This window comes from Microbacterium sp. SORGH_AS_1204 (assembly GCF_030818935.1).
GTDB lineage: Bacteria > Actinomycetota > Actinomycetes > Actinomycetales > Microbacteriaceae > Microbacterium.
In genome coordinates, this window is the sequence record NZ_JAUTBD010000001.1 from 513,520 (window position 1) to 571,190 (window position 57,671).

Annotated in this window: 47 protein-coding genes and 3 rRNA genes (2 of these 50 only partly in view); 32 read left to right on the top strand and 18 right to left on the bottom strand. The window is 69.4% G+C overall.

Going from position 1 to position 57,671, the window contains the following annotated elements:
* The 3 genes in view from QE410_RS02270 to QE410_RS02280 are tightly spaced (at most 28 nt apart) and all read left to right on the top strand, a layout consistent with a single transcriptional unit that may run on beyond the window.
* Window positions 1–899, top strand: partial view of a carbohydrate ABC transporter permease gene (locus tag QE410_RS02270; protein ID WP_307327319.1) — the 3' portion only. 16 nt of this gene lie to the left of the window's left edge; 899 of the gene's 915 nt are visible here — the last part of the coding sequence; the start codon falls outside the window, past its left edge; the stop codon is at window positions 897–899.
* Window positions 896–1,807, top strand: coding sequence for a carbohydrate ABC transporter permease (locus tag QE410_RS02275; protein ID WP_307327322.1), 912 nt, complete (start codon window positions 896–898; stop codon window positions 1,805–1,807). Before QE410_RS02270 ends, QE410_RS02275 begins: the two co-directional genes overlap by 4 nt.
* A 28-nt stretch (window positions 1,808–1,835) precedes the next feature.
* Window positions 1,836–3,518, top strand: coding sequence for an alpha-amylase family glycosyl hydrolase (locus QE410_RS02280; RefSeq protein ID WP_307327325.1), 1,683 nt, complete (start codon window positions 1,836–1,838; stop codon window positions 3,516–3,518).
* A 156-nt stretch (window positions 3,519–3,674) separates the two neighbouring features.
* On the opposite strand, the gene QE410_RS02285 is transcribed toward QE410_RS02280, so the two are convergent.
* The 4 genes from QE410_RS02285 to QE410_RS02300 are packed head-to-tail and all read right to left on the bottom strand — an operon-like array spanning window position 3,675 to window position 7,769.
* Window positions 3,675–4,487 carry a galactosyltransferase-related protein gene (locus tag QE410_RS02285; protein WP_307327328.1) on the bottom strand — a complete coding sequence of 271 codons (813 nt, stop codon included), beginning with the start codon at window positions 4,485–4,487 and terminating at the stop codon, window positions 3,675–3,677.
* Entirely contained in the window at window positions 4,484–5,491 is a 1,008-nt protein-coding gene (locus QE410_RS02290) for a glycosyltransferase (protein ID WP_307327331.1), read from the bottom strand. The genes QE410_RS02285 and QE410_RS02290 overlap by 4 nt, the downstream gene beginning before the upstream one ends.
* Window positions 5,485–6,621, bottom strand: coding sequence for a glycosyltransferase (locus QE410_RS02295; protein ID WP_307327335.1), 1,137 nt, complete (start codon window positions 6,619–6,621; stop codon window positions 5,485–5,487). Before QE410_RS02295 ends, QE410_RS02290 begins: the two co-directional genes overlap by 7 nt.
* Window positions 6,618–7,769, bottom strand: coding sequence for a glycosyltransferase (locus tag QE410_RS02300; RefSeq protein WP_307327338.1), 1,152 nt, complete (start codon window positions 7,767–7,769; stop codon window positions 6,618–6,620). The genes QE410_RS02295 and QE410_RS02300 overlap by 4 nt, the downstream gene beginning before the upstream one ends.
* Window positions 7,770–7,827: 58 nt before the next feature.
* Between QE410_RS02300 and QE410_RS02305 the strand changes: the two genes are divergently transcribed.
* The 6 genes from QE410_RS02305 to rrf all read left to right on the top strand — a co-directional run bounded on the left by QE410_RS02305 (window position 7,828) and on the right by rrf (window position 16,925).
* The gene (locus tag QE410_RS02305) at window positions 7,828–8,769 is read left to right on the top strand and encodes a WcbI family polysaccharide biosynthesis putative acetyltransferase (RefSeq protein WP_307327341.1); all 942 of its coding nucleotides are present in this window, start codon (window positions 7,828–7,830) and stop codon (window positions 8,767–8,769) included.
* Window positions 8,766–9,761 (top strand): glycosyltransferase, encoded by a 996-nt coding sequence (locus QE410_RS02310; protein WP_307327343.1) that lies wholly within the window; start codon window positions 8,766–8,768, stop codon window positions 9,759–9,761. The genes QE410_RS02305 and QE410_RS02310 overlap by 4 nt, the downstream gene beginning before the upstream one ends.
* On the top strand, window positions 9,758–11,092 hold the full coding sequence (locus tag QE410_RS02315) for a glycosyltransferase family 2 protein (RefSeq protein ID WP_307327346.1): 1,335 nt from the start codon (window positions 9,758–9,760) through the stop codon (window positions 11,090–11,092). The genes QE410_RS02310 and QE410_RS02315 overlap by 4 nt, the downstream gene beginning before the upstream one ends.
* Window positions 11,093–11,646: 554 nt before the next feature.
* Window positions 11,647–13,168 (top strand): 16S ribosomal RNA (locus tag QE410_RS02320).
* Window positions 13,169–13,591: 423 nt separating this feature from the next.
* Window positions 13,592–16,704: ribosomal RNA gene (locus QE410_RS02325) — 23S ribosomal RNA — on the top strand.
* A gap of 104 nt (window positions 16,705–16,808) precedes the next feature.
* A 5S ribosomal RNA gene (gene rrf, locus QE410_RS02330) occupies window positions 16,809–16,925 on the top strand.
* Together the 16S, 23S and 5S rRNA genes form the textbook arrangement of a ribosomal RNA operon.
* 46 nt (window positions 16,926–16,971) lie before the next feature.
* Here rrf and QE410_RS02335 read toward each other — a convergent pair.
* Complete coding sequence (locus QE410_RS02335; RefSeq protein ID WP_307327347.1) at window positions 16,972–17,904, bottom strand: hypothetical protein; 933 nt, start codon at window positions 17,902–17,904, stop codon at window positions 16,972–16,974.
* Here QE410_RS02335 and QE410_RS02340 point away from each other — a divergent pair.
* The 10 genes from QE410_RS02340 (at window position 17,863) to QE410_RS02385 (ending at window position 28,240) form a co-directional block, all read left to right on the top strand.
* Window positions 17,863–18,585 (top strand): hypothetical protein, encoded by a 723-nt coding sequence (locus QE410_RS02340; RefSeq protein WP_307327348.1) that lies wholly within the window; start codon window positions 17,863–17,865, stop codon window positions 18,583–18,585. The two genes, QE410_RS02335 and QE410_RS02340, sit on opposite strands and share 42 nt — an antisense overlap.
* A complete protein-coding gene (locus QE410_RS02345) occupies window positions 18,585–19,616 on the top strand; it encodes an HAD-IIA family hydrolase (RefSeq protein ID WP_307334309.1) in 1,032 nt (343 codons plus the stop codon). The genes QE410_RS02340 and QE410_RS02345 overlap by 1 nt, the downstream gene beginning before the upstream one ends.
* A gap of 18 nt (window positions 19,617–19,634) precedes the next feature.
* The gene (locus tag QE410_RS02350; protein WP_307327349.1) at window positions 19,635–19,805 is read left to right on the top strand and encodes a hypothetical protein; all 171 of its coding nucleotides are present in this window, start codon (window positions 19,635–19,637) and stop codon (window positions 19,803–19,805) included.
* Entirely contained in the window at window positions 19,802–20,602 is an 801-nt protein-coding gene (locus QE410_RS02355; protein ID WP_307327351.1) for a TlyA family RNA methyltransferase, read from the top strand. Before QE410_RS02350 ends, QE410_RS02355 begins: the two co-directional genes overlap by 4 nt.
* On the top strand, window positions 20,599–21,519 hold the full coding sequence (locus tag QE410_RS02360; RefSeq protein ID WP_307327354.1) for an NAD kinase: 921 nt from the start codon (window positions 20,599–20,601) through the stop codon (window positions 21,517–21,519). The genes QE410_RS02355 and QE410_RS02360 overlap by 4 nt, the downstream gene beginning before the upstream one ends.
* Entirely contained in the window at window positions 21,516–23,213 is a 1,698-nt protein-coding gene (recN, locus tag QE410_RS02365; RefSeq protein WP_307327356.1) for a DNA repair protein RecN, read from the top strand. Before QE410_RS02360 ends, recN begins: the two co-directional genes overlap by 4 nt.
* A gap of 131 nt (window positions 23,214–23,344) precedes the next feature.
* Window positions 23,345–25,042: a CTP synthase gene (locus tag QE410_RS02370; protein ID WP_307334312.1), complete on the top strand. Its 1,698-nt coding sequence runs from the start codon at window positions 23,345–23,347 to the stop codon at window positions 25,040–25,042.
* 1 nt (window position 25,043) lies between these two features.
* Entirely contained in the window at window positions 25,044–25,622 is a 579-nt protein-coding gene (locus QE410_RS02375; protein WP_307327358.1) for an NUDIX hydrolase, read from the top strand.
* 1 nt (window position 25,623) lies between these two features.
* A complete protein-coding gene (xerD, locus tag QE410_RS02380) occupies window positions 25,624–26,553 on the top strand; it encodes a site-specific tyrosine recombinase XerD (protein ID WP_307327360.1) in 930 nt (309 codons plus the stop codon).
* A gap of 46 nt (window positions 26,554–26,599) precedes the next feature.
* A complete protein-coding gene (locus tag QE410_RS02385; protein ID WP_307327362.1) occupies window positions 26,600–28,240 on the top strand; it encodes an ABC-F family ATP-binding cassette domain-containing protein in 1,641 nt (546 codons plus the stop codon).
* 177 nt (window positions 28,241–28,417) lie between these two features.
* Here QE410_RS02385 and QE410_RS02390 read toward each other — a convergent pair whose 3' ends face one another.
* The 8 genes from QE410_RS02390 to QE410_RS02425 all read right to left on the bottom strand — a co-directional run bounded on the left by QE410_RS02390 (window position 28,418) and on the right by QE410_RS02425 (window position 37,775).
* Window positions 28,418–28,762 (bottom strand): LysR family transcriptional regulator, encoded by a 345-nt coding sequence (locus tag QE410_RS02390; RefSeq protein WP_307327365.1) that lies wholly within the window; start codon window positions 28,760–28,762, stop codon window positions 28,418–28,420.
* A 166-nt stretch (window positions 28,763–28,928) separates the two neighbouring features.
* Complete coding sequence (locus QE410_RS02395; RefSeq protein WP_307327366.1) at window positions 28,929–30,479, bottom strand: GMC family oxidoreductase; 1,551 nt, start codon at window positions 30,477–30,479, stop codon at window positions 28,929–28,931.
* The gene (locus QE410_RS02400; protein ID WP_307327368.1) at window positions 30,476–31,870 is read right to left on the bottom strand and encodes an alpha/beta hydrolase; all 1,395 of its coding nucleotides are present in this window, start codon (window positions 31,868–31,870) and stop codon (window positions 30,476–30,478) included. The genes QE410_RS02395 and QE410_RS02400 overlap by 4 nt, the downstream gene beginning before the upstream one ends.
* A 357-nt stretch (window positions 31,871–32,227) precedes the next feature.
* On the bottom strand, window positions 32,228–33,130 hold the full coding sequence (locus tag QE410_RS02405; RefSeq protein ID WP_307327370.1) for an SDR family oxidoreductase: 903 nt from the start codon (window positions 33,128–33,130) through the stop codon (window positions 32,228–32,230).
* Between the two features lie 9 nt (window positions 33,131–33,139).
* Entirely contained in the window at window positions 33,140–34,252 is a 1,113-nt protein-coding gene (locus tag QE410_RS02410) for a glycosyltransferase family 1 protein (RefSeq protein ID WP_307327373.1), read from the bottom strand.
* Complete coding sequence (locus QE410_RS02415; RefSeq protein WP_307327376.1) at window positions 34,249–35,349, bottom strand: glycosyltransferase; 1,101 nt, start codon at window positions 35,347–35,349, stop codon at window positions 34,249–34,251. The genes QE410_RS02410 and QE410_RS02415 overlap by 4 nt, the downstream gene beginning before the upstream one ends.
* A complete protein-coding gene (locus tag QE410_RS02420) occupies window positions 35,346–36,266 on the bottom strand; it encodes an NAD-dependent epimerase/dehydratase family protein (protein WP_307327379.1) in 921 nt (306 codons plus the stop codon). The genes QE410_RS02415 and QE410_RS02420 overlap by 4 nt, the downstream gene beginning before the upstream one ends.
* A gap of 66 nt (window positions 36,267–36,332) precedes the next feature.
* Window positions 36,333–37,775, bottom strand: coding sequence for an oligosaccharide flippase family protein (locus QE410_RS02425; protein ID WP_307327381.1), 1,443 nt, complete (start codon window positions 37,773–37,775; stop codon window positions 36,333–36,335).
* Window positions 37,776–37,896: 121 nt separating this feature from the next.
* On the opposite strand from QE410_RS02425, the gene QE410_RS02430 reads away from it, so the two are divergent.
* Window positions 37,897–39,141 carry an O-antigen ligase gene (locus tag QE410_RS02430; protein ID WP_307327384.1) on the top strand — a complete coding sequence of 415 codons (1,245 nt, stop codon included), beginning with the start codon at window positions 37,897–37,899 and terminating at the stop codon, window positions 39,139–39,141.
* A 127-nt stretch (window positions 39,142–39,268) separates the two neighbouring features.
* Here the strand turns inward: QE410_RS02430 and QE410_RS02435 are convergent, their stop codons facing one another.
* Window positions 39,269–40,423 carry a nucleotidyltransferase family protein gene (locus QE410_RS02435; RefSeq protein ID WP_307327388.1) on the bottom strand — a complete coding sequence of 385 codons (1,155 nt, stop codon included), beginning with the start codon at window positions 40,421–40,423 and terminating at the stop codon, window positions 39,269–39,271.
* Window positions 40,424–40,931: 508 nt separating this feature from the next.
* Between QE410_RS02435 and QE410_RS02440 the strand changes: the two genes are divergently transcribed.
* The 5 genes from QE410_RS02440 to QE410_RS02460 all read left to right on the top strand — a co-directional run bounded on the left by QE410_RS02440 (window position 40,932) and on the right by QE410_RS02460 (window position 46,024).
* Window positions 40,932–42,788 (top strand): alpha-amylase family protein, encoded by a 1,857-nt coding sequence (locus QE410_RS02440; protein WP_307327390.1) that lies wholly within the window; start codon window positions 40,932–40,934, stop codon window positions 42,786–42,788.
* A gap of 282 nt (window positions 42,789–43,070) precedes the next feature.
* On the top strand, window positions 43,071–43,496 hold the full coding sequence (locus tag QE410_RS02445; protein WP_307327393.1) for a hypothetical protein: 426 nt from the start codon (window positions 43,071–43,073) through the stop codon (window positions 43,494–43,496).
* Window positions 43,497–43,518: 22 nt separating this feature from the next.
* The gene (locus tag QE410_RS02450) at window positions 43,519–43,980 is read left to right on the top strand and encodes a hypothetical protein (RefSeq protein WP_307327397.1); all 462 of its coding nucleotides are present in this window, start codon (window positions 43,519–43,521) and stop codon (window positions 43,978–43,980) included.
* Window positions 43,974–44,900: a hypothetical protein gene (locus tag QE410_RS02455; RefSeq protein WP_307327400.1), complete on the top strand. Its 927-nt coding sequence runs from the start codon at window positions 43,974–43,976 to the stop codon at window positions 44,898–44,900. The genes QE410_RS02450 and QE410_RS02455 overlap by 7 nt, the downstream gene beginning before the upstream one ends.
* Window positions 44,897–46,024 (top strand): S9 family peptidase, encoded by a 1,128-nt coding sequence (locus tag QE410_RS02460; protein ID WP_307327403.1) that lies wholly within the window; start codon window positions 44,897–44,899, stop codon window positions 46,022–46,024. Before QE410_RS02455 ends, QE410_RS02460 begins: the two co-directional genes overlap by 4 nt.
* Window positions 46,025–46,113: 89 nt before the next feature.
* Here the strand turns inward: QE410_RS02460 and QE410_RS02465 are convergent, their stop codons facing one another.
* From QE410_RS02465 to QE410_RS02475, 3 genes are all read right to left on the bottom strand, one after another.
* Window positions 46,114–47,361, bottom strand: a complete 1,248-nt coding sequence (locus QE410_RS02465) for a D-arabinono-1,4-lactone oxidase (RefSeq protein ID WP_307327406.1) — start codon at window positions 47,359–47,361, stop codon at window positions 46,114–46,116.
* Window positions 47,362–47,652: 291 nt separating this feature from the next.
* Window positions 47,653–47,991, bottom strand: coding sequence for an ROK family protein (locus QE410_RS02470; RefSeq protein WP_307327408.1), 339 nt, complete (start codon window positions 47,989–47,991; stop codon window positions 47,653–47,655).
* Complete coding sequence (locus QE410_RS02475) at window positions 47,972–48,814, bottom strand: ROK family transcriptional regulator (protein WP_307327410.1); 843 nt, start codon at window positions 48,812–48,814, stop codon at window positions 47,972–47,974. The genes QE410_RS02470 and QE410_RS02475 overlap by 20 nt, the downstream gene beginning before the upstream one ends.
* An 806-nt stretch (window positions 48,815–49,620) precedes the next feature.
* Between QE410_RS02475 and QE410_RS02480 the strand changes: the two genes are divergently transcribed.
* The 4 genes from QE410_RS02480 (at window position 49,621) to QE410_RS02495 (ending at window position 53,261) form a co-directional block, all read left to right on the top strand.
* On the top strand, window positions 49,621–50,106 hold the full coding sequence (locus tag QE410_RS02480; RefSeq protein ID WP_058233407.1) for a glutathione peroxidase: 486 nt from the start codon (window positions 49,621–49,623) through the stop codon (window positions 50,104–50,106).
* 130 nt (window positions 50,107–50,236) lie between these two features.
* Window positions 50,237–51,424 (top strand): xylose isomerase, encoded by a 1,188-nt coding sequence (gene xylA, locus QE410_RS02485; protein ID WP_307327414.1) that lies wholly within the window; start codon window positions 50,237–50,239, stop codon window positions 51,422–51,424.
* Between the two features lie 185 nt (window positions 51,425–51,609).
* Window positions 51,610–53,001 (top strand): xylulokinase, encoded by a 1,392-nt coding sequence (gene xylB / locus QE410_RS02490; protein ID WP_307327416.1) that lies wholly within the window; start codon window positions 51,610–51,612, stop codon window positions 52,999–53,001.
* 110 nt (window positions 53,002–53,111) lie between these two features.
* Entirely contained in the window at window positions 53,112–53,261 is a 150-nt protein-coding gene (locus QE410_RS02495; protein WP_307327419.1) for a hypothetical protein, read from the top strand.
* On the opposite strand, the gene QE410_RS02500 is transcribed toward QE410_RS02495, so the two are convergent.
* Entirely contained in the window at window positions 53,237–54,001 is a 765-nt protein-coding gene (locus tag QE410_RS02500; protein ID WP_307327421.1) for a hypothetical protein, read from the bottom strand. The two genes, QE410_RS02495 and QE410_RS02500, sit on opposite strands and share 25 nt — an antisense overlap.
* A gap of 270 nt (window positions 54,002–54,271) precedes the next feature.
* Here QE410_RS02500 and QE410_RS02505 point away from each other — a divergent pair, with 270 nt between their 5' ends.
* The 3 genes from QE410_RS02505 to QE410_RS02515 all read left to right on the top strand — a co-directional run.
* Window positions 54,272–54,427 (top strand): hypothetical protein, encoded by a 156-nt coding sequence (locus QE410_RS02505; RefSeq protein ID WP_307327423.1) that lies wholly within the window; start codon window positions 54,272–54,274, stop codon window positions 54,425–54,427.
* Between the two features lie 109 nt (window positions 54,428–54,536).
* Window positions 54,537–56,960: a family 43 glycosylhydrolase gene (locus QE410_RS02510; protein WP_307327426.1), complete on the top strand. Its 2,424-nt coding sequence runs from the start codon at window positions 54,537–54,539 to the stop codon at window positions 56,958–56,960.
* Window positions 56,961–57,156: 196 nt separating this feature from the next.
* Window positions 57,157–57,671, top strand: the 5' portion of a protein-coding gene (locus tag QE410_RS02515; protein ID WP_307327428.1) for a hypothetical protein. Its footprint extends 130 nt past the window's final position; only the first 515 of its 645 coding nucleotides appear in the window; its start codon is at window positions 57,157–57,159; its stop codon lies off the right edge, out of view.

The window sequence follows — 57,671 nt, forward strand, 5'->3', positions numbered from 1 at the left end:
CGATCGTCACGGGCGGGAAGGCGGCCGCGCGCCGCAGCACCCGCCGCGTGGAGCCGATCTACTACCTGTTCCTGCTTCCGACGCTCGTGCTGTTCACGCTGGCGATCACGGTGCCCGGCATCATCGGGATCTTCTTCAGCTTCACCGACTCGATCGGTCTGGGGGAGTGGAACTTCACCGGGCTGACCAACTACATCGCCATCTTCAGCGACCCGGCGATCCTGCAGGCCTACCTGTTCACCTTCGGCTTCTCGGTCGCCACCGTCATCGTCGTCAACGTCGCGGCCTTCCTGCTCGCGGTGGGGCTCACCGCGCAGATCCGCTTCAAGAAGGCGCTGCGCACGGTGTTCGTCATCCCGATGGTGATCTCGGGCATCATCATCGCCTACGTCTTCAACTTCCTCTTCAGCAACTCCGTCCCGCAGGCCGGAGCCTCGCTCGGCATCCCGTGGCTCGAGACGAGCCTGCTGGCCAATCCCGACCTGGCGTGGGTCGCGATCGTGATCGTCACCGCGTGGCAGGCGATCCCCGGGACGCTGCTGATCTACATCGCGGGCCTGCTCTCCGTGCCCGGTGACGTGTACGAAGCGGCTGGTCTCGACGGGGCGAGCAAGACGCAGCAGCTCCTGCGTATCACCCTGCCCCTGGTCGCCGGATACGTCGTCATCAACGTCATCCTGGGCTTCAAGGGCTTCCTGAACGCCTACGACATCATCGTCGGTCTCACCGGCGGTGGTCCCGGCACCGCGACGCGCAGTGTCGCGATGTCGATCATCCTCGGCTTCAACGGAGGCGACTACGCGTACCAGATGGCGAACGCGGCCCTGTTCTTCATCGTCGCCGTCGTTATCTCGCTCCTGCAGCTCTCGCTGACCCGGGGAAGGAACACCCTGTCATGACCGCTCTCAACCAGCCCGCGCTCGCCTTCGAGCAGGCAGAGCTCGCCGTACCCTCCCGTCGGGGCGCCCGTGTCCGCCGCGTCGGCACCGAGCGCATCAACTGGTCGACGACGACCATCCTCGTGCTGTGCTCCCTGACCGTGCTGCTGCCGCTGTACGTCACCATCTCGATGGCGCTCAAGAGCGGCACCCAGGTCGTCGACGGCAACGCCTTCTCGTTCCCGTCGCCGATCAGCTTCGACGGGTTCGTCCAGGCGTGGACCCTGACGAAATTCCCCGTGGGACTCGCCGTCTCGCTGCTGGTCACCGCCGGCACGGTCGTGGCGACGATCGTCCTCGCCGCCTTCGCCTCGTACGCCATCGCCCGCAACTGGGACCGCAAGCTCTTCCGCTACTCGTTCTTCTACCTGCTCGCGGCGATGTTCATCCCGTTCCCGGTGGTCGCGCTCCCGCAGATCCAGCTCACCGGACGCGTCGGTCTCGACAACCCGGTCGGCGTCATCGTCCTCGCAACGATGTTCCAGCTGAGTTTCAGCGTGCTGCTGTTCACGGCGTTCCTGCGCTCCATCCCGCTCGAGCTCGAAGAGAGCGCCCGCATCGACGGCGCCACCACCTGGCAGACGTTCTGGCGGCTCATCTTCCCGCTCCTGGCCCCGATGAGCGCGACGGTCGGCATCTTCGCGTTCCTCTACGCCTGGAACGACTTCATGATGCCCTCGCTCATCATCAGCGACCCGGCGCTCCAGACCCTGCCGGTACGCCAGAACCTGTTCCAGACGCAGTTCAGCAACAACTACAACGTGGCCTTCGCCTCGTACCTCATGGCCATGGCCCCCGCGATCGTCGCCTACCTCTTCACCCAGCGATGGGTGATGGCGGGCGTCACGCAGGGCGCCGTCAAGGGCTGACACCGACCACCCCTTCGAAAGGACAACCGTGACCACCGCCGCACCCTCCGTGCAGACCCGCGAGCTCTCCGACGCCCCCGACTGGTGGCGCCAGGCCGTGGTGTACCAGGTCTACCCGCGCAGCTTCGCCGACACCGACGGCGACGGCCTGGGCGACATCAAGGGCATCACCTCGCGTGTGCCGTATCTCGCCGAGCTGGGGGTGGATGCCATCTGGCTCAGCCCCTTCTATCCCTCCGACCTCGCCGACGGCGGGTACGACGTCGCCGACTACCGCGACGTCGACCCGAAGCTCGGGACCCTGGCCGACATGGACGAGCTCATCGCGCAGCTGCACGCCCACAGCATCCGGATCGTCGTCGACATCGTGCCGAACCACACCTCCGACAAGCACGCGTGGTTCCAGGAGGCGCTCGCCGCGGGCCGCGGCTCCGCAGCCCGCGAACGGTACATCTTCCGCGAGGGCACCGGCGTCGACGGCGCCGAGCCGCCGACCGACTGGGAGTCGCTCTTCGGCGGGTCGGCGTGGGAGCGCGTCGACGACGGGCAGTGGTACCTGCACAACTTCGACGTGTCGCAGCCCGACCTGAATTGGGACAACCGCGAGGTGCGCGACGACTTCCTCACCACCCTCCGGTTCTGGAGCGACCGCGGGGTCGACGGATTCCGCATCGACGTGGCGCACATGCTCACCAAAGACCTCACCGAGCCGCTGCCCTCGCGCGCCGAACTTGCGGCCCTCCCCTTCGACGGCACGCACCCGCTGATCGACCGTGACGACGTGCACGAGGTGTACGCCGAGTGGCGTGAGGTCTTCAACTCGTACGACCCGCCGCGCACCGCTGTCGCCGAGGCGTGGGTGCACCCCTCGCGCGTGCCGCTGTACGCCAGCGCCGAGAGCCTGGGCCAGGCGTTCAACTTCGACCTGCTCGAGGCCGACTTCGACCCCGCGCAGTTCCGCCGCATCGTCGCCGACAACCTCGCGCTCGCCGCGGAGTCGGGCTCGTCGACCACCTGGGTCCTGTCGAACCACGACGTCGTGCGCCACGCCACGCGCTACGGCCTCCCGGATGCCGAGCGCGGCGCCGACGGCCGACCCACGTTGAAGCACGGCAACGAGTGGCTGCTCTCCGGCGGCCAGTCGCCGACGCTCGACACCGCACGCGGGGAGCGCCGCGCCCGCGCGGCGGCCACCTTCGTGCTGGGCCTCCCGGGCTCGGCGTACCTGTACCAGGGCGAGGAGCTGGGCCTGCACGAGGTCGCCGAGATCCCCGACGCCGACCGGCAGGACCCGACGTTCTTCCGCAGCCCCGGTATCGACCAGGGGCGCGACGGATGCCGCGTACCCCTGCCGTGGAGTGCGGAGGGATCCGCGTTCGGCTTCGGCGAGGGAGGCGCGCACCTCCCGCAGCCCGAGTGGTTCGGCACCTACGCGGTCGACGTGCAGGACGGCGATCCGGCCTCGACGCTGTCGCTGTACCGCCGTGCGCTCGACCTGCGCCACGAACTGCAGACCGACGAGCAGCTGCAGTGGATCGACGCGGGTCGTGACGACGTCGTGGCCTTCGAACGCCCGAACGGCTGGACGGTCGTGACGAACTTCGGCGCGGAGCCGGCGCCGCTCCCGGTCGGCGAGGTGCTGCTGGCCAGCACCGCGCTCGAAGGCGACACCCTCCCCGGCGAGACCACGGTCTGGCTCCGCCGCGCCTGATCGCCTCGACGAAGCCCCGGCGCAGCCCGCGTCGGGGCTTCGCCGTCCCCGCAACCCGTCGAGCGTCCGACACGCACCGTTCGTGCGGCATCATCCCGGACTATCGCCCCCGTGCCGTCGGCCCCCGTCCCGATCGAAGACCGGGTCGCCACGCCCTCAGCGCACCCGCGCCCATCCGTCGCCGCGCCGCTCGATCGCCCCGGCCGCGGCGAAGGCGTCCAGCCACCCGCCCATCGGCCACACCCCCCACCGCTCGTGGAACGCGGCGCCGTTGCGCAGGATGTCGTCGAGGTGCTGCCACGGGGGAGAAGACACCGGATGCCACTGGTGGTAGGCATCCGCCCCGCCGACCCACCGCATCTCGACGTTCCGCGCCCGGGCCGTCCAGCCGAGGTCGGTGTCTTCGGCGCCGTAGCCCTCGTAACCGGGGTGGAAGCCGCCGATGCGGTTCCATGTGCCGGGCGTGACGGCGAACGACAGCGACCAGAACAGGTCGTATTCCGCCGCGGTCGCTGCTCGGGTCCGGCCCGCGGGAAGCGCCGGCCGCGCCCGGTGCGGACGGGTGAGAAAGGGCAGGTCGCGGGCTCCTTCCGGGCGCTGCACGCTCGCGAGGTAGGTGACGGCGCCGGCCAGAAGCGCCTCCGGGTGCGCGTCCGCCGCAGCGCGATACGCGGTCAGCAGGTCGGGCCCGGGCAGACAGTCCACGTCGAGGAACACCAGCAGCTCGGCGCCGGCGGTGATCGCGGCCGCCGCCGCCCGATTGCGCCCCTCGCCGACGCGGAATCCGTGAGGCCCCGGCGGCACGTGCAGCGTGATGGTGTCGGCATCCCGGATGCCATCCGGCAGCGCCTCGTCGAGCCAGGCCTCCACCCGCACGATGTCGCCCGCCACCTCGGCGAGCACGCGCCGCTGACGCTCGAGGTGCTCCCGGCGGGCGGCCGAGGCAACGGTGATGACGGCGGTCTTCACGGGAGCGCCCCCTCGATGGCGTCGGCCATCCGCTGCGCGGCGCCGGCGATGCGCCACCGCGTCCAGTCGGGGATGTCGTCGGCCGCACGTTCGACGAGATCTGCCAGGTCGGAGGCCAAAACCGTCTCCTCTACCTGCCGGGCGAGGCCCCAGGCCACCAGGGCGTCGGCCGTCGCGTGCTGTTCGTCGAAGGGTCGATCCTGCGCGATGACGACGGCACGGGCTCCGGATGCCGCGAGGTCGGCGACGCTGTTCTGCCCCGCCGCGCTGACGACCACCGTGCTGCGGGTGAGTAGCGGCCAGGGGTCGTCGACGCGCGAGGTGTCGTCGTGCCCGACCGAGGTGACGGTCCATCCACGCTCACGGAGAAGGCGGGCGGCGTGGTCGCGCACTCCGGGGCGCAGCACGCGCCCGAGCAGCAGCACCTGTCGACCATCCGTCGACTCCGACGCAGGCCGCCCGTCGAAGCGCGAGATCCCGCCCGTCCACGTCACTCGATCGCCGTGCAGCGAGAGCCCCGGCGCGGGCACGGCGCCCTCGGGCCACGGTGCGACGATGCGGTCGGCCAGGTCGTAGGCGAGCACGTGCGCGGGGTCGACCCGCACCCCCGGCTGCGTGACCGCGACCGTGCGGAGCCCCAGCAGTCGCGCGAAGGCGACGACCTCGGCGCTGACGTCGACGACGAAGGTCTCCAACTCGCGTTCCACGGCCGCCGTGGCGATCGCGGCGAGCCGCGCCCGGTGCCCGGGGTGTCCGTGCGGCGCCCAGTGCAGGTGGCCGCGCACCGTCGGGTCGGCGTCCCGTGGATCGACGCGCCTGCCGTCCCGCCCTTCGAACGCATCGGCGTCTTCCGGCAGCAGTACCCACTCCACGTCACCGGCGAGAGCGGCCGGTCGCGGCATCGACGAGAACGCGATCACGCTGTCGCGCAGGTGCGGCTGCACCGCGAGGAACCGCGAGACATGGCCGAAGCCGTGGTGGTGGACGTACCAGCCGATCACCACGACACCGCCGGCACGCGTCGCGCGGCGACGGGCTGAGCGGTGTGGGCGAGCACGCGTTCGACCTCGCGGTAGCGCTGCGCGAGCGAGTGCTGGCGTACGGCGGCCCGCCGGGTCCACACGCGGGTGAGCGGCTCGCGCGCGCCCTCCGCGGCGAGCTGTGCCGCCGCCTCGCCGAGCGCCACGACGTCGCCGGGCATGACCGTCGCCGCCCCCGGCATCCCGGCCAGCACCTCCGACACCCCTCCGATGTCGAACGCCGCGACGGGTGTACCCGTTGCCAGCGCTTCGGCGATGACGAGACCGAACGGCTCTTCCCACATGGGGGTCACCAACGCGACGGCCGAGGACCCCACCAGACGGCACAGGTCGGGTTGACGCAGCGGACCGACGTAGCGCGCGTGGGCACCGAGGCGCGGCACGATCTCCTGCTCGAAATAATCGACATCGCCGATGCGTCCCGCCAGCACGATGTGCGCACCGGCCGAACGGGCGGCCTCGATGGCCAGGTGGGGTGCCTTCTCGGGCACGACGCGCCCCGACCACACCCACGACGGCCCGCCGTCACCGCGCGTCCACTGGTCGGTGTCGATGCCGTTGGGGAAGACGAAGGCGTCCACCCCTTCCACCGACCACGCGCGCGCCGTCGCCTGGCTCACGGCGACGAAGCGGTGCGGGCTGTCGCGCACCTCCGACGCCGCCGCCAGCATCGGTTCGAGCGGCGGCGTGTGCAGCGTGGTGACGACCGGGATGCCGGCCGCTCGGCTCCACCGGATCGGAGCCGGGTGGAGGCTGTGGTTGTCGACGACGTCGTACAGGTGCCGATCGGCGACCAGCCGGTCGAGAGCGGCGTCGTACGCGGAATCGACGGCGGCGGCGTACCCCTCCGGGTACTCGGTGTCCGACGAGTCCTCGGGCCGGGTCCATTCGGGCACGGGAAGGCGGAACTCGGGCACGTCGCCGAGGAAGTCCGATCCCTCCGCCGCGCACAGCGTCACCTCGTGGCCGCGGGCACGCAGCCACCGCACCCGATCCCACACGCAGGCTTCGAGTCCGCCGGCGTGGGGCTGGCGCAGCGGGTAGCGCGAGGGTGCGACGACGAGCACCCGCAGCGGGCGCGCACCGCGGATCACGCGGCCACCTCGCTCGACAGCGCCCGGCGATACACCTCGAGATGCGCCGCGCGTACAACGTCCAGCTCGGCGCGCCGCTCCGCCTGCCGACGCTCCACCTCGGTCGCGCGTGCGAGCGATCCCGGGGTCGTCCACGCCGGCGCGGTGGCATCCACGATCGCCCGGGCGAGCGAGACCGGGTCGCCGACGTCGAAGGAGTGGAAGTCGTCCGGATGCTGCGCCGCGATGTGTCCGATCCGCGTGCTCACGATCGGCACCGCGAGGTCGTAGCAGAGCTCGGCCCAGCCGGACTGGGTGCCGTGACGATAGGGGAGCATGCACGCGTCGAGATCGGCGAGCCACGCGGCCAGCGCGTCGTCGTCGAGTCGCGCGCCGCGCTCGACGGTGACGCCGTCGGCGCCCTCGACGAGACGGTCGATGGATGCCGCTGCCTCCGCGTCGCGGACCCGCTCGTTCGTCCGCACGAGTGCGTCGATGCGTGCACCCCGGGCACGCAGGTCGGCGATGGCCCGGACGAGGGTGGCGGTCGTGCCGACGCCGTCGATGTTCGGTCGGAGATCGCGAAGGTGGACGCCGATGCGCACGGTGGTTCCGGTGCGGCCGGAGGGGCGGGGTCCGTGTCCGAGCAGCGTCGGGTGAGAGATCACGGCGACCGATCGCCGGGCGATCGCTTCGACCGCCGCTGCGGCGCTGTCGGTGAGCGCGATGAGCTCGTCCGCCCCCGCCGCGAGCACCGAGACCGACGCGAGGTGCTCATCCTGCTGGTTCAGCTGAGGGTTCTCGAGATCGTGCACCGTGTAGACGAGGGGTTTGCCGAGGCGGTGCAGAGTCGCCACCGTTGCCCGCAGCTCGTCAGGCCCGTAGGACTCGATACCGAAATGCACGTGGACCAGGTCGAAGTCATCGGCGTGCGCCTCGAGCCACTCGGGCAGCAGCACTTGCGGCGGCCACCACTGGCCGCTGGGAGCACCCGGCGGCGGGGGATCGGCGAGGAGGGTCACGCGACGGGGATCGGCGATGGCCGCGACATAGGGGTGGTTCGAGGGCACCGCGGCGATGCGAACCGGGGGAACAGTGGTGGCGACGATCTTCTTTCCTCCTCGTGCGGTGATGTGGCCATGGCGTGCGCGTACCGCATCGCCAGGCACATCGCAATGCAACGGGGCGGTTGGGACGACGATGACACCGACGGATACGTTTCACATCATGGGTGGCGAGAGTGAGCGGCTGGGAAGCCTTGCGGACCACGGCGAGGCGGTGATAGCGCGACGCCGGCACTACGGCGAATTCTTCGGTCTGACGCCGTTGCCCGAGAATTTCGGCCTGGTCGTGGGCAATTGTCAAGCGGAATCACTTCGGTTGGTGATCGCGTCCGACGCCCTTCCCGCCATCCGCGTCCCCGCCGTCCACGAGCTCACGGCCGACGACGCCCGGCGTCTGCACGAGCTGCTCGCGGGGGCCTCGTTCCTCGTCTCGCAGCCCATCCGCGACGACTATCGTGGCCTCCCTCTCGGTACCGCACAGCTGCGCGCCTCGCTGCCGACCGCGGCCCGCGCCGTCACGGTTCCGGCCGTCCGCTTCGCGGGTCTGCACCCGTTCCAGGCGGTCCTCCGCCTCCCCGCCTTCCCCGAAGATCCCCCTCTCGTCGCCTACCACGACGTGCGCATCGTCGCGGAGGCCGCCGGAACCCCCGTCCCCGCCGAATTGCCCGTCGCTGCCGTGCACGCCATCGCCGACGCCTCGGTGGCCGAGCTCCGCCGCCGCGAGGCCCTCGGCCTCGACATCGCGGCATCCGACCTCTTCGCCCCTGTCGTCGAAGATCTCGCGCGCACCGTGAACCACCCCGGAAACGCCCTGTTCCTCCCGCTCGGGGAGCGGCTGGTCGCGGCCCTCGGCGCACCCGGCCGAGTCGTCGATCCCGGGCGCCCGATCCTCGCGGGCGTCCGCGCCCCGCTGGAGCCCTGGGTCGTCGACGCGTGGAAACTGGACGCCACGCCCCGCCCCGACTGGATCGTCGCGGGTGAGCCCCTCTCCGCCGAGCTCGTCCGCGAGGCGCACCTGGCGTACTACGCCGAACGCCCCGCCCTGCTCGCCGCGGTCGCGGCGCGCATGGAGCCGCTCCTACGCACGTGGGCGGGCGCCGCATGATCGAGCTCCCGATCCCGGATGCCGTCCCGCCGGTGCTCCTGGTGCACCCCGGGCCGCACGGCGTCGCCGTCTACGCCCGCGAAGTCGCGGCCGAGTTTGCCCGGCAGCGACCGGACGTGCGCGTGACGACGCCGGACGCGCTCGCTGATCTCCCCGCGGGAACGCCGCTGCACGCGCACGTCACCGATCGGCTGTGGGGGGCGTCGCCGGAAGAGGCGGGCCGCACCGTCGTGGCGCTCGCGCACAGGCACCCGTTGACGGTGACCCTGCACGACGTCCCGCAGGCGTCCGACGGAGAGCGCAATCGCCCGCGCCGTCAGGCGTTCTACCGTGCCGTCACCGCCTCCGCCCGCGCCGTCGCCGTCAACAGTGCGCACGAGCGCGAGCTGCTGCGCGAAGAGGGGGTCTGGGACGGGCCGGTCGCCGTCGTGCCGCTCCCGGTCGAGACGGTCGAGTCGTCGGCATCCGTGCCGCACGATGATGCCGTCGGTGTGCTCGGATTCTTCTACCCCGGCAAGGGCCACGACGAGGCGCTCGCCGCCACCGTCGCGGCGGGCATGAGCCGTCTCACCGTCCTCGGTCGCGCCTCCGACGGGCACGCCGCCGACCTCGACGCCTTCGTCCGTCGCGCCGACGACGCCGGTGTGATCGTCGAGGTGACGGGATGGCTCGACGAGCCCGAGATGATCGCTCGCGCCCGTCGAGTCGCGGTGCCGGTGATCGCCCACCGCCACGTGTCGGCGTCGGGTTCGCTGGCATCGTGGATCGGTTGGGGCCGCCGGCCCCTCGCCGTACGCAATCGCTACGTCGATGAGATGGTCGCGCTCCGCCCGGGCGCCCTCCGCGTGGTCGAGCCCGACGCCCTGGCCGAGGAGGTCGCCGCGGCGCGCGTCGATGCGCGGCGCACGTGGCACGGCCTCGACCCGGTGCCGTTCGGCCGTGTCGACGCGGCCCGCGCGTACCTCCGGTGGTGGGCGGAGATCTTCCGATGAGCGGCGAGTGGAACGACCGGATGCCATGGGTCCCGGGCAACCGGTGGGACCTCGTCGCCCATCGCGAGCCGGAACCCCCGCGGGTCAGCGTGATCGTGACGCACTACGACCAGCCGGCCGAGCTCGCGCGGACGCTCGCCGCGCTGCGGCAGCAGGATCACCCGGCCGACCGCCTCGAGGTCATCGTCGCCGATGACGGATCCCCGCAGAAGCCCGATGTCCCTGCCGGTGTCCGCCTGGTCCGGCAGGAAGACCGCGGGTTCCGGGCCGCCGCCGCCCGCAACCTCGGTGCCGCTGCCGCCACGGGCGACGTGCTCTGCTTCCTCGACGCCGACACCACCCCCGAGCCCGCCTATGTGCGGCGGATCTCCCGCCTTCCCGCTCTGCTGCCCGAGGCGGTGACCGTGGGTCGCCGCCGTCACGCCGACTTGAACGACATGGATGCCGCCGTGCCCGTCGCCGAGGCCGGCCCCGCCCGTGAGCTGCCGGAGCCGGCGTGGCTCCGTGACGCCTACGTGCGCAGCGACAACCTCCTGCGCGCTGACGACCGCTCGTACCGGTACGTCATCAGTGCTGTCATGGCGTGCTCGAGCGCGTTCTTCCGTGAGCTCGGGGGATTCGACGAAGAGTTCGCGTCCTACGGCGGAGAAGATTGGGAGTGGGCGCACCGGGCGTGGCAGGCCGGCGCCGTGCTCGCTCATGTCCCGGATGCCGTCGCCTGGCACGACGGCCCCGACTGGGCGGGACGATCCGGCGACGACCGTGCCCGCGAGGGCAATCGGCAGACCCTGCTTCTCGCGAGCAAGATCCCGGTGCCGGGCTCCGCCGGACGCGGACTTCTACCCGCCGCCCCCGATCTGGTGGTCGAGGTCCCGGCCGGACTCAGCGCCTCTGCCGAGTTCGTGTGCGTCGACTCCATTCTCGCGGCTTTCCCCCTGGCTGCGGTGGTGCTTCCGACCGAAGCGCGAAGCCCGCTCGTGCGCGCAGACCCGCGCGTCCGCGTCGCCACCGATGCCGAAGGTCTCGACGCGCGCCTGACCCTGCGCCTCGAGAGACCGCTGGTGATCCAGGATGCCGCCCCCCTCTCCACCGCCCTTGCCTCGCTGAGTGACGCTGACGTCGATGCGCTGCGACTGATCGACCAGGCGGCGTCTCCGCTGGGCCGGGTGATGTCGCGTCGCGCCCGCCATCGACGCGAGCGGTGGGGCACGACCGCCGGCATCGCCGAGAGCACTCTCACTCTTTCCGGCGCGTACGTGCTCCGCGACGAACCTCACGTCGAGGCCTGGGTCGGCGGATGGGGCGGACCGGATCGTCTCGCCGCCTCCTGACGGCGGGATGCCTCACGATCACCCCGCAGGGCGCTTGGCCGCTGCGCGACACGCCCGGGATGGGCCTCGATTCGCCGAGATCCCGGAACCCACGTAACTTATTACTTGTTCGCCCCACAGGGGAGAGCGGAGCGGCCGGAAGGCCCCGCGTCCTCTCAAGCGGTGAATCAATCCCGACAACAGCACTTGAGAGTTTCACCTCTCTGGTCTACAGTTGGGATCCTGCCACTCGGCACACACCCACAGCTGACACTCTCGTTTACGAGCGCTGTCTTGCTGTTCGTGTCGTCGGTGGCCATATATAGAAGTGAACTGCCTCACGGGTTGGTCGAGATGACTGTTTCTGTGGGTGCGTCCGTTCCTTGAGAACTCAACAGCGTGCACTTGTCAAATGCCAATTTATTCCTCGTCGGACCGTTTGGTCTGGTGAGAATTCCTTTGGATCAAAGTCCAACCCTTCGGGGTTTGGCAACGGATAGTCAGCAATGATTTATCTCTTTGGTCAGATTGAACTCGCTTGTCCCGACCTTATTCCGGTTAGGCAGCTTTTTTCTTTTACGGAGAGTTTGATCCTGGCTCAGGATGAACGCTGGCGGCGTGCTTAACACATGCAAGTCGAACGGTGAAGCCAAGCTTGCTTGGTGGATCAGTGGCGAACGGGTGAGTAACACGTGAGCAACCTGCCCTGGACTCTGGGATAAGCGCTGGAAACGGTGTCTAATACTGGATATGAGGCGTGATCGCATGGTCATGTTTGGAAAGATTTTTCGGTCTGGGATGGGCTCGCGGCCTATCAGCTTGTTGGTGAGGTAATGGCTCACCAAGGCGTCGACGGGTAGCCGGCCTGAGAGGGTGACCGGCCACACTGGGACTGAGACACGGCCCAGACTCCTACGGGAGGCAGCAGTGGGGAATATTGCACAATGGGCGGAAGCCTGATGCAGCAACGCCGCGTGAGGGATGACGGCCTTCGGGTTGTAAACCTCTTTTAGCAGGGAAGAAGCGTGAGTGACGGTACCTGCAGAAAAAGCGCCGGCTAACTACGTGCCAGCAGCCGCGGTAATACGTAGGGCGCAAGCGTTATCCGGAATTATTGGGCGTAAAGAGCTCGTAGGCGGTTTGTCGCGTCTGCTGTGAAATCCCGAGGCTCAACCTCGGGCCTGCAGTGGGTACGGGCAGACTAGAGTGCGGTAGGGGAGATTGGAATTCCTGGTGTAGCGGTGGAATGCGCAGATATCAGGAGGAACACCGATGGCGAAGGCAGATCTCTGGGCCGTAACTGACGCTGAGGAGCGAAAGGGTGGGGAGCAAACAGGCTTAGATACCCTGGTAGTCCACCCCGTAAACGTTGGGAACTAGTTGTGGGGACCATTCCACGGTTTCCGTGACGCAGCTAACGCATTAAGTTCCCCGCCTGGGGAGTACGGCCGCAAGGCTAAAACTCAAAGGAATTGACGGGGACCCGCACAAGCGGCGGAGCATGCGGATTAATTCGATGCAACGCGAAGAACCTTACCAAGGCTTGACATACACCAGAACACCGTAGAAATACGGGACTCTTTGGACACTGGTGAACAGGTGGTGCATGGTTGTCGTCAGCTCGTGTCGTGAGATGTTGGGTTAAGTCCCGCAACGAGCGCAACCCTCGTTCTATGTTGCCAGCACGTAATGGTGGGAACTCATGGGATACTGCCGGGGTCAACTCGGAGGAAGGTGGGGATGACGTCAAATCATCATGCCCCTTATGTCTTGGGCTTCACGCATGCTACAATGGCCGGTACAAAGGGCTGCAATACCGTGAGGTGGAGCGAATCCCAAAAAGCCGGTCCCAGTTCGGATTGAGGTCTGCAACTCGACCTCATGAAGTCGGAGTCGCTAGTAATCGCAGATCAGCAACGCTGCGGTGAATACGTTCCCGGGTCTTGTACACACCGCCCGTCAAGTCATGAAAGTCGGTAACACCTGAAGCCGGTGGCCTAACCCTTGTGGAGGGAGCCGTCGAAGGTGGGATCGGTAATTAGGACTAAGTCGTAACAAGGTAGCCGTACCGGAAGGTGCGGCTGGATCACCTCCTTTCTAAGGAGCATCTGGCGTCACAGTCTGTGGGTTGTGGTGTCCAGGCGCCAGGTCGGGACCGAATGTGTCTCGCTGGTTAGCTCATGGGTGGAACATTTGACGAGGCCTCATTGGTGGGGGTTTCTGCTGAGTACATCACTTCGGTGGTCGGAAAGGTGGGGGCTCTCGGTGGTGGGGCATGCACGCTGTTGGGTCCTGAGGGGCCGGGCGCTGATCGCGCTAGTCGGAAGGCTGGTGGTGGTTGGTGTGTGTTCCTCTGGGCCTCTTTTGTGCCTGCCGGTTGGTGGGTGTGGAGGGGGTTCCGCCCGTACTTTGAGAACTACACAGTGGACGCGAGCATCTTCCATGCAACTCTTCGGGGTTGTGTGGTGAAGATGATCTTAAAGATCATTAGTCAATTTTTTGACGATTCAACTCATGTGATTTCAAGTCTTTAAGAGCAAACGGTGGATGCCTTGGCATCTGGAGCCGAAGAAGGACGTAGCAATCTGCGATAAGCCTCGGGGAACTGATAAGCGAGTTTTGATCCGAGGGTGTCCGAATGGGGAAACCCCGCCAGGGCGCGTGCGTACCTGGTGACTCCCGCCTGAATATATAGGGCGGGTAGAGGGAACGTGGGGAAGTGAAACATCTCAGTACCCACAGGAAGAGAAAGCAACAGCGATTCCGTGAGTAGTGGCGAGCGAAACCGGATCAGGCTAAACCTTATGCGTGTGATACCCGGCAGGGGTTGCGTGTGGGGGGTTGTGGGACTTTTCGGATTGTTCTGCCGAGCAGTCGACGTGACAAGAGGGTATAGACGAACGGTTTTGAATGGCCGGTCATAGAGGGTGCGAACCCCGTAGTCGAAATGCTTGTTCTTGGCGTGAAGAGTATCCCAAGTAGCACGGGGCCCGAGAAATCCCGTGTGAATCTGTCAGGACCACCTGATAAGCCTAAATACTCCCAGATGACCGATAGCGGACAAGTACCGTGAGGGAAAGGTGAAAAGTACCCCGGGAGGGGAGTGAAATAGTACCTGAAACCGTTTGCTTACAAACCGTTGGAGCCTCCTTAGTAGGGGTGACAGCGTGCCTTTTGAAGAATGAGCCTGCGAGTTAGCGATACGTGGCGAGGTTAACCCGTGTGGGGTAGCCGTAGCGAAAGCGAGTCTGAATAGGGCAATTCAGTCGCGTGTCCTAGACCCGAAGCGAAGTGATCTATCCATGGCCAGGTTGAAGCGACGGTAAGACGTCGTGGAGGACCGAACCCACTTAGGTTGAAAACTGAGGGGATGAGCTGTGGATAGGGGTGAAAGGCCAATCAAACTTCGTGATAGCTGGTTCTCTCCGAAATGCATTTAGGTGCAGCGTTGCGTGTTTCTTGCCGGAGGTAGAGCTACTGGATGGCCGATGGGCCCTACAAGGTTACTGACGTCAGCCAAACTCCGAATGCCGGTAAGTGAGAGCGCAGCAGTGAGACTGTGGGGGATAAGCTTCATAGTCGAGAGGGAAACAACCCAGACCACCAACTAAGGTCCCTAAGCGCGTGCTAAGTGGGAAAGGATGTGGAGTTGCTTTGACAACCAGGAGGTTGGCTTAGAAGCAGCCACCCTTGAAAGAGTGCGTAATAGCTCACTGGTCAAGTGATTCCGCGCCGACAATGTAACGGGGCTCAAGCACGCCACCGAAGTTGTGGCATTGACATTTTTGGTAGGCCTTCGTGGTCCAGCCGTGTTGATGGGTAGGAGAGCGTCGTGTGGCGAGTGAAGCGGCGGGGTGACCCAGCCGTGGACGCTACACGAGTGAGAATGCAGGCATGAGTAGCGAAAGACGTGTGAGAAACACGTCCTCCGAAAGACCAAGGGTTCCAGGGTCAAGCTAATCTTCCCTGGGTAAGTCGGGACCTAAGGCGAGGCCGACAGGCGTAGTCGATGGACAACGGGTTGATATTCCCGTACCGGCGAAGAACCGCCCCAGTCAATCCAGTGGTGCTAAGAGTCCTAGCTCGGAATGTTCCGGATCCCTTCGGGGTGATGGTCGTCCGTGTGAACGCTCGACCCCATGCTGGTGCGGCTAGCGTATTAACAGGTGTGACGCAGGAAGGTAGCCCAAGCCAGGCGATGGTTGTCCTGGTGCAAGTGCGTAGGCCGACTCTTAGGCAAATCCGGGAGTCATGCAGGCTGAGACACGATGCGGATAAAAAGTGGGTGATCCTATGCTGCCGAGAAAAGCATCGACGCGAGGTTCAAGCCGCCCGTACCCCAAACCGACTCAGGTGGTCAGGTAGAGAATACCAAGGAGATCGAGAGAATCGTGGTTAAGGAACTCGGCAAAATGCCCCCGTAACTTCGGGAGAAGGGGGGCCATCCACTTATTAGGACTTGCTCCGAAAGGGTGTGGTGGCCGCAGAGACTAGTGGGTAGCGACTGTTTACTAAAAACACAGGTCCGTGCCAAGTCGCAAGACGATGTATACGGACTGACGCCTGCCCGGTGCTGGAAGGTTAAGAGGACCGGTTAGCCGCAAGGCGAAGCTGAGAATTTAAGCCCCAGTAAACGGCGGTGGTAACTATAACCATCCTAAGGTAGCGAAATTCCTTGTCGGGTAAGTTCCGACCTGCACGAATGGCGTAACGACTTCCCAACTGTCTCAACCGCGAACTCGGCGAAATTGCATTACGAGTAAAGATGCTCGTTACGCGCAGCAGGACGGAAAGACCCCGTGACCTTTACTACAGCTTGGTATTGGTGTTCGGTGTGGCTTGTGTAGGATAGGTGGGAGACGGTGAAGCATTCACGCCAGTGAGTGTGGAGTCATTGTTGAAATACCACTCTGGTCACTCTGGATATCTAACTTAGGACCGTGATCCGGTTCAGGGACAGTGCCTGGTGGGTAGTTTAACTGGGGCGGTTGCCTCCCAAAATGTAACGGAGGCGCCCAAAGGTTCCCTCAACCTGGTTGGCAATCAGGTGGCGAGTGTAAGTGCACAAGGGAGCTTGACTGTGAGACTGACAGGTCGAGCAGGGACGAAAGTCGGGACTAGTGATCCGGCAGTGGCTTGTGGAAGCGCTGTCGCTCAACGGATAAAAGGTACCTCGGGGATAACAGGCTGATCTTGCCCAAGAGTCCATATCGACGGCATGGTTTGGCACCTCGATGTCGGCTCGTCGCATCCTGGGGCTGGAGTAGGTCCCAAGGGTTGGGCTGTTCGCCCATTAAAGCGGTACGCGAGCTGGGTTTAGAACGTCGTGAGACAGTTCGGTCCCTATCCGCTGCGCGCGTAGGAAGTTTGAGAGGATCTGACCCTAGTACGAGAGGACCGGGTTGGACGAACCTCTGGTGTGTCAGTTGTTCCGCCAGGAGCACCGCTGATTAGCTACGTTCGGGATGGATAACCGCTGAAAGCATCTAAGCGGGAAGCCGGCCTCAAGATGAGACTTCCATGCCCCTTGTGGGTGAGAGGCTCCCAGCCAGACTACTGGGTTGATAGGCCGGATGTGGAAGCGTAGTAATACGTGAAGCTGACCGGTACTAATAAGCCGATGACTTGATAACACACCTGTTTTTGGTGCTTGCGTCCACTGAGTGGTTCTCGATGTACGGTCGAGAACAACAACAATGAAACAATCGTTGTTGGTTTACGAACACATCAATAGTGTTTCGGCGGCCATAGCGAGAGGGAAACGCCCGGTCACATTCCGAACCCGGAAGCTAAGCCTCTCAGCGCCGATGGTACTGCAGGGGGGACCCTGTGGGAGAGTAGGACACCGCCGGACTTCCTTTAACGAAATGGCCACCCAACGCTGGGTGGCCATTTCGCATTTACGGACATTTTTCCGGGGACGGACAGTCATGTCGACGGACGACGCGAACGATCGCGAGAGAAGAGACCAGCGTTCGAACGAGCGTGGATCCGATCGCAGGCAGTCCTCGCAGAGCCGGGGATCGTCTCCCCGTGGTGAACGCGCTCCGCGGCGCGACGGTGAGCGTCCCTTCCGTCGAGACAACGACGGGCGCCCTCCTCGCGCGGGCGGTGATCGTCCGTTCCGTCGGGACAATGACGCGCGTCCGCAGCGTGACGGTGATCGTCCGTTCCGTCGGGACAATGACGCGCGTCCGCAGCGCGATGGTGGCCGTCCGTTCCGTCGGGACAATGACGCGCGTCCGCAGCGTGACGGTGATCGTCCGTTCCGTCGGGACAATGACGCGCGTCCGCAGCGCGATGGTGGCCGTCCGTTCCGTCGGGACAATGACGCGCGTCCGCAGCGTGACGGTGATCGTCCGTTCCGTCGGGACAATGACGCGCGTCCGCCGCGCGATGGTGGCCGTCCGTTCCGTCGGGACAATGACGCGCGTCCGCAGCGTGACGGTGATCGTCCGTTCCGTCGGGACAATGACGCGCGTCCGCCGCGCGATGGTGGCCGCCCGTTCCGCCGCGACGGTGAGAGCACCGGGCGTCCGCGCCGCGAGGGCGACGCTCGACGCTCCGGAAGCAGCGAACGCCGGCCCTCCGGCGACCGTCGCCCGGGCGCGGGCGCTCCCCGACGTTTCGACCGGGAAGATTCGCGCGCCACGCGTCCGCCCCAGGATCGACGTGAGCGGGGGCCGGAGATCCCCGATGACGTGACGGCGTACGACCTGCCCGGTGCCGCACGCAACGAACTGAAGACCCTCAGCAAGGACAACGCAGAGAACGTCGCACGGCACCTCGCCATGGCAGCACGCCTGATCGACGACGACCCCGAGCTGGCTCATCAGCACGCGCTGGCGGCATCCCGGAGCGCCGGACGCGTAGGTGTGGTCCGCGAGACCGTCGCCATCACCGCCTACGCCGTCGGCGACTTCGCCCTGGCGCTGCGCGAGCTGCGCACGCACCGTCGCATCACCGGTTCTGACGAGCAGCTTCCGCTCATCGTCGACAGCGAGCGCGGCGTGGGGCGTCCCGACCGTGCGCTCGAGGAGGGCCGCGCGGTGGACCGTTCGACCCTCGCAGTGCCTGTGCGCGTGCAACTCGCGATCGCCATGTCGGGAGCGCGCCTCGATCTCGGTGAGACCGAACGGGCCCTGCAGGAGCTCGAGATCCCCGAGGCCGACCCGGACCGCGCGTTCGAGTGGAGCCCCGCTCTGTTCTCGGCTCGCGCAGCCGTCCTCGAGGAGCTGGGACGCCACGAGGAGGCCTCCGAGTGGGAGCGTCGCGCGCAGATCGCCGCCGACGCCCTCGATGCCGCCGCCGGAGTCGCCGACCGCGAGGTGATCGTCGTCGAGGAGATCGATCTCATCGACGATGAGGGTGGCGTAGACGTGGCATCCGGAGTCATCCCCGTAGACGAGGACGTCGACGTCGATGCCGCGGTCGCGTCCGATGACGACGCGGTCGACGGGTCCGCTGAGGGCGACATCGACGACCGGGCGGGCGAGCGCGAGGACGAGCGGTGATCTTCGGCCGGAGCAAGCAGGGGGCGACCCCGCTCGACGGCATCGATGTGGTGCTCGCCGATCTGGACGGTGTCGTGTACGCCGGTCCCGGTGCCCTCCCGCACGCGGTCGAGAGCCTCAACAGGGTCCAGGCTGAGGGGAAGCAGCTCGGCTACATCACCAACAACGCCTCGCGCACCGACGCTTCGGTAGCGGCCCACCTGTCGTCGCTGGGTCTGCGTGTGCAGCCGTCCGACGTGACGACGAGTCCGCAGGCGGCTATGCGGCTGATGAAAGACCTCGTTCCGGCGGGGTCGACTCTGCTCGTCATCGGCGGCGAGGGCCTCGTCGTCGAGGTCGAGAAAGCCGGGTTCGTCGTCACGCGCAGCGCGGACGACGCCCCGGCGGCGGTCGTCCAGGGCTTCGCGCCCGAGGTGGGGTGGGCGCAGTTGGCGGAGGCAGCGTACGCGCTGGCGACGCCCGTCGAAGACGGCGGCATCCCGTGGGTCGCGACCAACACCGACTGGACGATCCCGCAGGCCCGCGGGATCGCACCGGGGAACGGCACGCTCGTGTCGGCCGTGCACACGGCGGTCGGTCGCCTCGCGACGATCGCCGGCAAGCCGGAGCGTCCGATCTTCGACGAGGCCGTCGCCCGGACCGGGGCGCGGGCGCCCCTCTTCATCGGGGACCGGCTCGACACCGACATCCAAGGCGCCAAGACGGCGGGAATGCCGTCGGTGCTCGTGCTGACGGGCATCGATCGGCCCAAGCAGATCCTGGCCGCCATTGCCTCGCAACGTCCCGATTACATCGTCGAGGACCTGCGTCAGCTCTTCGAGCCGTACCCGGCGACCATCGTCAAGGGCGAGCGCACGCGCGTGGGCGACGCGGTCGTCGAGATCGACGGCGTCGACCTGCGCATCGTGTCGGAGGGACGTCAGATCGATCTTCTGCGCGCGGGTGCCGCCGCGATCTGGAACTCGGGCCGCGCGATCTTCGGGTTCCGCGTTCCGGAGCGTCTGTACATCGACCCGTTCCGCGTGCGCTGACGACGTAGCATGGCATCCATGTCGGAGAGCACCGCGAGGGATGCCGGGCCCGAGCTCGTCGATCGGCTCCGCGTGATCGAGGCGCAGCCGCTCGATACCCGCGCGGACGCCTACGCCGCCGTTCACGAGGAGCTCGCGCGACGTCTCGAGTCGGCCCCGACCGACACGTCGACGGCATCGCGCGCGTGAGTCCCCGTCTCGACGCCGAGCTCGCCGCCCGCGGACTCGCGAGAAGCCGCTCGCACGCGACCCAGCTCATCGCGGGCGGACTGGTGAGCGTCGACGGTCGCCCCGTGGTGAAGCCCTCCGCGCCGGTCGACGCGTCCACCGCGATCGAGGTGGCGGGGGCGGATCACTACGTCAGCCGCGGTGCCCATAAGCTCGTCGCGGCGCTCGACGCGTTCCCGATCGCCGTCGAGGGGAGGGTTGCCCTCGACCTCGGCGCCTCGACGGGCGGGTTCACCCAGGTTCTGCGCGAGCGCGGAGCGCGTCCGGTGCTCGCCGTCGACGTGGGTCACGGGCAGTTGTCCACCGTCGTGGCATCCGATCCCGACGTGGTGTCGGTGGAGGGGTATAACGTGCGGTTCATGACCGCCGACTCCCTCGCCGCCGTGACGGGTGTCGCAGAGCGCCCCCACGTGGTGACCGGCGACCTCTCCTTCATCTCTCTCACCCACGTGCTCCCCGCGGTGGTCGCGACCGCAGCGACGGACGCCGAGGTGGTGCTGCTCATCAAGCCGCAGTTCGAGGTCGGCCGCACGGCGGTGAAGGGTGGGCTCGTGACCGATCCGGCGCTGCGTTCCGATGCTGTGCACGGGGTGCTGTGGGCCGCTTTCGACGAGGGGCTGCGCACCGCGGGTCTCATCGCCTCGCCGATCGTCGGAACACGCGGCAACCAGGAGTACGTCGCGTGGTTCTCGGCTGCGCACGGCAGCGACCCCTCAGAATGGGAGAGCACCGTGACCCGACTGACCGGAAGCCGATGACATCCAGCGATCGCCGAATCCTCCTCGTCGTCCACGCGCGCCGTGACGACACCGTTCACGCCGCCGAGCGCATCTTGACCGCGGTCCGTGCGGCGGGGGCGGTGCCGGTCGTCTCGGCCGAAGATCGCCCCGAGCTCGCCGAGCGGCTCTCGCTCGAGGGTGTGGCGACCCTCGGTGTCGATGTCCAGATAGACGACGTGGAGCTGGCCATCGTCCTGGGCGGCGACGGCACGATCCTCCGTGCGGCTGAGATGGTGCGAGGGGGAACGGCCCCCATCCTGGGCATCAACATGGGTCACGTCGGTTTCCTCGCCGAGATCGAGCGCGATGACATGGATGACGCCGTCCGCCGGGTCATCGACCGGGACTACACCGTGGAAGAACGCCTGGCCCTCGCGGTGAAGATCCAAGACGCCGAGAACCGCGTCATCTACGAGACGTGGGCGCTGAACGAGGCCACCGTCGAGAAGGCCAGCCGCGAGCGGATGCTCGAGGTGGTGATGGCCGTCGACGGTCGACCGCTGTCGTCCTTCGGATGTGACGGTGTGGTCATCGCGACCCCCACCGGCTCGACCGCCTACAACTTCTCCGCCGGCGGGCCCGTCGTCTGGCCCAGCGTCGAGGCGATCGCCGTCGTGCCTCTCTCGGCGCATGCGCTGTTCGCGCGTCCGCTCGTCGTCGGCCCCGACGCGAGCGTGGCCGTCGAGGTGCTCGAGCGCACGAGCGGGAGCGGCATCCTGTGGTGCGACGGTCGGCGCTCGCACGAGCTGCCGCCCGGTGCGCGCGTGGTCGTGCGGCGGTCCTCTCGTCCGGTGCGTCTCGCACGTCTGCACCCCGCCGTCTTCACCGACCGTCTCGTGCGCAAGTTCCAGCTCCCTGTCACGGGCTGGCGCGGGATGCCGGGAGGTGCCGCGTGATCGAAGAGATGCGCTTGCGCGACCTCGGCGTCATCGCCGAGGCGACCCTCCCCATGGGGCGGGGTTTCACAGCGATCACGGGCGAGACCGGCGCGGGGAAGACGATGGTCGTGACGGGCCTCGGGTTGCTGCTCGGACAGCGGGCCGATTCCGGCGCCGTGCGGTCGGGGGCTGCTCAGGCGGCGGTCGAGGGCGTCTGGCTCGTGCCCGAGGACGGCCCTGTAGCGGCGCGCGTGCGCGAAGCGGGCGGTGACGTCGAACCCGTCGGCGGCGGCGCAGCGGAGCTGTACCTGGGGCGCACCGTGTCGAGCGAAGGGCGCGGACGCGCAACGGTCGGCGGTCGCACCGCGCCCGCGGGCGTTCTCGCCGACCTGGCCGACGACCTCGTCGTCGTGCACGGGCAGTCCGACCAGCTCCGGCTCAAATCGTCGGCAGCGCAGCGCGAGGCGCTCGACCGCTTCGGCGGTGAGCCGGTGTCGGCTGCGCGTGCCGCCTACCGCGCGGCGTGGGAGAGCTGGCGGGCGCTGGATGCCGAACTGACGACGTTGACGACCGACCGCGACGACCGTGCGCGCGAGGCCGACCAGTTGCGCGCGGCCATCGCCGAGATCGAATCCGTCGCACCGGTCGCCGGAGAGGACGAAGAGCTCGCGCGACGCGCCGAACGCCTCGCCAACGCTGAAGAGCTGCGCCTGGCGGCTGTCACCGCCCACGCGGCGCTCTCGAACGACGACGGGACGCCCGATGTCGTCGCACTCCTCGCCGAGGCGCGGCGCGCCCTCGAGCGCATCGCCGACAGCGACGCGGCGTTGGCCGTGATCGGCGAGCAGGTGGCCGACCTCGGCTACCGCGCCACGGACGCCGCCGTCGCGCTCTCGGGATATCTGGCCGACCTCGACGAGTCGGGGCCCCACGAACTGGCTGCCGTCGACGAGCGCCGGGGCGTGCTCGCCGGCCTCGTGCGCACGCACGGGTCGGTGGACGCCGCGATCGCTCTCCTCGAGACCGGCTCGGCGCGACTGGTCGAGCTCGACGACGACGGCGATCGCGTCGAACGGTTGCAGGCCCAGCGGGACGCCGCTGCGGACGATCTCGATGCGCGTGCCGAGGCGCTCACCGCAGCGCGGCGGGATGCCGCCGAACGGTTGGGCGCCGCCGTCACCGAGGAACTGCACGCGCTGGCTCTGCCCGACGCGCACCTCACGGTCGAGGTGGCACCGGCCGCCCCGGCCGGACACGGCCGCGACGAGGTGTCGATCCTGCTCGCTCCGCATCCCGGCGCCGACCCGCGGCCGGTGTCGCGCGGGGCCTCGGGCGGCGAGCTCAGCCGCGTGATGCTGGCCATCGAGGTCGTCATCGCCGGCGTCGATCCGGTGCCGACGTTCGTCTTCGACGAGGTGGATGCCGGGATCGGTGGGGCGGCGGCGATCGAGGTGGGCCGTCGCCTGGCGCGCCTCGCGGAATCGTCGCAGGTCATCGCCGTGACGCACCTCGCCCAGGTCGCAGCATTCGCCGGCAACCACCTGACGGTGGTCAAGGGCAATGACGGCGCGGTCACGGCATCCAGTGTGCGGCGGCTCGAGGGGGCCGAGCGTGAGGCCGAGATGGCACGCCTGCTGTCGGGGCTGAGCGACTCCGACGCGGCGCTCACCCACGCGCGCGAGTTGCTGGCGACCGGCCGCGCGGTCGGGTGACCCGATGCACCGACCCGGGATCGTCACGACCTCGTGATCTGGATGTCGGACGTCGGTGACAGACTGCGGGACCAGCGGAGTGAATCCGCGAGCCCACCGGACAGATGCGACTGATAGGATCGAAGCCCGTGATGCAGACTTCGGACGCGGGACATTCAGACGACAAGACCTTCACGACGAAGCACATCTTCGTAACCGGAGGAGTCGTCTCCTCCCTGGGTAAAGGCCTGACGGCGGCAAGCCTCGGCAACCTTCTGACCGCCCGCGGCCTGCGCGTGGTCATGCAGAAGCTCGACCCCTATCTCAACGTCGATCCGGGAACGATGAACCCGTTCCAGCACGGCGAGGTCTTCGTGACCGACGACGGCGCCGAGACCGACCTCGACATCGGACACTACGAGCGCTTCCTCGACATCGAGCTGAGCCAGGCAGCCAACGTCACGACGGGGCAGATCTACTCGCAGGTGATCGCGCGCGAGCGTCGAGGCGAATACCTGGGCGACACCGTGCAGGTCATCCCGCACATCACCGACGAGATCAAGGGCCGCATGCGCCTGCAGGCCAGCGAGAGCCCGCAGCCCGACGTGATCATCACCGAGATCGGCGGCACCGTCGGCGACATCGAGTCGCAGCCCTTCATCGAGTCGGCGCGTCAGATCCGCCACGAGCTGGGGCGCAAGAACGTCTTCTTCGTGCACGTCTCGCTCGTGCCGTTCATGGGCGCCTCGGGCGAGCAGAAGACCAAGCCGACCCAGCACTCCGTCGCGACGCTGCGCTCGATCGGCATCCAGCCCGACGCCCTCGTGCTGCGCAGCGACCGACCCGTCACCGAGTCGAACAAGCGCAAGATCGCGCTCATGTGCGACGTCGATGAGGACGCGGTGGTCAACGCCATCGACGTGCCCAGCATCTACGACATCCCCACGATGATGCACGACCAGGGTCTCGACGCCTACATCGTCGACGCCCTCGACATCGCCAAGGCCGCCGATGTCGACTGGTCGCGCTGGCAGCGCGTGCTCAACGCCGTGCACAATCCCAAGCACGAGGTCACCATCGGTCTGGTCGGCAAGTACATCGACCTGCCCGACGCGTACCTGTCGGTGACCGAGGCAATCAAGGCCGGTGGCTTCGGCCAGGAGACGCAGGTGAAGATCACCTGGATCCCGTCCGACCAGTGCGAGACGCCCGAGGGGGCGGCCAAGGCACTCGGCGCCGTCGACGGCATCATCGTGCCCGGTGGATTCGGCATCCGCGGTATTGAGGGCAAGCTCGGAGCGCTGCGATTCGCCCGCGAGCAGGGCATCCCCACTCTCGGCATCTGCCTCGGCCTGCAGTGCATGGTGATCGAGTACGCGCGGACGGTGGCAGGCCTCGAGGGCGCTTCGTCGAGCGAGTTCGACCCCGACACTGCGCACCCCGTCGTCGCGACCATGGCGGAGCAGGTCGACATCCTCGAGAGCGGCGACCTCGGCGGCACCATGCGCCTGGGGCTGTACCCGGCCGACCTCGGCGAAGGATCGCTCGCGGCCGAGGTCTACGGGGCGAACCGCATCTCGGAGCGTCACCGTCACCGTTACGAGGTCAACAACGCCTACCGTCAGCAGCTGAGCGACGCGGGTCTGGTGTTCTCCGGCCTCAATCCCGACCTCGACCTCGTCGAGTTCGTCGAGCTGCCGCGCGACGTGCACCCGTACTACATCGCCACGCAGGCGCACCCCGAGCTGCGCTCGCGTCCCACCGAGCCGCACCCGCTGTTCCGCGGGCTCGTCGGCGCGGCGCTCGAGCGTCACCGCTCGAGCGAGCTGTTCGACGTCGAGGAGGACTGACGTGGAGCAGCTGCGCGACGAAGCCGTCGAGCTCGAGGTCGTCTCCAGCGACCTCGTGTACGAGGGTGCCGTGTGGGACGTGCGCAGCGACACCGTCCGCTACGGCGAGGGCGAGATGACCCGGCAGTACGTGGAGCACCCCGGTGCCGCGGCGGTCGTCGCCATCGACGACGACGAGCGGGTCGTGCTCATCCAGCAGTATCGGCATCCCATCAAGGAGCGCGACTGGGAGATCCCGGCGGGGCTTCTCGACGTCGAGGGCGAGCCGCCGCTGGAGACGGCCAAGCGGGAGCTGGGTGAAGAGGCCGACCTCGAAGCCGACCGGTGGCAGCATCTGGTGTCGATGCACACCACCCCCGGAGGAAACGACGAGGTGGTACACCTCTTCCTCGCCCGGGGGCTGCGAGCCATCGAGACCGACTACGAGCGCGAACACGAGGAGTCCGACATGCGCCTGGAGCGCGTGCCGCTCGCCGACGTGATCGACGGCGTGCTCGCGGGTCGCCTGCGCAACGGCATCCTGGCCACGGGCGCGCTCGCCGCGGCCGAGGTGCTGCGCCGAGAGGCAGCCGCGGGCTGACGTGGAGCTCGAGCGCGCGGTCGAGACCTACCTCCGGCACGTCGCGCTCGAGCGCGGGCTCTCCGACCACACCGTCGCCGCCTACCGCCGTGACCTTGCCGTCTACGGCGAATGGCTGGCGGCGCGCGGCGTGACCGAGGTGGAGGCCGTGACGCCGATGCTGATCGCCGAGTTCGCGGCCGAACGCGCTTCTGCGGTTCCACCGCCGGCATCCTCGTCGCTGGCGCGACTGCAGTCGTCGGTGCGGGGCTTGCACCGGTTTCTCGTGCGTGAGGGGCGTGCGGAGGCCGATCCGAGCGGTCGGCTGCGACCGCCCAAGGCCCCGCGGCGACTGCCGAAGGCGCTGACCATCGCGCAGGTCGACGATCTGCTGGATGCCGCTGGGCCGGCGCCCGGGTCGTCAGAAGCCTTAGCCGCCGAGCCCGCGGCCGTGAGAAACCGCGCGCTGCTCGAGCTGCTGTACGCGACCGGAGCGCGCGTATCGGAGATCGTGCAGCTCGACGTCGACGACGCCGCCCACGGCGACCTGCTGCGCGTACGAGGGAAAGGCGACAAGGAGCGCATCGTTCCCGTCGGCTCATACGCCCGTGCCGCCGTGGAGGCGTATCTGACGCGGGTCCGGCCGGCGCTCGCGGCGAAGGGACGGGCCACGCCTCGATTGTTCCTCGGGGTGCGGGGGGCTCCGCTGTCGCGGCAGAGCGCGTGGCTCATCATCCAGGCCGCGGCCGAACGTGCGGGCCTCACCGCTCACGTATCGCCGCACACCCTGCGGCACTCGTTCGCGACGCATCTTCTGCAGGGCGGCGCCGACGTGCGGGTGGTGCAGGAGCTGCTCGGCCACGCGTCGGTCGCGACGACCCAGATCTACACGCACGTCACCGTCGACGCCCTGCGCGACGTGTACGCCACGGCGCACCCGCGGGCGCGGTGAGTCGGCCGCTGCGTCGGTCGCGCGAGCATCTTGAGAGACTGGACCCATGACCGCAACGCTCGTCGCCCAGAACCTCTCCGGCGGGTACGGACACCGCACGCTCTTCGAGGGCGTCGACCTCACCGTCGCACCGGGCGACGTCATCGGCGTGGTGGGTGCGAACGGCGCGGGCAAGTCGACGTTGCTGCGGTTGCTCGCCCGCGTCGACGAACCGCAGGGCGGATCGATCAGCCTCGCGCCGTCGGACGCCTTCGTCGGCTGGCTGCCGCAGGAGCACGAGCGCGTCGCCGGTGAGACGGTCGCTGACTACATCGCCCGGCGGACCGGGTGCGCCGAGGCCACGCGTGAGATGGATGCCGCGGCGGCGGCGCTCGGCGACCCTTCCGCCGTGGGGGCCGACGACGCCTATGCGACAGCACTCGAGCGCTGGCTCGCGAGCGGCGCGGCCGACCTCGATGAGCGCATGCCGGTCGTGTTGGCCGACCTCGGACTCGACGTCGGACCGGATGCCGAGATGACCGGGTTGTCGGGCGGGCAGGCGGCCCGGGTGGGATTGGCTGCGCTGTTGCTCTCGCGCTTCGACATCGCGCTGCTCGATGAGCCGACGAACGACCTCGATCTCGATGGTCTGGAGCGTCTCGAGACGTTCGTGAAGGGGTTGCGCGGGGGTGTCGTGCTGGTCAGCCACGACCGCGAGTTCCTCGCCCGGTCGGTCACCCGCGTGCTCGAGCTCGACCTCGCGCAGAATTCGCACCGCGTCTACGGCGGCGGGTACGACGCGTATCTGGAGGAGCGCGCGACGCTTCGCAGGCAGGCGCGGGAGAAGTACGAGGAGTACGCCGATACCAAGGCGGACCTCGTCTCGCGCGCGCGGACGCAGCGCGAGTGGTCGAGCCAGGGCGTGCGCAACGCGATGAAGAAGTCACCCGACAACGACAAGATCCGTCGCAAGGCCGCGACGGAGTCGAGCGAGAAGCAGGCGCAGAAGGTGCGCCAGATGGAGAGTCGGATCGCGCGACTCGAGGAGGTCGAGGAGCCGCGCAAGGAGTGGCAGCTCGAGTTCACCATCGGGACCGCCCCGCGGTCGAGCTCGGTCGTGTCCACGCTCTCCGGCGCCGTGTTCCGACAGGGCGAGTTCACCCTCGGCCCCGTCTCGTTGCAGGTGAACGCGGGGGATCGGATCGGCATCACCGGCCCGAACGGTGCCGGCAAGTCGACGCTGCTGCGTGGCATCCTGGGCCGTCAGACGCCGGACGACGGTACCGCCTCGTTGGGGGCGAGCGTCGAGATCGGCGAGATCGACCAGGCACGCTCGCTGTTCGTCGGGGAGCGGTCGCTCGCCGAGACGTTCGAGGGGTTCGTGCCCGAGATGAACGCGGGCGAGGTGCGGACGCTGCTGGCCAAGTTCGGGCTGAAGGCCGACCACGTCACGCGCGCGGTCGACGGTTTGTCGCCAGGGGAACGTACGCGCGCGGGGCTCGCGCTGCTGCAGGCGCGCGGGGTCAACATGCTCGTGCTCGACGAGCCGACCAACCATCTCGACCTGCCGGCGATCGAACAGCTCGAGCAGGCGCTCGCGTCGTACACCGGCACGCTGCTGCTCGTCACCCACGACCGTCGGATGCTCGCGGCCGTTCAGACCGACCGGCGCTGGCGCGTCGAGGCGGGCGTCGTCAGCGAGCTGTAGGCGCGTCTGCGTCGTGCGGACGCGGGCGCGGCTCGGCGGGGAGTGGCATCCGACTCGCGGGGACGTTCGCGCTGCCGCAGGGCCTGGTCTGCCGTTCGACGCCGAGAAACGCGATTCGCGCGCGAACACGGGCTGAGACGGCGTTTCTGTGCGCGGATCGCGTTTATCGCACCGGACTCAGCGGCCCTGGCGCTTCTTATAAGGCTTCGGCTGGCCCTTCACGATCGGCGCGCGGCCCTTGCCCTTCGACGCCTTCGCCTTACCGCCGCCGGAGGCTTTCCGCTTCGGCGCGGGCGGCGGGGCGTCGGCGATGCGGTGATGCGCCTCCTCGAGCAGCAGGCGACCCGCCGGGGTGAGCTGCGTGGGCGGGGTCCGCGAGACCAGTGACTGCCCCACCTCTTCTTCGAGCTTGTCGATCGTCGTGTACAGGGACGCGAGGGGGATGCCGAGCTGATCGGCCGCGCGCGGGAAGTGCAGTTCTTCGGCCAGGGCGGCGAACCGGCGCAGATGCTCGAGCTTCATGGCATCCATTCTCCCGTGCGGCCCGTGCGGCGGCGCACGTCGAGGAGGCCGTTGCGGAGCCCGCGTCGAATGCCCCGCGATCGCCGAGACGACAAGCACTTCGCCCTGGCGGCGGGTCATCTCGAAAAGGCGAGGTCATCTCGGCGCCGTGGTGCGGCGGGCGAGCTCAGGCGGCGGATGCCAGGAAGCGGTCGGCGGTGCGGAGCGACAACGCCATGATCGTCAGCGCGGGATTCGCGGCGATCGCCGAGGGGAAGACCGAGTTGTCGCAGATCCACAGGTTCGGGATCTCGTGCGAGCGACCGTCGGCATCCACCACGCCGTCGGACGGGTCGACCGACATGCGGCACGTGCCGATGGTGTGAGCCGTGCGGGCCAGCACCATCGTCTCGCGAGCGCCGGCAGCCTCCATCACCCGCAGCATGAACGCCGTCGCGTGCCGATCGATCGCCTTCTCGTTGGCTCCGGCGGTGAAAGTGACCCGCGCACGGGGGATGCCGAATTCGTCGGTCTCATCGACGAGGGTGAGCCGGTTGTCGTCCGACGGGAGGCACTCGGCGTTGATGCCGATGCCCGCCATGAACCGCGATTGTTCGAGACGCTGCAGGAGCTCGGGACCCCAGAGACCCCCGCCGCGAACGAGCGTGGTCGAGAAGGTCAACGGCATGACGCCGAGGCTCTGCACGAGATAGCCGCCGGCGAAATCGGCGTCGGACGGGCGCATCATGTCCTCGCTGATGAGTGACGACGGGTAGCCGCGGTGGCCGCGCACGGGCTCGTCGAAACGGCCCCACACCTGCGTCGCACCGTGGGCGAGGAAATTGCGGCCCACCTGGCCGTTGTCATTCGCGAGACCGGTGTGCAGCAGCAGACGCGGCGTCTCGACCCCACCGCCGGCCAGCACCAACGACCGGCAGCGCTGGCGCACGTCGACGCCGCCCTGGCGGTACACCACCGCGGCCACGAGACCTCGGGCGTCGAGCTCGATCGTGTGCACCATGGCCTCGGCGCGGATCTCGGCACCGGCGGCGACCGCCGCGGGCAGGTAGGTGTTGGCGGTGGAGGCCTTGGCATCCGTCCGGCACCCCTGGTGGCACTCGCCGCAGTTGACGCACGCGCCGCGTTCGCCGTGGTGGTCCTGCAGGCGCGCCCGGGTGAGGACGGCGGCGGGCGCGTCGGCCCAGGTCACCCCGAGGGCGTCGCAGCCCTGGGCGACGAGGTTGGCGGGCGCGTTGCGCGTGGCGGGCGCGTAGGCGTACCGGCGGGCCGGGTCCCACGGGTACGGCGTCGGTCCCGAGACGCCGATGTCGCCCTCGACGCGCTCGACGTAGCCGAGCAGTTCGTCGGGGTCGACGGGCCAGTCACGGCCCTCGCCCGTCTCGGTGCGCAGCGTCAGGTCGCGACGGTCTGGGCGCGGGGTGAAGGCACCCCAGTGCAGCATCGAGCCGCCGACGCCGCGTCCGCTGTTGTTCGGACCGAACGCGGTGGGGTCGTCGCCGCCGCTCAGACGCTCTGACATCCAGTTGATCTCGACGGCTTCGGTCTCATCCGGTGTCAGTTCGTCGAGGGCGAAGTGGCGTCCGGCCTCGATGGCCACGACGCTGAGGCCCTTGCGCGCCAGTTCGGCGGTCAGCGGGGCGCCGCCGGCACCGGTTCCGATGACCACCACGTCGACGGTCTCGTCGGTGCCGAACGTACGCATCTGCTCGAGGTTCATGCCGCGTCTCCCGTCGCTACGGTGCCGCCGACCCCGGCGGGCTCCCAGTCTTCGCGGCGTCCCAGCCGCAGCTCCACGAACCCGCGGATCGGGCTGCCGCCCGTGGCGAAGCCGTCGTAGCCGATGCGCGCCATGCTGGCCGGATGGGCGAGCCACTGACGGACGAGGTCGTTGCGGACGTCTTCGAGCCACACCTTCAGCCGGGCCGCGTCGAGGGGGCCCGCGGCATCCGTCGTCCCCTCGATGGCGGCGCGCAACGCGTCCTCGCGCGCCGTGGGCTCGGTCGGCCAGACCGCGGCGAGGGTGTCGAGACCGGCGCGGTACGCCTCGGGGTCGGGCGGCAGGTCGGCGCTGCGCCACCCGTCGCCCTCTCCTCGCGCGAGCTGCGCGTCGACGCGAGCGGCGACGTCGATCGCGGGGCCGTCCTGGGGGACGACGAGGTCGGCGACCTCGCGCAGCAGGGTCAACTGCGCCACATCGAGTACCTCGGGGGCGTACCCGCGGTCATCGGGGACGGCGCGGCGGTTCAGGATGCCGCGCACGCGGGCATCGACGCGGTCGCCGGCGATGAGAGTGGCCCAGTCGGCGGGGACGACGGGTCCGAGCAGCACCTCGTCGTCGACGAAGCGAGCGATGGCCTCGGCCGCCTCGGCGGAGCGTTCGAGGGGGATGAGGTGACCGGTGTCGTCGAGCGGGACGAAGCGTGCGCGGGGATACACGGATGCCAAGAGCCCCGGCTGCGCGGCCGCGCCCAGGTCGTCGTCGTCGGTGCCCGCGAGCACGAGAACGGGCAGGTCGAGGGTGCCGACCTCGGCTGAGGCGTCGACGCGGCTGCCGGTCTCGAGCCACGCGCGCCATGCCTCGGGGGAGGTGCGTCGAAGATCGGCCACGGCGTCGGCGTGCGCGGCGGGCTCCAACGGTCGCGCGGTGTTCTGCGCGAGAAAGGTCTCGGCATCCTGTTCCGAGATCCGACCGCCGTCGACCCACGACAGCATGCGTTCGCGGCGCGTCTCGTCCATCGGTTCGGGGCGCGGCGGGGACGGCGCCATCAGCACCAAGCCGGCAAGCCCGACCAGCGGTGCGTCGCCGCGCAGGACACGGGATGCCACCAGGGCGGCGATCTTGCCGCCCATGCTGTGGCCGCCGAGCACCCAGCGGCCGCGGGCGTGGCGGCCGAGGTGGGCGACGACGTGAGCGACCGTGGCGTCGATCGACGAGTCGGTTGCGTCGGCGAGCGAACCGAAGCCGGGGAGATCGATCCCTTCGACGCGTACCCGACCGTCGAGCTGGTCGGCGAGGCGGTCGAAGGAGCCCGCGCTCGCGCCCAGCGCGTGCAGCAGGTAGAGGGTGACGGGCGCCCCGCCCGGGGCGGAGGCGTTCTCGGTGGGCATGCACTCACGCTCGCTCACCCACGACCTCGGAAAGGGTCGCTTGCGGATCGCGGCGATTTGCGCAAGGGCGTTGGTGTACGCGGGCGACGGTGCGATCAAGGGCGGCGGAATCGGAGGAAGCGAGTCGTGGGCGCCCCGGATCAGCTGTGTCGGCGCCCGGCACGAGCCCCGACGCTCCGCACGGGACATGTGCGGGATGGTCGGCCGCGACGGTGGAGCACGTGAGGGGCCGTGTTCCGCGAAGACCCGCGCGGGGCGTCGGCCGGTGCGCCGCGCGCCTCGGGGCCGTGACACCACGCGACACACGCCGAACGCCCCCGAGCCGCGGGGGCGGATCGGGGGCGCACGGCGCGGGAACTACGGGGTGACCATGCCGCCGTTGACGTTCAGCGTCTCGCCGGAGACGTAGCTCGACTCCGCCGACGCCAGGAAGACGAACGCGGGCGCGATCTCGGCCGGTTGACCTGCGCGCTGGTAGGTGCTCTCGTCGTCGAAGTGCTCCATCTGGTCGTCGGAGACGCCCTGGCTCACCTGCAGGGCCGACCAGGTGGGACCGGGGGCCACGACGTTGACGCGGATGCCGCGCGAGGCGAGCTGCTGCGCGAGCCCCTTCGACAGGTTGTTGATGGCCGCCTTGGTGGCGGCGTAGTCCAGTCGGTCGGGCGCGGGCACGTAGGCCTCGAGCGAGGCGGTGTTGATGATCGCGCCGCCCTCGGGCAGGTGCGCGAGCGCTGCTTTGGTGATCCAGAACGGGGCGAAGACGTTCGTGCGGAACGTCTGCTCGAACTGCTCGTCGGAGAGCTCCTCGACTGTGTCGACCATCACCTGCTTGCCAGCGTTGTTGACGACGATGTCGAGACCGCCGAGCGCTTCGGCGGCACGGGTCACGAGCTCGCGGCACGCGGCGGGGTCGGTGATGTCGATCGCGATGGCGACGCCGGTACGGCCGGCATCCCGGATCTGCGCGAGCACATGGTCGGCGTCGCGCTGCTCGTCGGGCAGGTGCACGATGGCGACATCGGCACCCTCACGGGCGAACGCGATGGCGACGGCGCCGCCGATGCCGGAATCGCCGCCCGTGATCAGAGCCTTGCGTCCGACGAGCCGACCGAGGCCCCGATACGTCTTCTCGCCGAGGTCGGGAACGGGGGTCATATCGGCCTGCACGCCCGGCTCGGGCTGGTGCTGCACGGGCGGCTCGACGCGCGCGTAACGGGTGACGGGGTTGTCGAAAGTGAACTGGTCGCGATCGGAGGTCATGCTCCGACGCTAGGCATCGGAACGTCGTGACGCCGAGGCCTTGACGGACGCGCCGACGGGGGCGGTCCGGCCGTTTCGCGCGGCCCGCACGTGGTCGATGACCGTCGATACGCGCTCCGCGGAGGCGCGCCACGAGAAGCGCTCGGCATTCGCCAAACCCGCGGCGATGAGGTGCGCGCGCAGCGTGTGGTCGTCGACGACCCGTGACATGGCGTCGGCGAGATCGGCCTCGTCGTAGGGGTCGACGTACACGGCGGAGGAGGCGAGCACCTCGGGCATCGATGCGGCTCGCGCCGCGATGACCGGACACCCGCACTGCTGCGCTTCCAGCGGGGGGATGCCGAAGCCCTCGTACAGGGAAGGGAAGACGAACGCCAGTGCACCTCGGTACAAGGTCGTCAGCTCGTCGTCGTCGACCCGCCCGAGGAAGCGCACGTGGGCGGGGGAGCCCTCGTACCGCTGCCGCGAGAAACTGTTGGTCTGGCTGCCGACCACGCGCAACTCGATGTCGGGATGCGTCTGGGCGAAGCGTTCGAAGGCCGACAGCATGCGGGCGAAGTTCTTGTGCGCGTTGGGTGAGGACACCGCGAGCAGGTAGGGCCGCCCGGCCGGGGCCTCGCCCTGGTGGAAGCGGGAGTCGGCGCCGTTGTACACCACGGTGAAACGTTGCGGATCCACGCCGAAATGCTCGGCGATCTCGCCACGTGAGAACTCGCTCACGGTCAGCAGGCCGTCGCTGTGCGCGATGAGGCGCGGCACGACGAAGCCGTAGACGGCGCGGAACCGGCGACCGAAACTCTCGGGATGCCGGATGTAGGTGATGTCGTGATGCGTCGAGATCTGCGGGCGATAGCGGACCGGTCCCGTGCTGGCGAGATTCAGCAGGAGCGCGCTGCGGCGACGGGTGAATATCGGCAGATCGATCTGCTCCCACGCGTGGCCACGGGCGCGCCCCACCCGCACGATGCGTGCCGTATCGAGACCGGCGGTGTCGAAAGGCCCCGACGGGACGGCCAGAACGATGTCGGAGCGTATCTCCAGAAGCTCGCGCGTGATCTCCGTGGCGAAGCGCTGGATGCCGGTCGTGCGCTGCGTCAGGAAGCGGGCGTTGACGACGATCATCTCGATGCGACCTCGCGCGATACGCGAGCGACATCGTAGAGAGCGAGCGAATCGTGACCGACCTCGTCGTCGGTGAGCGAGTGACGCGCCCACTCGAGAGCGGCGACCGACATGCGCTCCCGGAGCCCCGCATCATCGAGGAGAAGGGCGGTCGCGGCGATGAGGCCCTCGTCGGTGTCGCGGACGAATCCGGTCACCCCGTCGTCGACGGTGTCGCGATTGCCGACGACGTCGGACACGACGGCGGGAAGCCCTTGCGCCTGCGCCTGGATGAGCGAGAGCGACATGCCCTCCCACAGCGACGGGAAGAGCAGGACGTCGAGCCCGTCGATCAACGCCGACAGCTCTGCGGGCGAGACCCAGCCGGTCACCCGGACCGGCGCGTCGGCGAGCCATCGCGACTCGTCCGCGGCGTCGCCGCCGCCGATCCACACGAAGTCGGCGCGGTCCTCGAGCGCACGAGCGGCGGCCGCGAATCGCCACGGGGCCTTCTGATAGGTGACGCGACCGACCATCCCGACGACGGGGCGTCGCATGCGGTCGGGGCGGCGCGCGCGTCGAGCGACCGTCTCGGAGGCCACCCCGGTCTGCAGCAGGTGCGCGCGCGCAGGGGCCAGCGCGGACTGCGCCACCGCGTACTCGGACGGGGAGGTGAGGATCAGGGTGGAATGGTGCGCCAGGTTGCGCTCGACGGCGCGGAAGGCGGCGCGTGCGACACGGGGCAGATCGAGACGCAGGAACGCGAAGCCGTGCGGCGAGTAGAAGACCGTGCTCGGGTCGCGGCGCCCGCGGAGGGCCTGACGAACGATTGCGCCGGCGAAGCTGGAGTGCGCGTGCACGACGTCGGCGGAATCATCGCGCCGTAGGGCGTGATGCAACGCCCGGAGGTCGCCGATGCGCCCGCCGGTCGAGATGCGGTCGAGCGCGACCGCGGGATGGAAACGCGCGCGCAGAGCCTCGTCGGTGGGGGTCTCGGGGCGCGGAACGAACATCACGCGCACGTCGGCACAGGCCTCGGCCTGCCGGCGCGAGATGCTGTCGACGACGCTGAGGACGCCGCTGCCCATCGCTTCGGTCACGTGTAGAACGCGCATCATGCGGTCGTCATCTCCATCCAGGTGCGGGCGATGCCCTCGGTCAGGGACAGGTCGTCGTCGGTGCCGAACTCGTCGCTGAAACGCGTGACATCGAGGACGACGTGATCGACGAAGGTCGGGGGTTTGGGGGTGGTGCGAACAGCGAAGTCACGGCCCACCACACCGCGAACGGTCTCGAGCACTTCGGTCACGGACGTGCCGCGACCGCTGCCGAGGTTGTACACACGGTGGCGGGGCTCGGCATCCACCATCCGCAGGATGCGACGGACGAGATCGTCGACGTGGATGTAGTCGCGGACCATCGACCCGTCGCCCACCTGCACGACGGTCTCGGCGCGCAGGATGCGATTGAGCGTGATCGGGATCACCCCCTGGCGCTTCGAGGGGTTGGGGTTGGCGCCGTAGGGGTTGGAGATGCGTAGAGAAACGGCGGACAGGCCCGCGGTGGCGGCGTAGTAGTCGATGTAGCGCTCGACCGCGAGCTTGCCGATGCCGTACGGGGAGACGGGGGCGACCGCTGCGTCTTCGACGAACCTCGTGCCCGGTCGCGGTCCGTAGATGGCCCCGCCGCTGGAGGCGTAGAAGAAGCGGCGGATGCCGGCGCGTGCGCACAGGGCCAGAAGCTCGACGCTCTGCGCGACATTGGTGCGCAGGTCGATGGTGGGGTCGCCGTCGACGGTCGCCGGTGTGGTGGTGGACAGGAAGTGGAAGACGATGTCGTGCCCGCCGACGACGGACGCGAGGTCGGCGACGCTGAGGAAATCGCCGGTGACGACGGTGAGGTCGGTGGACGAGAAGGCGCGCGTTCCTCGGCTGAAACGATCGAACGCGGTCACCTCGTGGCCGGTGGTGACCAGAGCGTCGGTGAGCCGGGACCCGAGGAAACCGTTGGCTCCGATGACCAGACAGCGTGCCATCAGGGCAAGGAAGGGGAGCGGTCGGTCATGGGGGCCCTCTCTGCCGGGTGACGATGCTCGCCGATGTCACCTCCGCCGGATCGTCGCCGCGATCATCTGCAGGTCGCGGCGGGCGATGAGCGGAATCAGCGCCGACACGACGATCACCCAGACGCCGGCCGTGCAGAGCAGACGGGCAGGGGACGCGAGAGGGGTGAAGAACGCGCCATCCGCGACCGTGGCGGCAGCCCATGCGGTGAGGAAGACGGCCAGGGGCGGGAGTCCGGCGCGCACGAGAGCCGCGGAGCGAACCCCCGTGCGCGGGAGGAAGACCAGGGCGGCTGCAGCCCACAGGAGGCATTGACCGGCCGCGACGGCGCAGGCCACGGCCAGCGGTCCCAGGGACGACAGAGCTACGGTCAGAGCGATCATCGCGATGCGGCCTACGGCTTCGGATGCCAGCAGGATCGACGAGCGTCCGGTCGACACGAAGGCCCAGTACTGGACGTACCCGAGCGTCTGGAACACCGCGGCGACAGCGAGGATCGGCACGAAGACGGCGGCGTCCGTCCACGCGTGTCCGAGCACGATGTCGATGGAGGGATGAGCGGTGGCGACGAAGAGGCTGAGGTAGGCGAATGCGGGGTAGCAGAGCAGCGTCTGGAACCGCACGAGACGCTCACCGACTTCGCGTGGGCTTGACGCGTCGGCGAGGTGGGGAATGACGACGCGCGTGAGCGGGGTGATGACCTGGTCGATCGGGAGGTTCACCAACTGGGTCGCCCGGTTGAAGAAACCGATCACCTGATCGCTCGCTGTCCGCGCGATCATGATCGTGCCGACATTCGTCGACGCGTAGTTCAGGGCGTGGACGACGAAAGTGTTACCGCCGAAGGCGAGGAGCCCGTGCATATCGGCCCCGCGCCGGGGGAGGCCCGGTCGCCACGGGGTCAGGACGAACGCGAGCAGCAGCGTCACCGCGGCGGCGAGCGTGCCCTGCAGGGCGAGCGCGAGATAGCCCCCGCCGACGAGCGCCACCATCACAGCGACGGCCAGTCCCGACACATCGCCCGTCAGCTCGGCGACGGCGAGTCGCCCCAGGCGCCCCGACCTGTTCAGCTCGACCCGCAACTGCGCGCTGGCCGAGCGGAGCACGAACGCAGGCGCGAGCAGCAGCAGCACGGTCACCAGGCGGTCATCGCCGAAGGCTGCGGCGAAGGGCTGCGCGACGGCGACGACGAGGGCGGTCGCGACCGCCCCCACCCCCGCATTGATCCAGAACAGGTTCGAGCGCTGTCGTTCGTCGAGAGACGGCGCTCGCAGCGCCGCCATGCTGAGGCCGAAGTCACCGAGGACCGCGGCGAGTCCCGCGAGCGAGGCGCCGAGGGCGACGATGCCGAAGTCCCCCGGCCCGACGAGCCGTGCCAGCACGACGATGCCGAGGATCTGCGAGACGTAGCGCCCCCACTGCGCTCCGAGCAGGAAGATCGCCCCCTTCCTCCGGGGGGCGACGACGTCGGTCGTGGTCACGGTGTTCTCCTCGCGCTGTACGGTGACGGCCGTGAGCACGCTAACCAGGACCAGAGCCGCCCCCGGAGGCCCCCGGTCGTCGCGACCCGGGTTAGTGGACTCCCCGCGCGCACGACGACTCATGGTGGTCCTGGTGTGGACCTTCTCGATCGCTTCGCCGATCGTCGAAACGGTGCTGAGTGACCGACAGCACTACGTCGAGGGCAAGACCTCGACCGTCGCCCTCGCCGTGGCGCTCGACAACCTGGGAGCGATCATCGTGCCCGTCGTGGCCGTCGCAACGACGTTGTTCGCAGGCTTGTTCTGGCGCGTCACGGCCCCGAGCCTGCTCCTGGTCATCGCGCCCGGCCTCGTGCTGGCCGCCAACGAACTGGCCCACGGTCGTCCCCCGACGCTCGGTCTTCTCATCACCGCGGCGGTCGGGGCTCTACTGGTGAGTGTGCGGGTGAAAATGCCCGATCTGGCCGCGGTCGGCTACCTCGGTGCTCTGGTCGCCGCCGGGTCCATCGCCGCGTTCTACCTGGCACCGTCGAAAGTGCTCATCTCGGGTGGCGTGAACACCTTCGACAAGTCCCTCACGGGGGCGCCGCTGCTGGCGGGGATCTTCACGCACTCCAACGTCTTCGGGATGTTCCTCGCATTCGCCCTGCCGTTCGTCTTCCTCGCGCGTCGGTGGCCGGTGCGACTGCTGCTGTTCGTCGTCATCGCGTGGGCGCTCATTCTGTCGTCGTCACGGACGGCGCTCGGCGGAGCCGCGGTCGTCGTGGCTGTGCTCCTGCTCGTGAGAGTCCTGCCGCGGAGCGTGTTCGCGCCGGTCGCCGTCGTCGGCTTCGCCGTGTCGGTGTTCGCCGTCTTCTGGCTGCCGTTCAGCGAGACCGATCCGGAGGCCTATACCTATCGCGGATCCATCTGGATCTTCGACCGGCAGCAGCTCGGCGATCACTGGGTCTTCGGCTTGGGGGCCCACTGGTTCGCCGACAACTACCTGCTTCTGCGGTCGGTGCTCTCGAGCGCGGCGAGCCACGCCCACAACCTGGTGCTGTCGACGCTCGTGCAGGGCGGAGCGGTGGTGCTGATCGCGTGGGGCGTGCTCATCGGAGCGGCGTTTTTCGCCACCCTGCGTCGGCGCTCCGCGCTGCAGCGCGGCGTCGGGGTGGCGTTCGTCCTGGATCTGCTGGTGATGGGCGCGACGGAGACCCCGTTCGGTCTGGTGGGGTGGGGTCCGTTGTCAGCCCCCGTGCTCATCCCGCTCTTCGTATTGGCCGGTCAGGGGTGGATAGAGCGGGAGGAAGACGAGTTCGCCCGCGCCGTCGCTGCCGCAGACCCTCCCTCCACCCGCGCCAGCATGCGGGCGAAGCGGCGCTGAGATGCTCAGTGCCGGTGTCGTGGCCCTGGAACGACGCCGGTGCGAATGGGCCTGAACACTCACTGGTTGCGCGGCCTGAGCGCCATCGCGACCGCGCAGCGACACCGGCGCCGAAGGGCGCGCAGTCTCAGCGCCGACGCTGCATCCAGTCGCGGATGCCGCGGCGAAGGCGCACCAACCGCGCTCGACGTGCGCTCGTGGGGGCATGGCCGGCGTGGTGCGCCGAAGCCAGCGCGACATCGTCGGGCGGCCAGAGGAATCGCACGATCAGCCGGGCGCGCATCGGCCACGTTTCCGCGCTCATCGCCATCCAGTAGGCCCGGACATGATCGGACTGCTGCCGCCATACCCAGTCGCGCGGGGTGCCCCCGGCATCCGCGTCGAGACTGCCGGGCTCGGCGAGCGGCTCGAGTTCGTCCCTCAGAGCCGGGACGGCCCCGAGTTCCCGCGCGCGGGCGACGCTGCCTTCGGCCCGGGAGAGGAAAGTGCGCGCGGCGGCGGAGTCGTGGGAGGACCGCGGGCCCGCGCCGATGAGGGGGCGGACGGCATGGAGGGCCGCCAGCACCGCGTGCGTCGCGGGCGCCGGAACGGGCACGTCGACGGCGCCGTAGCGAACAAGCACGGCGTCGCGGAGCACCAGCGCGAACGCACTGTCGTCGTCGAGCACGAGGCCGGGGAACCGGCGGTGCACGTCGATCTCGCACCCCCACTGCTCGGGAACGAGGGTGACGGTGTGATGAACGGTCGTTCCGCGCCAGGGATCGGGAGCGCGATGCCACCCCCAAGGGGCCAAGGCGTCGGCCAGCTCGTCGAGCCGCGCGGGGTCGCACCAGAGGTCGACGTCGCCGGAGTGCTCGCGGTCGCGGAGCCCCTGCAGGTGCAGCGCCGGACCTTTCGTGAAGACACACGGGATCCCGTGACTCGCGGCCACGCGCGCGACGAGTGCATAGACCAGTTCGTGAAGCGGAGACGACAGCGTCGGCGGGTGAAGCTCGGTGATGCGGGCGGGGTGGGAGGCGCCGAGGGCCACGAGACCGATGTCGTGGAGGTGGCCGAGGATCGCCTGCTCGTCGGGCGTGACGGCGGTCGGCGGGAGCGGAGCCGCAGTGATCAGCCGCCTCCAGAGGGCTGCTCCGTCGCCGACAAGGCAGATCGCCTCGGACGGCGTCGTCGGCACGACGAGCACGTCGGCGGCGCGGTCGAAATCCGCGCAGTCGCGGACGTCGAGCGCGCCGTTGGCGATGGGGATCCATCCGTGACCGGATGGCAGGGGACGGGGCATGGACGACCTCGGTGAGACGGCGGGGGACCTCCCAGTCTCGCCGTCGTTCGGAGGCGTCCGCGGCGTCGACGCCGGAAAGCGCGGGGCGCACCGGCGCGGAATCACCCGCGGCCGAGCCGTCACTCACCAGCCGGGATGGGTCAACGCATGCCCTGGTCGACGAGACGCGTCGGCACGAGAGGGCGTCCGCGAGCCGGTCGCCGGCGGTGACGGATACCGCGGGCCGTGTCACCCGCGACGGCTGGTCGGGCGCCGGCGGTGGGGACCGAGTCCGACGTCGTGGTCGCCCGGCGGGCACCGCGGCGGGGTCTGCGGTCAGGCTCTGCACGCACCGGGACTCCTCCCCGGTCGCCGACGCACATCGCCGGGGTCGGGGCAAGAGCCCGGCCGCGGCCAGGTCCGCCCGGTAGGAAAGGGGGCGACACGCCACCGCTCCCGAGAAGAGGGCTCCGATGACGACCTTTCTGCACCCCCCGCACAGCGCCGACGCCCGGACGGGGGCGAGGCGATGAGGCTCACCGACACCAGCGATCTGTGGTGGAAGACGGCAGTCTTCTACAACCTCGACGTCAAGACGTATCTGGATGCCGACGGAGACGGCGTGGGCGACCTGCGCGGCCTTGCGCAGCGGCTCGACCACCTCGCCGAACTCGGGGTGACGTGCCTGTGGCTGGCGCCGTTCTACCCCTCTCCGCAGCGCGACAACGGCTACGACATCGAGGACTATTACGGCGTCGACCCGCGTTACGGCTCCCTCGGCGACATGGTCGAGGTGCTGCGCACGGCCCATGATCGCGGCATGCGCGTCATCGTCGATCTCGTGGTGAACCACACCTCCGACCAGCACCCGTGGTTCCAAGACGCGCGCACGAGCCCCGACAGTCGATACCGGCACTTCTACCAGTGGCGTGACGACAAGCCGGCCGACGCGCCCGCGAGCATGTTCCCCGACGTCGAGGACGGCGTGTGGTTCTTCGACGAGACCGCGGGGCAGTACTACAAGCATTCCTTCTACCGGCACCAGCCCGACCTCGCCACCGACCATCCCGAGGTGCGGGAGGAGATCGCGAAGGCCATCGGCTTTTGGCTCGAACTCGGCATCGACGGCTTCCGGGTGGATGCCGTGCCCTTCCTCATCGACGGCGACGACGGGCCCGAGCACGAGTTCCTGCGCGAGCTGCGCGGGTACGTCTCGCGCCGCCGCGGCCATGCGATGATGCTCGGCGAGGTCAACCTGCCCTATGACGAGCAGATGCGCTTCTTCGGCGATGCCGACGGCGACGAGCTGACGATGCAATTCGACTTCGTCGCGAACCAGCGGCTGTATCTGGCCCTCGCGCGACAGGATGCCGCCCCGTTGCGTGAGGCGTTGGCATCCCGGCCCGCGATCGCCCGGGGCAACCAGTGGGGCAACTTCGTGCGCAACCACGACGAGCTGACCCTCGATCAACTGAGTGACGCCGAGCGCGACGAGGTCTTCGCCGCCTTCGCGCCGAAGGAGGGCCAGCGCATCCACGGCCGCGGAATCACCCGGCGGCTGCCGTCGATGCTCGAGGGCGATCCGCGCCGCATCCGCATGGTCTACAGCCTCATCTTCTCGCTCCCCGGGGCGCCCGTGCTGTACTACGGAGAAGAGATCGGCATGGGCGAGAACCCCGAGATCGAGGGCAGCCGCGCTGCCGTGCGCACGCCGATGCAGTGGACGGGGGCCCCGGATGCCGGATTCTCGACGAGCGACGACCTCATCGCCGACATCGTGCCCGGTGGTTTCGGACCCGGCCACGTCAACGTGGCCCAGCAGCGACACGACCCCGATTCGATGCTGCGTTTCGTGCAGAACCTCGTGCGCCACTACCGCGCCTCGCCCGAGATCGGGTGGGGGGAACTCGGCATCCTGGATCAACCCCACTCGTGCGTGCTCGCGCACGCGGTCACGAGCGAACTCGGCATGTTCGTCGCGGCGCACAATTTCGCGCCCGACGGGCGCACGTTCCGCCTCGAGATCGAGAGGGCGGATGCCGAGGGCTGGCGTGTCGTGAACCTGCTCGGCGATGCGGCGGGCGCTGAAAACCCTCGTCGACGGCGGGTTCGAGGTGTCGTTGGACGGGTACGGGCATCGCTGGTGGCGGGTGATCCGGCCGGGGGAGCGGCGGATCGCCTGACCTCGGGCGGTGCCCACCACCGGAAACCGGTACCTGCACGCCCTGCGAAAGGGAGGAGCGAGCGAGCGCGACGCCCCCCGATGACGCCGCGCTCGCCGCGGAGATGGGCCGGGCGACTGAGCGCCCGGCCCGCGCGAACGGGGGTCCCCCACGTCGTCCCGCCCGCGGTCTCATTCCATACAAGCACAGGGTGTCGTAAATAGCACCCATCTGAGTAACGTAATTACGATCCTTCCGTCCTGGCGGTTCGTCTACGATCGCCTTATGGGTCGCGGTGCCGTCGGGCCGCCCTCGCGGTACTCCCGCCGAGTGGTGGCGAACGTGGACCGCCTGCGGAGAGACAGAGGTCTCACCGTCGGCGAGCTGCTTCAGCGTGCCGGAATGACGAAGAGCTACTACCGCTCGCGCGCGCCGGGTTCTCGCTGCCGTACAACACGAACGACATCGAAGCCCTCGCCGCCGCTCTCGGCGTCACCCCCGAGGAGGTGGCGAGTCCCGAGACGAACGCGCGCATCGAGATGCGTGTTCCCGCGGCTCCCCTCGCGGCGCGCGTGCGCCGGCTCATCGAAAGCCAGGCCGCCACCGACGACGAGCTCCTCGACCATCTCGCCGCGATCGATCCCCTGCTGGCCGACGGCGCGCGCGCCCTGCTGGCGAGCGCGACCTCCACCGTCGTCCTCGACGAAGAAGTCCTGCGACTCATCACGCACTGGGCCGACGTCCCCACGGAGTACCTCACCGACTACACCGATGAGACGGTGACCGACCGCACGGATGCCGAGCTCGACCTGCGCGACGCCATGCGCGCAGCCGGCGCCAGCAGCATCCAGTTCCGAGCGCTCGGACACATGTCGCCCGACGCTCTGCGCGCCATCGCGCACTCCTTGCGCAGCGGGCCGCCCACCACATGACCGGCCGACGGGGGCGACGGCCGTGACGGAGTCGGACGACATGATGCGGCGTGTGCGCGGGCGCGCCGATCGAGCCGTCGCGCGGGCGGGGCTTCACAACGGCATGGACTTCGCCGACATCGTGCGCGCGGTCGAGGGCGCGATCGACATCCGTCTCCGCATCGTCTCCGAGCACGACACCGACGGGTGGGGGACGTTGACCGGGTTCCTCACGGTCTTCGCCGACCGCCGCGAGGGCAGCATCCACGTCCGCGCATCCGATCCCGCGCTGTACCGGCAGTTCGCCGCGTCGCACGAGCTCGGTCACCTGCTCGACGACGCGCACTGCACCGCGGTGCTCCACGAGCGATCGTCCATCTCGCCCTACGACGACCCCACGCTCTCCACCCCGGAGTTCGAGGCGGAACTGGTCGCCGAGCACGTGGCCCACCGCATCGCCCGAGTGCTCTACGGCACCCCGCGCGTCGCCGAGTCGTCATGGTGACCGTCGTCCTCATCGACGTAGCGCTCGTCGGCCTGCTGGCCGTGGTCGTCGGTCGGGCGGGCGCCGCGTGGCGCCATCCACGCGCGCGCATCGCGTGGCTCGGCGCACTGGTCGGCGCCATCGCCCTGCTCACGCAGGGCACGGTGATCCCGCTGCCCGTGCTCGACGGGCTGCTCGGCGGCACGAACGTGCTCAAGCTCGTGCAGAACATCCTCACGATGGTGTCGCTGTGGCTCGGCATCCAGGCCGGCACCGCCCCGGTGACGGCCCGTGTGCGCACCCTCCGGTGGCGATTCCCCGTGCTCGTCGGCATCCTGTTCGCCGTCGTCTTCTTCGTCGCCATGCCCGAGCGCGGGCCGTCGTCGTTCCACGTCATCGAGAACGCCGTGCCCACCTCGACGGGCGCGTGGCTGTACGGCGTCGTACACATGGCGGGGATCGCGCTCGTCGCCGTGCTGCTCTTCCGCTCGGCGAACGCGTCACTGCCGAGTGTGAGACCCCTCTTCCAAGTCGGGGCCGTGGGGATCGCACTCGGCTGCCTCACCGAGATCGTGGACCTCACGCTGACCCGGTTCTTCCACCCGAACGACGTGGTGAGCGTGCTCTTCGACCCGCTGTTCTACCTCGGCGTCGTCGTGTTCGTCGCGGGAATCCTCCGGGCCTCGCGCGCGGCCTCGACCATCCGACGCCGGGGAGAGTCGCTGCTGCGGCGGCTCGGCGACCTCGCGCGGCAGCGCGGCGTCCAGCGTCTGGCCGTCCTCTCGCCCGATGCCGCACTCGACAGCCGCCTGCACGCGCTGCGCGTCGCCGTCGAAGACGCCGCTATCGCCACCTCGGTGCCGCTGACCGCCGCGCAGCGCGCACTGCTCGACGACGTCGACGCCCACCTCACCCGCCCGAGTCCGGGAGTCCGCTCATGATCCGATCCCTCGCCGTGGGCGCCGCCGTCGCCATCGCCGCCGTCGCGATCGCCCACACGGCGCTCGCCGGCTACGTCGCCCGGCGGCTCGTCGCCCCGCGCGCGGCCAAGGCATTCGCCCCGGTCACCATCGAGGGCGATACCGTGTCTGTTCCCGTCGTCGACGACAGTCGTGAGCCCGGCACGTACGGGCTGCGCTTCGACGACGGCTCGCACATGATGGTCGGCGACATCGTTCGGATCGACGGCGACCGCGTCATCCGGCGGGTCCTCACCCGGCCGCCGCACCGGGGCGACGGGGAAGCCGTCGCGGCGTGGACGTCGCAGAACATCGGCGCCCCCGAAGACGTGGGTCCCACTCGCCATGTGAGCGTCCCGCTTCGTCGCGGCGGCACCGCGCAGGCGTGGGAGATCGGCGACCGCGAGACGGCCGACGGGCGCTGGACGATCCACGTGCACGGTCTGCGCTCGAGTCGCAACGGTGCGCTCCGCTCGGCGCCGGCGGCCACGGGTGCCGGGTGGATGTCGCTCGTGGTCTCGTATGCGGGCGATGAAGAGTGCGAGCCTGCCGACGCCCTCCCCTCGACCCTCGGCACGCGCGAGTGGCGCGACGTCGACGACGCGATCTCGTACGCGATCGAACAGGGCGCGCGCGAGATCGTGCTGGTCGCATGGTCGATGGGCGGCACGATCGCCATGCTCGCGCTCGAGGAGTCCCCCCACCGCGGCACGGTCACGGGGCTCGTTCTGGTCGCCCCGGCGCTCGACTGGACCCGCGTGGTCGAGAACGCCGTCGCAGGCGCGCACCTGCCGCGCACGGTGGCCGCGGCCTCGATGCGCGTGCTCGGCAGTCGGGTCGGTGCCCGCGCGCTCGGGCTCGTCGAGGCGGTCGACGCGCGGGCGCTCACCTGGGTCGGAACGACGCGCCCCGGTCCGCGGGTGCCGACGCTGATCCTGCACAGCCGCGTCGACCCCGTGGTGCCGTTCTCGGGATCGGTGGCGTACGTGCAACGGCATCCGGATGCCGAGCTGGTGGCGTTCGACGCGACCGGTCACTGCAACGAGGCGAATCAGGAGCCGGAGCGCTTCCACGACGCGATCGCGGACTTCCTTCGCGAGCGCTGAGGCGGTGAGGTGCCGTCCGGCAGCGCAAGCCCGTGGCATCGAGGAGCGGGCTGAGTGGGGCGCGCGTCGGCGGCTCACGAAACCGACGTTTAGAGACCGAGCGTGCGGCGGAGGAAGTCGTTGCGGAAGACGCCCCGCGGATCGGCCGCGTGTGCGGCGTCGACGAACTCGTCGATCCGCGTGAGCGTCTCTCGGACGTCGGGTCCGGGCATCGTGAACGCTTTGCCCCAGTGCGGCCGCACCTCGAACGGGGCGAGGGCTGCCTCGATGGCGGGCAGCACGCCGAGCACTCCGGCCGTGTCGTTGCGCCAGGTGAAGTGGATGGCGAGCACGTCGCGCTGGTACGCGGGGCTCAGCCAGAGCTCGTCGGCGGCGACGGTGCGCAGCTCGGTGACCAGCAGGTGCGCGTCGAACGCGGGCGCGACCGCCCGCACCGCGGCGAGGGCCTCACGCGCCGAGGCGAACGGCACGAAGTATTCGGATTGGATCTCATCACCGTCGCTCGGCAGCGCGTCGGCGCGGAAGTGCGGCAGGCGCGTGTGCCACGGCCCCGGGGTTGCACGCGGGGTGGTGTTGTCGACGGTGCGGATGCGCCCCAGATGGATGTCGTCGCCCACGGGGCGGCCCCCGAGTTCTTCGACCCACGCCGGGGCGCCGTCGTCGCTCTTGGCCCAGATGAGATCGTGCGCCGGGTCGCCCCAGGTGGTGAAGACGCTGACGCTGCGCGAGCCGCCCAACACCCGCTCGGGGTCGCCCGCGATCTCGCTCCACGAGACGCCGGTGTACGCCTGCTGCGTGATCTCGTAGGTCGGTTCGGTCTGCAGCTCGACGGCGGTGACGACGCCGAACGCCCCGAGTCCGACGGCTGCGGCGGGAAACCACTCGTGCGCCTGATCGATGCGGTGCGTGTGGCCGTCGGCATCCATGATCTCCAGCGCCCGTACCGCGCTCGACAGGTTGCCGTTGTGCATGCCGGAGCCGTGCGTGCCGGTCGCCGTAGCGCCCGCGACCGAGATGTGCGGGAGCGAGCCGAGGTTGTGCAGCGCGCGCCCCTCGGCCTCGATGACGGGCGCGAGCTGCGCGAAAGTGACCAGACCCTCGACGCGGACGCGGTCGCCGGTCACCTCGATGTGTGTCGGCAAACGCTCCAGCGAGACGAGAGCGGCCTCGGAGTCGGCGACGTCGTTGAAGGTGTGCCGCGTCGCCTGGACGCGCAGCGTGTCGGCGGATGCCACCACCTCGGCGAGCTCGTCGAGATCGCTCGGCAGCAGCACCTCGGTGGCGCGGTAACGGTGATTGCCCGACCAGGTGGCACCGGCCTCACGTGTCTGGATCACGCCTCCATCCTGCCCCGCCCCACCGACATCGGGGTCGGGTCGACGGCCTTCGCTGTCGCGGGGGAGGCGGGCGGAAGCGTCGACGGGAGGAGATCCGGGGAGGGGAGGATGCCGCCGTCCCTTCGGGGCCTCAGCGTGCGGGATGTCCTCCCGTGCGGGCGTCGGACGCGGGGGTCCGGTCCCGTGTCGGTGTCGGACGCGGTCGTCCGGTCCCGTGCCGGCGTCGGACGCGGCCGTCCGGTCCCGTGCCGGCGCCGATCGCGGGTGTCCGTCAGATCGGCTCAGCCTCCCTCAGCGCGCCGGGAACAGCTGCGCCTCGAACACCGCCTCGGCCGCCCCCACGAGCAGTCGATCCTCGCCGAGTTCCGCGACCGCCAACCGCAGGCCCTCGGCGCACGCCGGCATCGTCTGCGCGCGGACCGCGGCGTCGAGACCGTCGAGGTCGTGCGCGGCCAGCACCGCGAGGAATCCGCCGAGGACGATCACGGCCGGGTTCAGCACGTTCGCCGCGTTCGCCAGGGCGGTGGCGAGGATGCGCCGCTGACGCTCGATCTCGGCGAGCGCGGAGGGATCAGCGGCGGATGCCAGGGCTGCGGCCAGCACGGCATCGTCACCGCCGTCGAGACCCACGGCCCTCCAGCAGCAGCGCGCGGCTCACCTCGTCTTCGAGGACGCCGTCGAGCGCCCGCCGGTCCGCCGGGTCGACGATGCCCGGGCGGTTCTGCCCGAACTCCCCGGCGTACCCGCCGGCGCCGCCGAGCAGCACGCCGCCGATGATCACGGCACCGCCGATGCCGCTCGCGCCGCCGTTCAGGTAGACGACGTCGTGTGCCCCGCGCGCGGCACCGAAGAGATATTCCGCCAGCGCGCCGTGGGCGGCGTCGTTGCCGACATGGGTGGGGAGGGCCGTGGCATCCGTCACCATGTCGGACAGAGGAGCGTCGAGCCATTCGAGGTGGGGGGCTTCGCGCACGAGTCCGTCGGAGGCGCGCACCGGTCCGGGCACGGCGACGCCCACGCCCGTGATGCGGGACGCGGCGAGCGCTCCGCTGCGCCAATCGGCGAGCGTGGCGGCGACGAGCGCGGTCGTGCGTTTGGGCGTGAGCAGGGCGCTCTGCGCGAGTCGCTCGCGCGCGACGATCGTGCCGTCGAGCGCCACCGCGCCGATGTCGAGCGCGTCGACCTCGGGATTGACCGCGACGGCGACGACGCGGGGGTCGGGCTCGACGATCGGGGAGGGGCGCCCGACGCGGCCCAGCGCCTCGGAAGCGCGCTCGGTGACCAGGCCCGCGCGCTGCAACTCGCCGACGAGGTCGGCGATGGTGGAACGGTTCAACCCCGTGGTCTCGGTCAGAGCCGCACGCGAGCGCGGACCCTCGCGGTGAACGGTGCGCAGCACGAGCGCGAGGTTGGCGCGGCGCATGCCGTCGCCCCGACTTCCCGCGGTAACCATGCGACAACTGTGCCACGCGCCGGCGCGTCGGTGCGGCGCGCGAGAGACGCCGGCCATCCGACGCGGGGGCCCGTCGGTGGGGCTCGCGAGAAACGCTTGCCGCCCGTGCACACGGTGCGGCGCGCCGTTTGTTCCGAGCGATGCCGTTTCTCGCGGGCTTCGACCCTGCGCTACGCCGTTTCTTTCGCGCGGTGCCGTTTGTCGCGGGGGCCGGCCCTGCGCCGCGCCGGCTTATCCGCGCGGTCCTGCGGGGCGCGTGAGAAACGCTCGCCGCCCGTGTACACGGTGCGGCGCGCCGTTTGTTCCGAGCGATGCCGTTTGTCGGGGGCTCCGACCCCGCGCGGTGCCGTTTCTCGCCGGCTCCGGCCCTGCGCCGCGTCGGCTTATCCGCGCGGTCCTGCGGGGCGCGTGAGAAACGCTCGCCGCCCGTGTACACGGTGCGGCGCGCCGTTTGTTCCGAGCGATGCCGTTTGTCGGGGGCTCCGACCCCGCGCGGTGCCGTTTCTCGCCGGCTCCGGCCGTGCGCCGCGCCGGCTTATCCGCGCGATCCTGCGGGGTGCGTGAGAAACGCTCGCCGCCCATGTACACGCTGCGGCGCGCCGTTTGTTCCGTGCGATGCCGTTTGTCGGGGGCTCCGGCCCTGGACCGCGCCGTTTGTTCGGCGCGATGCCGTTTCCCGCGGGCTCCAACCCCGCACCGCGCCCTTTCTCGCCGGCTCCCAGCCCGCACCGCGCCGTTTCCTCCGCGCGATACCGTTCGTCGCGGGTTCCCACCCCGGTCGAAGCCGACGGTGCGAGGATCGGAGCATGGACCTCTCCGGCATCCCCGTCACCACCCTGCAGGGCGAACAGACCACCTTCGGCGCACTCACCGACGGCAAAGCCGCGCTCGTGGTGAACGTCGCCTCGCGCTGCGGGCTCTCGGGCCAATACGAGACCCTAGAAGAACTGCACAAGCGCTACGCGGATCGCGGGTTCACCGTGATCGGATTCCCCAGCAACCAGTTTCTGCAGGAGCTGAGCGACAGCGAGAAGATCGCCGAGTACTGCTCGTCGACGTGGGGCGTCACCTTTCCGATGACCGAGAAGGTCAAGGTCAACGGGCGCAACGCCCACCCGCTCTACAAGGAGCTCACGCAGACCCCGGATGCCGAGGGCAAGACCGGCCGCATCTCGTGGAACTTCGAGAAGTTCGTCGTGGCTCCCGACGGTCGTGTCACGCGCTTCAGCCCACGTACGCAGCCCGATGCCCCGGAGGTCGTCGCCGCGATCGAGGACGCGCTGCCGCGCTGAGCCGTCGCACGGGCGGTGCGTATCTGCGCGGGGCGCTGGACAGCGTGGCATCCGCGCTATATGTTGTGAAAACCAACAAAAGCGAGGTGCGTCACCGCGCGCTCGAGCGTCTCCATGCGAAGGAGCAGGAATGCCCACCCCCACCCGCGACGACAAGTTCTCGTTCGGTCTCTGGACCGTCGGCTACAACGGCACCGACCCCTTCGGCGGCCCGACGCGTAAGCCCCTCGACGTCGTGCACGTCGTCGAGAAGCTCGCCGAGCTCGGCGCGTACGGTCTGACCTTCCACGACGACGACCTGTTCGCCTTCGGCTCCACCGACGCCGAGCGCCAGACCCAGATCGACCGCCTCAAGGGCGCGCTCGCCGACACCGGCGTCATCGTGCCGATGGTCACCACCAACCTCTTCTCGGCCCCGGTCTTCAAGGACGGCGGCTTCACCTCCAACGACCGTCAGGTGCGCCGGTTCGCGCTGCGCAAGGTGCTGCGCAACCTCGACCTCGCCGCCGAGCTGGGCGCCAAGACGTTCGTCATGTGGGGTGGCCGCGAGGGCGCCGAGTACGACTCCGCGAAAGACATCCGCCAGGCCCTCGAGCGTTACCGCGAGGCCGTCAACCTGCTCGGCGACTACGTCACCGACAAGGGGTACGACATCCGCTTCGCGATCGAGCCCAAGCCCAACGAACCGCGCGGCGACATTCTGCTGCCGACCCTCGGGCACGCGATCGCCTTCATCGACTCGCTCGAGCGCCCCGAGCTCGTGGGCCTGAACCCCGAGGTCGGCCACGAGCAGATGGCGGGCCTGAACTTCGCCGCCGGTATCGCCCAGGCGCTGTACCACGGCAAGCTCTTCCACATCGACCTCAACGGTCAGCGCGGCATCAAGTACGACCAGGACCTCGTCTTCGGTCACGGCGACCTGCACAACGCGTTCGCCCTCGTCGACCTGCTCGAGAACGGCGGCCCCGGCGGTGTCCCCGCGTACGACGGCCCCCGCCACTTCGACTACAAGCCGTCCCGTACCGAGGACGAGACGGGTGTCTGGGACTCGGTGTCGGCCAACATGAACACCTATCTGCTGCTCAAGGAGCGTGCCGCGGCCTTCCGCGCCGACCCCGAGGTGCAGGAGGCGCTCGCCGCCGCCAAGGTGTTCGAGCTGGCGCAGCCCACACTCGACGAGGGTGAGACCTACGACGACTTCCTCGCCGACCGCTCCGCATACGAGGACTTCGACGCCGACGCGTACCTCGGCGGCAAGGGCTTCGGCTTCGTGCGCCTGCAGCAGCTCGCCACCGAGCACCTGCTCGGCGCGCGCTGATCGACGGCGGTCCCGGATGCCATGGCATCCGGGCCTTTCCGGGTAGAGGTCGCGTTTCGCGCGGCCTGTCGTGCCGCGAGCGGAGCGGCCGGTGACCCGAGATCCCCGGGTGTTCGTCACCGCGGCGGCACGCGAAGAACAGGACCACTGCGCCGATAAGGGCGCGATGGGCAGAAGGGCAGGGCATGGCGCTGGTCATGGGAGTCGATTCGTCGACGCAGTCGTGCAAGGTCGTCGTCGTCGACGCCGACACCGGACGCGTGGTGCGCGAGGGGCGCGCGCCGCACCCCTCCGGCACCTCGGTCGACCCCGAGGCGTGGTGGAGGGCGTTGCAGGATGCCATCGCTCAGGCGGGCGGTCTCGACGACGTCGCGGCCGTGTCGATCGCCGGTCAGCAGCACGGCATGGTCGTGCTGGACGCGGAGGGGAACGTCATCCGCGATGCCCTGCTGTGGAACGACACGCGTTCCGCGCAGGCCGCGCGCGACCTCATCTCCGAGGTCGGCGCCGACGCCTACGCCGAGCGCACCGGTGCCGTGCCTGTCGCGTCCTTCACCGGAACGAAACTGCGGTGGCTGCGGGATGCCGAGCCCGAGAACGCTGCGCGCGTCGCCGCCGTCGCCCTGCCGCACGACTGGCTCACCTGGCGCCTGCGCGGGTTCGGCCCGGGCGATGCGGTGCTCGACGAACTCGTCACCGACCGATCCGATGCCTCGGGGACGGCGTACTGGGGCGCCGCAGGCTACGACCTCGACCTCCTCCACCGCGCGCTGGGTCACGACGCGGTGCTGCCGCGCGTGCTCGGCCCGTGGGAGAGCGCGGGAGCCTTGCCGGGCGGCGCGCTGGTGGGCCCGGGCGCGGGTGACAACGCCGGCGCGGCCCTGGGCCTCGGCGCGGGCGTCGGTGACGTCGTCGTCTCGCTCGGCACCTCGGGCACGGTGTTCGCCGTGGCCGACGCGCCCACGCGCGACACGACCGGCACGGTCGCCGGGTTCGCCGATGCGACGGGCAGGTTCTTGCCGCTGGTCGCGACCCTCAACGCCGCCCGCGTGCTCGACGCGATCGCCGGACTGCTCGCGGTCTCGCACGATGAACTCGGCGCCCTCGCGCTGGAGGCGGAGCCCGGCGCGGGCGGGGTGGTGCTCGTTCCGTGGTTCGAGGGGGAGCGCACGCCGAACCTTCCGCACGCCCAGGCGTCGCTGACGGGGCTGACCCTGGCATCCACGACTCGCCCGAACCTCGCCCGCGCGGCGATCGAGGGGATGCTGAGCGGCCTGGCCGTCGGGCTCGAGGCCATCCAGACCCAGGGTGTCGAGGTGCGGCGCATCCTGCTGATCGGCGGCGCGGCCGCGAACGAGGGGGTCGCCCGCATCGCCGCGCAGGTCTTCGACGCCGAGATCGTGGTGCCGGCCGCGGGCGAGTACGTCGCCCTCGGTGCGGCGCGGCAGGCGGCGGGCGTCCTGGCCGGCGGACCGGTCGAGTGGGCCGTCGCCACGACCCGCGCGGTCGATCCCGATCACCGCGCCGCCATCCGCGCGCGCTACGACATCGTCGCGGGGCTGCGTGCGGCAGAGTAGACCTGGGGCCGTCGGCATCTTGTAAGGGGGATGCCGACGGTCTCGGCCGTGACCGGCGCGCGTCGTCAACCACCTGACGCGTCGACGCCGCCGCGCCGTAGGGTCCCGGCATGACTCGCATCCGCCTGCACGCGCCCACCCTCCAGCGCGACATCGACGTCGACGCCGCCGACGACCTCATCGAGGCCGAGGGCATGACCTGGGCCCGAGACGGAGACGTCGACGGTCTGCCGCGTTACGTGCCCGTCGCGGCGGGTTGAGGCGCCTCCGGCATCCGGACGGGGACGTGCTCGGGCTGGATGCGCACGTACGACGGCTGGCGCGCCGCCCGGACCCAGGCGTAGGCGCGCGCGCCCGGGACGGGATGCCGAACCGCGTCGAAGCGCAGGCCCTCGTCGGTCTGATCGGGGTCGAGTCGCAGCTCGAGCACGGCGAACGGATGCCACGGCCCCCATGCCGTGGCATGACCCAGCGTCAGAACCCACGGCGCGGTGTCGCGGGTGGGGATCTCCCGCGGATCCGTCGCCGGCGGCTCGCCCGACCGCGTGCGCGCGATGAGGAGGACCGGGCCGCGGTCGCCGCGATAGGGCAGCAGGATGCCGAGACGTGCGCGCTCCGCGTGACGATGCGCGAGCAGGGCGAAGCGCAACGGAACGTTCCAGCCGGTCGAGGCGAATTCGATGTCGGCGGGTCGGCCCCCGACCTCGAACCGCAGGGCCAAGCCGATGACATCGGGCAACGGTGCGGGCAGGCCGAGCGAGCGCGAGAGGCGCGCGACGACGGGCACCGGATGCATCGGGGCGTCATCGACGAACGCGAGGCCGGCCGGCATGGCATCCGGTAACCACCGCATGTGGCCGCTCAGGACGACGCCGCGACTGTGGATCGGGCGCGGGGGTCGGAGGCGCTGACCGAGCGCGGAGGCGGCCGCCAGGACGTGGCCCACGGTGCGCGCCAGGGGAGAACGCGTGAAGGAGGGGATGCCGGTTCGGGGGTGCATGCGCTCATCGCAACGCGGGACGACCGCACAGGCCGAGGGGGTTGCGTGTCGGCGTCGGCATCGCACGCCGGGGGACGCGCGTCTCGGCCGGGAAACGACGCGGTGAGGACGCGAAGCGAGTTTGTTCGTGGAATCCACCTATGACTCCGTTGTGAGCCGGAGTGGTTAGCGGTAACTTCACTGCCAGTTAGCGCTCACACAGACCCCCGGCCGATGACGCGAGGGCTCCACGGCGGAGCGATCTCTTCCCGGCAAAGGAGCCGCGACACGATGAAACGCCTCTCGATGCACCTCCGACGGTCGCGACGCCTGCGCGCCGCCCCGACCGTGGATGAGGCCGGCCCCCTCGACCGGGCTCCCCTCGACGGCGCCCCGGCCACGACCGACGCCCCCGGGACGTACGACGCCCCCACCGTCGGTCGATGAGCGACGGCGCATCGCTTCCCCAGACGCCGCTTCCGGGGCCCTCCGGCCCGGAAGCGACCGTCGGCTCCTGAGGGCCGACGACCTCCCACACCGACGAAGGAGAGAGAACGTGCAACGAACATCGAGGCGACGCACCCCGTTCCGGGCGCTCGCATTGGCTGCGGCCGGGGTGCTGCTGGCGGCAGGTTTCGCCGTCACCACCCCCGCCAACGCCGCGCAGGAAGAACTCATCGCCAACGGCGGCTTCGAGAACGGCACGACGACGTGGTTCTCGAACAACGGCAACGCGGCCGACGGAGCCACCCTCGCGCCGACCACCGACGCCTTCTCCGGATCGCAGGCGATCCGCGTGACGCAGCGCAAGACCACCGCATCGGGGCCGATGCACGATCTCTCGGGCAAGCTGCAGGCGGGTCAGACCTACACGGTCAAGGCGCGCGTGAAGTACGACAACCCCGAGAGCCCCGCGACCAAGCAGTTCTTCGTCACGATGCACTACGGCGGCGGCACCTACACCAACCTCGGGAGCGCGACACCTGCGCGCGGTGAGTGGGGCTACGTCAACTCCACCTTCACCATTCCCGCCACCCAGAGCGTCGCGACGACCCGCCTGTTCATCGAGACCCCGTGGACCTCGGCCGCGAACGCGACGGCCGCCCCGGCCACCCACCTCATGGACTTCACCGTCGACGACGTCTCCCTCGTCGGTGCGGCACCGCCCGCCCCGCCGTCGAAGACCATCGAGGTCGTCGGCAAGCTCCCCGGCGAGCACAACCCGCTGATGGGCCACAAGTTCGGCGCCGACGGCTACGGGTTCGTGCACGACGGCCGCGTGTACATGTACATGACGAACGACACCCAGGGCTACGCGCCCGACTCCAACACCGGCATCTCGCCGCAGATCAACTACGGCGCGATCAACCAGATCACCCTGATCTCGTCGGACGACCTCGTCAACTGGGTCGACCACGGTGAGATCCAGGTCGCGGGCCCGAACGGCATCGCCCCCTTCACGGGCAATTCGTGGGCTCCGGGCATCGAGAGCAAGGTCGTGAACGGCAAGGAGAAGTTCTTCCTCTACTACGCCAACGGGGGCGGCTCGAGCAACGTCGTGACCGGCGACTCCCCGCTCGGTCCCTGGACGAGCGAACGCACCAGCACGCTGATCAACAGCAGCACTCCCGGTGCGCAGGGGGTCAACTGGCTCTTCGACCCGGCACCGCTGGTCGACGACGACGGAAAGCAGTACCTGTTCTTCGGCGGCGGCCCGGCCTCGACGAGCTTCCCGGCCGAGGAGCGCTTCAACAACCCGAAGAACATCCGCGTCATCGAGCTCGGCGACGACATGATCTCGACGAAGGGCACGGCGGCCGTGGTCGACGCGCCCGTCGCCTTCGAAGCGGCTCAGGTGTTCAAGCGCGGCGAGAAGTACTACCTGTCGTACTCGTCGCACTTCGGCGGTAACGACTTCGGCGGCAACCAGCCCCGCGTACCCGGCTACCCGGGCGGCGGCGAGATCGGCTACATGATCTCGGACGACCCGATGTCGTGGCCCAAGGAGGCGTACGCCGGCGTGATGTTCCCGAACCAGTCGCAGTTCTTCGGCGCGGGCACCGGTGGCAACAACCACCAGTCGGCGTTCGAGTACGAGGGCAAGTACTACTTCTCGTACCACGCGCCCACGCTCAACAAGCGCATCAACGGCAACACCACGCAGGGCTACCGCAGTGCTCACCTGCAGGAGCTGACCTTCAAGGAGGACGGCACCGTCAACCAGGTCGTCGGCGACTACGCCGGTGTCGAGCAGGTGCGTGACTTCACCCCGTTCCGCACCTTCGAGGCCGAGACCCTCGGCTGGACCAAGGGCATCGCCACGGCGAAGATCGACGGCGGATCGGCCGAGTTCGGCGCCGCGGCGCCCAACCTCGTCGTGAAGGACATCGACAACGGCGACTGGACGGGTCTGTCGTCGGTGGCGTTCGGTGAGCAGGGCGCTGCGAAGGTGAGCGTCAAGGTCAAGCCGCTGCAGTCCGGCGGGTCGATCGACGTGCGCTCCGGCAGCGCCACGGGCCAGATCCTCGCGACGATCCCCGTCACCGGCGAGGCCGGTCAGTGGACCGAGCTGTCGGCCGACCTGGCGGGCGCCACCGGAACGCAGGACGTGTACTTCACGTTCAACGGACCGACCGGCGACCTGTTCGAGATCGACACGTACGCGTTCACCGAGGCCGAGGCGGCACCGTCGCTCGACGTCGAGGCGACTGCTTCGCTCCGGTGCATCGCGGGCAAGGCGTACGTCGCGGTGCAGGTGACGAACAACGACGACACCGCGGTCGCGGTGGAGGTCTCGTCGATCTACGGGACGAAGTCCTTCGCCTCGGTCGCGGCCGGCAAGGTCGCGTCGCACGTGTTCACGACCCGTCAGGTCGACCTCGCCGCCGGTGAGGTGGCGGTGACCGCGACCGCAACGGTCGACGGCCAGCAGGTGAAGTCGCAGGTGAGCGCCACCTACCCGGCGCGCTCCTGCGGCTGAACCTGCGCCTCTCGGTGCGGGCTCCGGGCCCGCACCGAGAGGCATCCGCCCCGCCGTCGGCATCCTCTCTCGACCCCCGCGCCGGGCGATGCCCGTGCCGAGGGCGGCCTCGATACCCCCCCTTTCTCCGACGACCGGACTGTCCGGTGGTCATCTGTCGCGACCGGCATCACGCCGGTCGGAAAGTGAAGAAATCATGAAGTCGTCCCAGGGCTTGTCTGCCCGTATCGCCGTGGCCGCCGCCGGCGGCCTCCTGCTCGCCGGCACCGCCGGTGCCGCCTTCGCCGCCGACGAGTTCGGCGACAGCGACGTCGACGTCAACGTCGACATCGCCCCCGTCGTCGCGCCGGGCTCGCTGAGCATGACCGTGGCCGGCACGAGCGCGTCGCTGACCGAGGTCGCCTCGGGTGACGCCACCCTGCGTCAATTCGACGGCACGCTGCCGACCGTGACGGTCACCGACACCCGAGCCGTCGACGACATCGGTGCCGATCGGTGGTGGTACGTGCTGGGCCAGGCCACCGACTTCGTCGGCGACGACGGACAGCCCGCCATCGGCGCCGGTCACCTCGGCTGGGCTCCCGACGTCATCGACGACGGCGACGGACTCGTCCTCGAGGGCGACCGGGTCGACACCGTCGAAGACACCGGCACCAACGCGGTGGGTCTGGTCGACCAGGAGCTGTTGTACGGCGCCTTCGACTCGGCCGC

What these genes read in the sequence shown, in the direction of transcription:
- QE410_RS02275 (WP_307327322.1), top strand. Translation starts at nt 896, where the DNA reads ATGACCGCTCTCAACCAGCCCGCGCTCGCCTTCGAGCAGGCAGAGCTC.
- QE410_RS02305 (WP_307327341.1), top strand. Translation starts at nt 7,828, where the DNA reads ATGGGTGGCGAGAGTGAGCGGCTGGGAAGCCTTGCGGACCACGGCGAG.
- QE410_RS02310 (WP_307327343.1), top strand. Translation starts at nt 8,766, where the DNA reads ATGATCGAGCTCCCGATCCCGGATGCCGTCCCGCCGGTGCTCCTGGTG.
- QE410_RS02315 (WP_307327346.1), top strand. Translation starts at nt 9,758, where the DNA reads ATGAGCGGCGAGTGGAACGACCGGATGCCATGGGTCCCGGGCAACCGG.
- QE410_RS02340 (WP_307327348.1), top strand. Translation starts at nt 17,863, where the DNA reads ATGGCAGCACGCCTGATCGACGACGACCCCGAGCTGGCTCATCAGCAC.
- QE410_RS02335 (WP_307327347.1), bottom strand. Translation starts at nt 17,904, where the DNA reads ATGAGCCAGCTCGGGGTCGTCGTCGATCAGGCGTGCTGCCATGGCGAG.
- QE410_RS02350 (WP_307327349.1), top strand. Translation starts at nt 19,635, where the DNA reads ATGTCGGAGAGCACCGCGAGGGATGCCGGGCCCGAGCTCGTCGATCGG.
- QE410_RS02360 (WP_307327354.1), top strand. Translation starts at nt 20,599, where the DNA reads ATGACATCCAGCGATCGCCGAATCCTCCTCGTCGTCCACGCGCGCCGT.
- QE410_RS02370 (WP_307334312.1), top strand. Translation starts at nt 23,345, where the DNA reads ATGCAGACTTCGGACGCGGGACATTCAGACGACAAGACCTTCACGACG.
- QE410_RS02385 (WP_307327362.1), top strand. Translation starts at nt 26,600, where the DNA reads ATGACCGCAACGCTCGTCGCCCAGAACCTCTCCGGCGGGTACGGACAC.
- QE410_RS02390 (WP_307327365.1), bottom strand. Translation starts at nt 28,762, where the DNA reads ATGAAGCTCGAGCATCTGCGCCGGTTCGCCGCCCTGGCCGAAGAACTG.
- QE410_RS02395 (WP_307327366.1), bottom strand. Translation starts at nt 30,479, where the DNA reads ATGAACCTCGAGCAGATGCGTACGTTCGGCACCGACGAGACCGTCGAC.
- QE410_RS02400 (WP_307327368.1), bottom strand. Translation starts at nt 31,870, where the DNA reads ATGCCCACCGAGAACGCCTCCGCCCCGGGCGGGGCGCCCGTCACCCTC.
- QE410_RS02405 (WP_307327370.1), bottom strand. Translation starts at nt 33,130, where the DNA reads ATGACCTCCGATCGCGACCAGTTCACTTTCGACAACCCCGTCACCCGT.
- QE410_RS02410 (WP_307327373.1), bottom strand. Translation starts at nt 34,252, where the DNA reads ATGATCGTCGTCAACGCCCGCTTCCTGACGCAGCGCACGACCGGCATC.
- QE410_RS02415 (WP_307327376.1), bottom strand. Translation starts at nt 35,349, where the DNA reads ATGATGCGCGTTCTACACGTGACCGAAGCGATGGGCAGCGGCGTCCTC.
- QE410_RS02420 (WP_307327379.1), bottom strand. Translation starts at nt 36,266, where the DNA reads ATGGCACGCTGTCTGGTCATCGGAGCCAACGGTTTCCTCGGGTCCCGG.
- QE410_RS02430 (WP_307327384.1), top strand. Translation starts at nt 37,897, where the DNA reads ATGGTGGTCCTGGTGTGGACCTTCTCGATCGCTTCGCCGATCGTCGAA.
- QE410_RS02435 (WP_307327388.1), bottom strand. Translation starts at nt 40,423, where the DNA reads ATGCCCCGTCCCCTGCCATCCGGTCACGGATGGATCCCCATCGCCAAC.
- QE410_RS02440 (WP_307327390.1), top strand. Translation starts at nt 40,932, where the DNA reads ATGAGGCTCACCGACACCAGCGATCTGTGGTGGAAGACGGCAGTCTTC.
- QE410_RS02455 (WP_307327400.1), top strand. Translation starts at nt 43,974, where the DNA reads ATGGTGACCGTCGTCCTCATCGACGTAGCGCTCGTCGGCCTGCTGGCC.
- QE410_RS02460 (WP_307327403.1), top strand. Translation starts at nt 44,897, where the DNA reads ATGATCCGATCCCTCGCCGTGGGCGCCGCCGTCGCCATCGCCGCCGTC.
- QE410_RS02475 (WP_307327410.1), bottom strand. Translation starts at nt 48,814, where the DNA reads ATGGTTACCGCGGGAAGTCGGGGCGACGGCATGCGCCGCGCCAACCTC.
- QE410_RS02480 (WP_058233407.1), top strand. Translation starts at nt 49,621, where the DNA reads ATGGACCTCTCCGGCATCCCCGTCACCACCCTGCAGGGCGAACAGACC.
- xylA (WP_307327414.1), top strand. Translation starts at nt 50,237, where the DNA reads ATGCCCACCCCCACCCGCGACGACAAGTTCTCGTTCGGTCTCTGGACC.
- xylB (WP_307327416.1), top strand. Translation starts at nt 51,610, where the DNA reads ATGGCGCTGGTCATGGGAGTCGATTCGTCGACGCAGTCGTGCAAGGTC.
- QE410_RS02495 (WP_307327419.1), top strand. Translation starts at nt 53,112, where the DNA reads ATGACTCGCATCCGCCTGCACGCGCCCACCCTCCAGCGCGACATCGAC.
- QE410_RS02500 (WP_307327421.1), bottom strand. Translation starts at nt 54,001, where the DNA reads ATGCACCCCCGAACCGGCATCCCCTCCTTCACGCGTTCTCCCCTGGCG.
- QE410_RS02505 (WP_307327423.1), top strand. Translation starts at nt 54,272, where the DNA reads ATGAAACGCCTCTCGATGCACCTCCGACGGTCGCGACGCCTGCGCGCC.